General features: G+C 50.1%; 50 protein-coding genes, 12 tRNA genes and 1 other annotated feature (1 of these 63 running past the window's edge). Of the genes, 19 read left to right on the top strand and 43 right to left on the bottom strand.

Annotated elements, in window-relative coordinates; all coding sequences use genetic code 11:
- A protein-coding gene (locus AC0YNS_RS28140) for an ABC transporter ATP-binding protein (protein ID WP_475784237.1) crosses the window boundary here: on the bottom strand, positions 1–1,194 show its 5' portion. 324 nt of this gene lie to the left of the window's left edge; only the first 1,194 of its 1,518 coding nucleotides appear in the window; it begins with the start codon at positions 1,192–1,194; the stop codon falls past the left edge of the window.
- Positions 1,195–1,313: 119 nt separating this feature from the next.
- Positions 1,314–2,432 (bottom strand): BMP family lipoprotein, encoded by a 1,119-nt coding sequence (locus AC0YNS_RS28135; protein ID WP_475784236.1) that lies wholly within the window; start codon positions 2,430–2,432, stop codon positions 1,314–1,316.
- Between the two features lie 499 nt (positions 2,433–2,931).
- On the opposite strand from AC0YNS_RS28135, the gene AC0YNS_RS28130 reads away from it, so the two are divergent.
- On the top strand, positions 2,932–4,194 hold the full coding sequence (locus tag AC0YNS_RS28130; protein WP_475784235.1) for an MFS transporter: 1,263 nt from the start codon (positions 2,932–2,934) through the stop codon (positions 4,192–4,194).
- Between the two features lie 35 nt (positions 4,195–4,229).
- On the opposite strand, the gene AC0YNS_RS28125 is transcribed toward AC0YNS_RS28130, so the two are convergent.
- From AC0YNS_RS28125 to AC0YNS_RS28115, 3 genes are all read right to left on the bottom strand, one after another.
- Positions 4,230–4,742: a MarR family transcriptional regulator gene (locus AC0YNS_RS28125; RefSeq protein ID WP_475784234.1), complete on the bottom strand. Its 513-nt coding sequence runs from the start codon at positions 4,740–4,742 to the stop codon at positions 4,230–4,232.
- Positions 4,743–4,764: 22 nt separating this feature from the next.
- Positions 4,765–5,487, bottom strand: coding sequence for a siderophore-interacting protein (locus AC0YNS_RS28120; protein ID WP_475784233.1), 723 nt, complete (start codon positions 5,485–5,487; stop codon positions 4,765–4,767).
- Positions 5,488–6,409: 922 nt separating this feature from the next.
- Entirely contained in the window at positions 6,410–6,814 is a 405-nt protein-coding gene (locus AC0YNS_RS28115; protein WP_475784232.1) for a CBS domain-containing protein, read from the bottom strand.
- A gap of 202 nt (positions 6,815–7,016) precedes the next feature.
- On the opposite strand from AC0YNS_RS28115, the gene AC0YNS_RS28110 reads away from it, so the two are divergent.
- Positions 7,017–7,277 (top strand): hypothetical protein, encoded by a 261-nt coding sequence (locus AC0YNS_RS28110; RefSeq protein WP_475784231.1) that lies wholly within the window; start codon positions 7,017–7,019, stop codon positions 7,275–7,277.
- Between the two features lie 75 nt (positions 7,278–7,352).
- Here the strand turns inward: AC0YNS_RS28110 and AC0YNS_RS28105 are convergent, their stop codons facing one another.
- The 3 genes from AC0YNS_RS28105 to AC0YNS_RS28095 are packed head-to-tail and all read right to left on the bottom strand — an operon-like array spanning position 7,353 to position 8,769.
- Entirely contained in the window at positions 7,353–8,084 is a 732-nt protein-coding gene (locus AC0YNS_RS28105; protein ID WP_475784230.1) for a DUF4386 domain-containing protein, read from the bottom strand.
- A gap of 18 nt (positions 8,085–8,102) precedes the next feature.
- The gene (locus AC0YNS_RS28100) at positions 8,103–8,315 is read right to left on the bottom strand and encodes a helix-turn-helix transcriptional regulator (RefSeq protein ID WP_475784229.1); all 213 of its coding nucleotides are present in this window, start codon (positions 8,313–8,315) and stop codon (positions 8,103–8,105) included.
- 7 nt (positions 8,316–8,322) lie between these two features.
- On the bottom strand, positions 8,323–8,769 hold the full coding sequence (locus AC0YNS_RS28095; RefSeq protein WP_475784228.1) for a hypothetical protein: 447 nt from the start codon (positions 8,767–8,769) through the stop codon (positions 8,323–8,325).
- A gap of 224 nt (positions 8,770–8,993) precedes the next feature.
- On the opposite strand from AC0YNS_RS28095, the gene AC0YNS_RS28090 reads away from it, so the two are divergent.
- From AC0YNS_RS28090 to AC0YNS_RS28055, 8 genes are all read left to right on the top strand, one after another.
- Entirely contained in the window at positions 8,994–10,619 is a 1,626-nt protein-coding gene (locus AC0YNS_RS28090; RefSeq protein WP_475784227.1) for a response regulator, read from the top strand.
- A 2-nt stretch (positions 10,620–10,621) separates the two neighbouring features.
- Complete coding sequence (locus tag AC0YNS_RS28085; RefSeq protein WP_475784226.1) at positions 10,622–12,409, top strand: cache domain-containing sensor histidine kinase; 1,788 nt, start codon at positions 10,622–10,624, stop codon at positions 12,407–12,409.
- A gap of 12 nt (positions 12,410–12,421) precedes the next feature.
- Positions 12,422–13,408: a substrate-binding domain-containing protein gene (locus AC0YNS_RS28080; RefSeq protein WP_475784225.1), complete on the top strand. Its 987-nt coding sequence runs from the start codon at positions 12,422–12,424 to the stop codon at positions 13,406–13,408.
- A gap of 27 nt (positions 13,409–13,435) precedes the next feature.
- Complete coding sequence (locus tag AC0YNS_RS28075; protein WP_475784224.1) at positions 13,436–14,716, top strand: extracellular solute-binding protein; 1,281 nt, start codon at positions 13,436–13,438, stop codon at positions 14,714–14,716.
- Between the two features lie 155 nt (positions 14,717–14,871).
- A complete protein-coding gene (locus tag AC0YNS_RS28070) occupies positions 14,872–16,260 on the top strand; it encodes an ABC transporter substrate-binding protein (RefSeq protein ID WP_475784223.1) in 1,389 nt (462 codons plus the stop codon).
- 88 nt (positions 16,261–16,348) lie between these two features.
- Positions 16,349–17,251 carry a carbohydrate ABC transporter permease gene (locus AC0YNS_RS28065; RefSeq protein WP_475784222.1) on the top strand — a complete coding sequence of 301 codons (903 nt, stop codon included), beginning with the start codon at positions 16,349–16,351 and terminating at the stop codon, positions 17,249–17,251.
- Positions 17,252–17,264: 13 nt separating this feature from the next.
- The gene (locus AC0YNS_RS28060; RefSeq protein WP_475784221.1) at positions 17,265–18,110 is read left to right on the top strand and encodes a carbohydrate ABC transporter permease; all 846 of its coding nucleotides are present in this window, start codon (positions 17,265–17,267) and stop codon (positions 18,108–18,110) included.
- Positions 18,111–18,244: 134 nt separating this feature from the next.
- Positions 18,245–19,066 (top strand): serine/threonine-protein kinase, encoded by an 822-nt coding sequence (locus AC0YNS_RS28055; RefSeq protein ID WP_475784220.1) that lies wholly within the window; start codon positions 18,245–18,247, stop codon positions 19,064–19,066.
- Positions 19,067–19,178: 112 nt separating this feature from the next.
- Here the strand turns inward: AC0YNS_RS28055 and AC0YNS_RS28050 are convergent, their stop codons facing one another.
- The gene (locus AC0YNS_RS28050) at positions 19,179–20,021 is read right to left on the bottom strand and encodes an aldo/keto reductase (RefSeq protein ID WP_475784346.1); all 843 of its coding nucleotides are present in this window, start codon (positions 20,019–20,021) and stop codon (positions 19,179–19,181) included.
- Positions 20,022–20,045: 24 nt separating this feature from the next.
- A complete protein-coding gene (locus AC0YNS_RS28045; RefSeq protein WP_475784219.1) occupies positions 20,046–21,278 on the bottom strand; it encodes an MFS transporter in 1,233 nt (410 codons plus the stop codon).
- Positions 21,279–21,441: 163 nt separating this feature from the next.
- On the opposite strand from AC0YNS_RS28045, the gene AC0YNS_RS28040 reads away from it, so the two are divergent.
- Entirely contained in the window at positions 21,442–21,837 is a 396-nt protein-coding gene (locus AC0YNS_RS28040; protein ID WP_475784218.1) for a winged helix-turn-helix transcriptional regulator, read from the top strand.
- Positions 21,838–22,238: 401 nt separating this feature from the next.
- Here AC0YNS_RS28040 and AC0YNS_RS28035 read toward each other — a convergent pair whose 3' ends face one another.
- Complete coding sequence (locus AC0YNS_RS28035; protein ID WP_475784217.1) at positions 22,239–23,978, bottom strand: M28 family peptidase; 1,740 nt, start codon at positions 23,976–23,978, stop codon at positions 22,239–22,241.
- 249 nt (positions 23,979–24,227) lie between these two features.
- Here AC0YNS_RS28035 and AC0YNS_RS28030 point away from each other — a divergent pair, with 249 nt between their 5' ends.
- Together AC0YNS_RS28030 and AC0YNS_RS28025 are read left to right on the top strand one after the other, a co-directional pair.
- Positions 24,228–24,560: a PadR family transcriptional regulator gene (locus AC0YNS_RS28030; protein WP_475784216.1), complete on the top strand. Its 333-nt coding sequence runs from the start codon at positions 24,228–24,230 to the stop codon at positions 24,558–24,560.
- A gap of 6 nt (positions 24,561–24,566) precedes the next feature.
- The gene (locus AC0YNS_RS28025; RefSeq protein WP_475784215.1) at positions 24,567–25,118 is read left to right on the top strand and encodes a DUF2812 domain-containing protein; all 552 of its coding nucleotides are present in this window, start codon (positions 24,567–24,569) and stop codon (positions 25,116–25,118) included.
- Positions 25,119–25,184: 66 nt separating this feature from the next.
- On the opposite strand, the gene AC0YNS_RS28020 is transcribed toward AC0YNS_RS28025, so the two are convergent.
- Entirely contained in the window at positions 25,185–26,186 is a 1,002-nt protein-coding gene (locus AC0YNS_RS28020) for an ABC transporter substrate-binding protein (RefSeq protein WP_475784214.1), read from the bottom strand.
- Between the two features lie 195 nt (positions 26,187–26,381).
- Here AC0YNS_RS28020 and AC0YNS_RS28015 point away from each other — a divergent pair, with 195 nt between their 5' ends.
- The 3 genes from AC0YNS_RS28015 to AC0YNS_RS28005 are packed head-to-tail and all read left to right on the top strand — an operon-like array spanning position 26,382 to position 29,321.
- Complete coding sequence (locus tag AC0YNS_RS28015) at positions 26,382–27,386, top strand: FecCD family ABC transporter permease (RefSeq protein WP_475784213.1); 1,005 nt, start codon at positions 26,382–26,384, stop codon at positions 27,384–27,386.
- 1 nt (position 27,387) lies between these two features.
- Positions 27,388–28,431 carry a FecCD family ABC transporter permease gene (locus AC0YNS_RS28010; protein WP_475784212.1) on the top strand — a complete coding sequence of 348 codons (1,044 nt, stop codon included), beginning with the start codon at positions 27,388–27,390 and terminating at the stop codon, positions 28,429–28,431.
- 14 nt (positions 28,432–28,445) lie between these two features.
- Positions 28,446–29,321, top strand: coding sequence for an ABC transporter ATP-binding protein (locus AC0YNS_RS28005; RefSeq protein WP_475784211.1), 876 nt, complete (start codon positions 28,446–28,448; stop codon positions 29,319–29,321).
- A gap of 53 nt (positions 29,322–29,374) precedes the next feature.
- Here AC0YNS_RS28005 and AC0YNS_RS28000 read toward each other — a convergent pair whose 3' ends face one another.
- The 7 genes from AC0YNS_RS28000 to AC0YNS_RS27970 all read right to left on the bottom strand — a co-directional run bounded on the left by AC0YNS_RS28000 (position 29,375) and on the right by AC0YNS_RS27970 (position 37,089).
- On the bottom strand, positions 29,375–31,573 hold the full coding sequence (locus tag AC0YNS_RS28000; protein ID WP_475784210.1) for an acyltransferase family protein: 2,199 nt from the start codon (positions 31,571–31,573) through the stop codon (positions 29,375–29,377).
- Between the two features lie 141 nt (positions 31,574–31,714).
- Positions 31,715–33,157: a glycoside hydrolase family 71/99 protein gene (locus AC0YNS_RS27995; RefSeq protein ID WP_475784209.1), complete on the bottom strand. Its 1,443-nt coding sequence runs from the start codon at positions 33,155–33,157 to the stop codon at positions 31,715–31,717.
- A gap of 166 nt (positions 33,158–33,323) precedes the next feature.
- Positions 33,324–33,917, bottom strand: a complete 594-nt coding sequence (locus AC0YNS_RS27990) for an eCIS core domain-containing protein (protein ID WP_475784208.1) — start codon at positions 33,915–33,917, stop codon at positions 33,324–33,326.
- Positions 33,918–33,932: 15 nt separating this feature from the next.
- Positions 33,933–34,493, bottom strand: a complete 561-nt coding sequence (locus AC0YNS_RS27985) for a hypothetical protein (RefSeq protein ID WP_475784207.1) — start codon at positions 34,491–34,493, stop codon at positions 33,933–33,935.
- A gap of 257 nt (positions 34,494–34,750) precedes the next feature.
- Positions 34,751–35,854 (bottom strand): N-acetylmuramoyl-L-alanine amidase, encoded by a 1,104-nt coding sequence (locus AC0YNS_RS27980; RefSeq protein ID WP_475784206.1) that lies wholly within the window; start codon positions 35,852–35,854, stop codon positions 34,751–34,753.
- Between the two features lie 140 nt (positions 35,855–35,994).
- Entirely contained in the window at positions 35,995–36,255 is a 261-nt protein-coding gene (locus AC0YNS_RS27975; protein WP_475784205.1) for a hypothetical protein, read from the bottom strand.
- A gap of 144 nt (positions 36,256–36,399) precedes the next feature.
- Entirely contained in the window at positions 36,400–37,089 is a 690-nt protein-coding gene (locus AC0YNS_RS27970; RefSeq protein WP_475784204.1) for a class I SAM-dependent methyltransferase, read from the bottom strand.
- Positions 37,090–37,304: 215 nt separating this feature from the next.
- Here AC0YNS_RS27970 and AC0YNS_RS27965 point away from each other — a divergent pair, with 215 nt between their 5' ends.
- Entirely contained in the window at positions 37,305–38,669 is a 1,365-nt protein-coding gene (locus tag AC0YNS_RS27965; protein WP_475784203.1) for a dicarboxylate/amino acid:cation symporter, read from the top strand.
- A 71-nt stretch (positions 38,670–38,740) separates the two neighbouring features.
- Here AC0YNS_RS27965 and AC0YNS_RS27960 read toward each other — a convergent pair whose 3' ends face one another.
- The 4 genes from AC0YNS_RS27960 to AC0YNS_RS27945 form a co-directional block, all read right to left on the bottom strand.
- Complete coding sequence (locus AC0YNS_RS27960; protein ID WP_475784202.1) at positions 38,741–39,109, bottom strand: TlpA family protein disulfide reductase; 369 nt, start codon at positions 39,107–39,109, stop codon at positions 38,741–38,743.
- Positions 39,110–39,239: 130 nt separating this feature from the next.
- On the bottom strand, positions 39,240–43,685 hold the full coding sequence (locus AC0YNS_RS27955; protein ID WP_475784201.1) for an S-layer homology domain-containing protein: 4,446 nt from the start codon (positions 43,683–43,685) through the stop codon (positions 39,240–39,242).
- 47 nt (positions 43,686–43,732) lie between these two features.
- The gene (locus tag AC0YNS_RS27950) at positions 43,733–44,482 is read right to left on the bottom strand and encodes a hypothetical protein (RefSeq protein WP_475784200.1); all 750 of its coding nucleotides are present in this window, start codon (positions 44,480–44,482) and stop codon (positions 43,733–43,735) included.
- A gap of 327 nt (positions 44,483–44,809) precedes the next feature.
- Positions 44,810–45,337, bottom strand: a complete 528-nt coding sequence (locus AC0YNS_RS27945; protein ID WP_475784199.1) for a hypothetical protein — start codon at positions 45,335–45,337, stop codon at positions 44,810–44,812.
- A gap of 135 nt (positions 45,338–45,472) precedes the next feature.
- Positions 45,473–45,700: a binding site (T-box leader), on the top strand.
- Positions 45,701–45,768: 68 nt separating this feature from the next.
- Between AC0YNS_RS27945 and tyrS the strand changes: the two genes are divergently transcribed.
- The gene (gene tyrS / locus AC0YNS_RS27940; protein ID WP_475784198.1) at positions 45,769–47,055 is read left to right on the top strand and encodes a tyrosine--tRNA ligase; all 1,287 of its coding nucleotides are present in this window, start codon (positions 45,769–45,771) and stop codon (positions 47,053–47,055) included.
- A gap of 86 nt (positions 47,056–47,141) precedes the next feature.
- Here the strand turns inward: tyrS and AC0YNS_RS27935 are convergent, their stop codons facing one another.
- The 5 genes from AC0YNS_RS27935 to AC0YNS_RS27915 all read right to left on the bottom strand — a co-directional run bounded on the left by AC0YNS_RS27935 (position 47,142) and on the right by AC0YNS_RS27915 (position 51,449).
- A complete protein-coding gene (locus AC0YNS_RS27935) occupies positions 47,142–47,657 on the bottom strand; it encodes a hypothetical protein (RefSeq protein ID WP_475784197.1) in 516 nt (171 codons plus the stop codon).
- A gap of 123 nt (positions 47,658–47,780) precedes the next feature.
- Positions 47,781–48,716 (bottom strand): SMP-30/gluconolactonase/LRE family protein, encoded by a 936-nt coding sequence (locus tag AC0YNS_RS27930; RefSeq protein ID WP_475784345.1) that lies wholly within the window; start codon positions 48,714–48,716, stop codon positions 47,781–47,783.
- Between the two features lie 15 nt (positions 48,717–48,731).
- Positions 48,732–49,499 (bottom strand): SDR family NAD(P)-dependent oxidoreductase, encoded by a 768-nt coding sequence (locus tag AC0YNS_RS27925; RefSeq protein WP_475784196.1) that lies wholly within the window; start codon positions 49,497–49,499, stop codon positions 48,732–48,734.
- 66 nt (positions 49,500–49,565) lie between these two features.
- A complete protein-coding gene (locus tag AC0YNS_RS27920) occupies positions 49,566–50,714 on the bottom strand; it encodes a mandelate racemase/muconate lactonizing enzyme family protein (protein ID WP_091225446.1) in 1,149 nt (382 codons plus the stop codon).
- 90 nt (positions 50,715–50,804) lie between these two features.
- Positions 50,805–51,449, bottom strand: a complete 645-nt coding sequence (locus tag AC0YNS_RS27915; RefSeq protein ID WP_475784195.1) for a GntR family transcriptional regulator — start codon at positions 51,447–51,449, stop codon at positions 50,805–50,807.
- A gap of 85 nt (positions 51,450–51,534) precedes the next feature.
- Here AC0YNS_RS27915 and AC0YNS_RS27910 point away from each other — a divergent pair, with 85 nt between their 5' ends.
- On the top strand, positions 51,535–52,212 hold the full coding sequence (locus AC0YNS_RS27910; protein ID WP_475784194.1) for a GntR family transcriptional regulator: 678 nt from the start codon (positions 51,535–51,537) through the stop codon (positions 52,210–52,212).
- Positions 52,213–52,568: 356 nt separating this feature from the next.
- On the opposite strand, the gene AC0YNS_RS27905 is transcribed toward AC0YNS_RS27910, so the two are convergent.
- From AC0YNS_RS27905 to AC0YNS_RS27835, 15 genes are all read right to left on the bottom strand, one after another.
- Positions 52,569–53,138: a xanthine phosphoribosyltransferase gene (locus AC0YNS_RS27905; protein ID WP_475784193.1), complete on the bottom strand. Its 570-nt coding sequence runs from the start codon at positions 53,136–53,138 to the stop codon at positions 52,569–52,571.
- Positions 53,139–53,220: 82 nt separating this feature from the next.
- Positions 53,221–53,925: an IMP cyclohydrolase gene (locus AC0YNS_RS27900; protein ID WP_475784192.1), complete on the bottom strand. Its 705-nt coding sequence runs from the start codon at positions 53,923–53,925 to the stop codon at positions 53,221–53,223.
- A gap of 139 nt (positions 53,926–54,064) precedes the next feature.
- Positions 54,065–56,233 carry an alpha-L-rhamnosidase-related protein gene (locus AC0YNS_RS27895; RefSeq protein WP_475784191.1) on the bottom strand — a complete coding sequence of 723 codons (2,169 nt, stop codon included), beginning with the start codon at positions 56,231–56,233 and terminating at the stop codon, positions 54,065–54,067.
- Between the two features lie 342 nt (positions 56,234–56,575).
- A tRNA-Pro gene (locus tag AC0YNS_RS27890) sits at positions 56,576–56,652 on the bottom strand.
- Positions 56,653–56,668: 16 nt separating this feature from the next.
- A tRNA-Arg gene (locus AC0YNS_RS27885) sits at positions 56,669–56,745 on the bottom strand.
- Between the two features lie 3 nt (positions 56,746–56,748).
- Positions 56,749–56,823: transfer RNA gene (locus AC0YNS_RS27880), tRNA-Gly, on the bottom strand.
- Between the two features lie 9 nt (positions 56,824–56,832).
- A tRNA-Leu gene (locus tag AC0YNS_RS27875) sits at positions 56,833–56,915 on the bottom strand.
- 9 nt (positions 56,916–56,924) lie between these two features.
- Positions 56,925–57,000, bottom strand: a tRNA-Lys gene (locus AC0YNS_RS27870).
- Between the two features lie 9 nt (positions 57,001–57,009).
- Positions 57,010–57,085: transfer RNA gene (locus AC0YNS_RS27865), tRNA-Thr, on the bottom strand.
- Positions 57,086–57,107: 22 nt separating this feature from the next.
- Positions 57,108–57,184: transfer RNA gene (locus tag AC0YNS_RS27860), tRNA-Asp, on the bottom strand.
- Positions 57,185–57,194: 10 nt separating this feature from the next.
- Positions 57,195–57,271 (bottom strand) — tRNA-Met (locus AC0YNS_RS27855).
- Between the two features lie 21 nt (positions 57,272–57,292).
- Positions 57,293–57,368 (bottom strand) — tRNA-Val (locus AC0YNS_RS27850).
- An 11-nt stretch (positions 57,369–57,379) separates the two neighbouring features.
- Positions 57,380–57,454, bottom strand: a tRNA-Glu gene (locus AC0YNS_RS27845).
- 18 nt (positions 57,455–57,472) lie between these two features.
- Positions 57,473–57,560 (bottom strand) — tRNA-Ser (locus AC0YNS_RS27840).
- A 5-nt stretch (positions 57,561–57,565) separates the two neighbouring features.
- A tRNA-Asn gene (locus tag AC0YNS_RS27835) sits at positions 57,566–57,641 on the bottom strand.
- Positions 57,642–57,671: the final 30 nt, after the last annotated feature.

Genomic DNA, 57,671 nt, shown 5'->3' with positions numbered 1-57,671 from the left:
CGACATGGAAAGCGGACCTCTTCCTGAACGCACGTCGAAACTCTCCAATATACCGCTTGCATACTTGCGTATCGCAGCCTTATTCAAGATGCCGCGCTTAGCGAATGGCTTGCGGTTGTAAATCTGCAGGATCATATTCTCTTCAAGCGTGTAATCCAGTACTAACCCACGTTTCTGGCGATCTTCCGGAATATGGGCAATGCCCTTATGAATCCGGCCTCGAATGGATTCGCGCGTAATATCTTGACCATCCATCTCAATACGTCCGCTCTCAACCTTGCGCAAACCTGTAATCGCTTCCACCAGCTCTGTTTGCCCGTTGCCCTCTACGCCGGCAATACCGACAATTTCGCCTGCCCGAACATCGAGCGTGAAGTTTTTGAGCCCGGGTACGTTCTTATTATTATTCACGGTGAGCCCATCCAGCTTCAGGATCACTTCGCCTGGCCGACTACCTTCTTTTTCAACTTTAAACGAGACATTGCGTCCAACCATCATCTCAGCCATCTTGAGCTCGCTCGTTGTCGCGACATCAACCGTACCGATTGTTTTGCCGCGGCGGATGACCGTACACCGATTAGCTACCGCTTTAATTTCCTTCAGCTTATGCGTAATGAGAATAATGGACTTGCCCTCAGCGATCAAGCTCAGCATGATTTTGCCCAATTCTACAATTTCCTGCGGCGTCAGAACAGCTGACGGCTCATCCAGAATAAGCACTTCCGCATCCCGATACAGCATCTTCAGAATTTCCACACGCTGCTGCATGCCAACCGAAATATCCTCAATCTTCGCATGAGGATCCACATTCAAGCCATAACGCTTCGAGAGCGCCTCAATACGGCGGGCTGCTCCACTGATGTCTAACACTAAACCTTTTTCATTGCCAAGAATGATATTTTCGGTAACGGTAAAATTGCTGACCAGCTTAAAATGCTGATGAACCATGCCGATACCAAGCTTGTTTGCTACATTCGGATTGGCGATCTTAACCTGTTCGCCATTGATCTTAATCATACCGAGATCCGGCTGATACATCCCGAACAGAATACTCATAAGCGTCGACTTGCCGGCCCCGTTCTCTCCGAGCAAAGCGTGAATTTCACCCTTGCGCAGCTGGAGCGTAATATCGTCGTTAGCCACAACTCCCGGAAACTCCTTGCGAATGTTTAACATTTCCACTACAAATTCCATACGATAGGCTCCTTTACCTAATTAATCGTAAGGGTAAAGCTGATTAGGACTTTTTTAATGGTAAAAAGAGACGGAGCTTCCCGTCTCTTCTCGTAATTAAAGTTTATTGCGAAAGACTCTTACTTGATAAGCTCGCCTTTTTCAGCTGCTACTTTGATGTCGCCGCTTTTCATCTTCGCTTCAACATCATTGACTTTAGTCATTGTATCTTCGCTAAGGTTCGGATTCTCTTCCGGCAGGCCTACGCCATCGTTCTTGATGTCGAACGTCAACGTTTTGCCGCCAGGGAATGTACCCTCTTGCTCAGCTTTCATCATATCAAAGGACGCGGAGTTAACTTTCTTCATTGCGGAAGTGATGATAATGGATTTGTCTCCCTCATACACGCCGTCTTTGAATTGGTCGCCGTCAACGCCAACGATCCATACTTCTTTGCCTGCTTTAGCGCGAGTCTTAGCTTCGTTGATTGCACCAACGCCTACGCCGCCTGCTGCAGTGAAGATGACTTTAACGCCGCGGTCATACATTTGAGCTGCCAGTTGGCCGCCTGCCGCTACGTTGTCGAAACTGCCTTGGTAAACCACGTTTTCTTTTTTGATCGAAATCTTCGTGCCCAGGTTGTCGTTCGCGTATTTCACGCCTTGCTGGAAGCCCCAGTTGAACTTCTGTACAGCCGGAATTTCCATCCCGCCGATGAAGCCTGCTTCGCCTTCTTTCAATTGAAGCGCAGTAGCTACGCCAGCGATGAAGCCGGACTCATGCTCTGCGAAGAAGATCGATACTGTGTTTTCTTTCACAACCGGTGTGAAGTCGTCAGCAGTATGAGGAGCGCCGTCGATCAGAACGAATTTCGCGTCTTTATATTTATCTTGTGCCGCAAAGATCGCTGTTTCGAATTTGAAGCCCGGTGCAACAATAACTTTGAAGCCTGCATCGTACAGGTTGCCGATTTCCTTCAGGTAGTCAGCTTCAGTTGTACCAGCCGGTTTCAAGTATTTCGTTTCTACGCCAAGATCTTTCGTTGCGCGCTGCAAACCTTCCCAAGTACCTTGGTTAAACGATTTGTCATCGATCGTACCGGAATCGGTAACCATGCCCGCTTTAAAGGAAGCCTTGGTGCCTTCATTTGTACCTGCATTCTCACCTGCATTGTTAGTGTTGTTGTTCTTGCTTCCGCAACCTACGACCATTGCAAATGCCAGCATACAAATCACGATTGTTACTAAACTTTTCTTCATGGTATTCTACTCCTCATTTCCATATTTAGTTTACTGCTAACCCCAGTCTGAACATTTGTAAAAAACCTGTTTTAGCATTTGTTTGACCTGTATCAAATATACGGTGATTTGGGCTTTTTGTAAACTAGTTTTGCGGATTAAATCCAGTATCCCTACCTTGATATGTAACGTTTCCTCACACTTATGTCACATCTCATTCTATTCACCTATAGCATTCCCATAACGATTAAATTCTTCCATATTTTTCGACTTTAAATACGTTTTTTTGCTTCGCACTGTCATAGGATTCCATTTCCAAACACAATCGGCTTCAAATGACTGAGAGACCATCCATACAGATGCGGCCTCTTCACCTTTGTTTCGACAAATTAGCAGAAAATACCACTTTTTCTTTATTAGTTTAACGCGTTTACGCAACCTTGTCCATGTAACATTCTCTTGTTCGTTTATTCATTTCCCGTTACACTTTAACCTATCACTCTCAGGAGGTTCTACCCGCATGAGATCTGCCCAATCATTATTGTTCGTCTATATCTTGAATCAATCGCTGCACTGGTTCATTATCGGCTTGATTCTGCCCGTCTCCAGCCTGTTCATGTTAGATAAGGGACTGAATCTACAAGAGATCGGACTTATCTTCGCCGTATCCTCGGCGGCGGTGCTGCTGCTCGAATTACCGACCGGCGGATTATCGGATGCGCTCGGCCGTAAGCGAGTCTATCTGATTTCCCTGGTCTTCATGCTTGGCGCGGTGCTGCTCGTCATGGTTTCTTGGAATCTGATTACGCTTATGATTGGCTACATCCTGTTCGGCATAGCCCGAGCACTTTCCTCCGGATCCATCGACGCATGGTTCGTCGATGAATATAACCGACTTGAGCCCGAAGGCGACTTAAGCAGTAAACTTGCGAAAGCAGGTATCTTCATCCCGCTTGCCATGGGAATTAGTGCTCTTGCCGGTGGCTGGCTGCCTGATCTGCTCGGTCCGCTTACTTCGGATTTCGGCGCAGGCATCTACTCCATTAATTTCATTGCCATGGCCGTCATGATCTTGGTGCAGTTCCTCCTCACTGCCAAGCTCGTGGTAGAGCAGATTCATGAGAGCAGGTCAATGAGTATGCTGAGCGGCTTTCGCCAGCTGCCTCAACTGGTCACGGATTCTGTGCAATACGGATTCAAGCAGATTGCCGTACTGCTGTTATTATTAACATCATTCGCCTGGGGCTTCGCATTCTCAGGCCTCGAAACCTACTGGCAGCCGCAAGTGAAGAACATGCTCGGCACTGATTCCGCGAATTGGCAATTCGGTCTGCTGACCGCCGGCTACTTCCTATCCGCATCCGCCGGGAGCCTGCTCTTCACGCCGCTGTCCAAGCTGCTGCGATTGCCGGTGACGGTGCTGTTATTCGGATTCCGATCAGCGCTTGGCATCTTGTTCCTCATCCTTGCCGCACAGCATGGTGTTGCCGGATTCACGGTCTTTTACTTCATCTTGTTCATGAGCAACGGCATCGCCGGCTCACCGGACATGGCCCTATTCAATCAGCAGCTAAACGAAAACAATCGTTCCACGATGCAGTCGCTCAATTCGTTATTTCTGCAGCTAGGGGGCATGATTGGTTCCTTCATCCACGGCTTCATCGCACAGTATGCTTCGATCTCCATCACCTGGTGCGTCGCAGGCGGCGTGCTGATCGCTTCCGCCTTCCTATATCTCAATGTCCGCGAGAACGAGAAAGACCCTATCCGAGCAGTCGGATAGGGTCTTTCTTTGTCGTTTGGTCAGAGCATGCCGCACTATTTGTTTATCATTGTATCCATCTGCACCATGGCTTGATCCATTTCCCGCGATAGATCGGCAAGCAAGACGCCGATAAACTGTAATTCCTCATCGGAATATTTCCGGATAAAGTCGTTGAATTGCCGCTCTACTTTCTCATGGTAGTGATTATGCGCGAGATGTACTTTCTTTCCTTCGGCCGTCAATTGATAATACACTTCTTTCAGGTTTCCTACGGCAGCCACTTTCTCGATCCAGCCTCGGGTCAGCAATTTGGCGCTGATTTTGGTAATGGCCCCTTTGGTCATGCCCATCTTATCTGCAAGAGCAGTCACATTGATGGGTTCATGGAGACCGACTTGCTCAACAAGATGAACCTCCGACAGAGTCAGATCGCGCGTAACCTTGGAAATTCCCCACTGCTTGGCAAAAGGCAGAACGAGCCTTTTCTCCTTCTTCTCAAAAGCTTCGTACTGATGAAACAGCTGCTGCAGTTTGGTAAATAAAAGCTTCTTCTCCTGATCGTCCATAGAACTGGATGGCCTCCAACGATTATTCGAGTCCTGTTTTGCCGGGCATCCAAAATGGCTTTACTTTAATTTGCCCACGATCCCATTGTAACGTTTTCTTGAAATAATTGTGAAGTTCCACGCATACTCGCCCATCGCCGCCTACATACACCACGCCTCTTCCTTGTACCTGCTTCGTGATGTGCTCGATCTGTTCGATCAACGCTTGTACCGGATTCGCCGGTAACGAACGGAAAGTAAGCTTCGTTTGGCCATCTAGGTCTGGGAAGAAGGATTGTTCCTTCTCCGCATACACGAGACTGAACACTTTCTTAGAAGCAGGAATATGGCGGTTAAGCTCGTAGAGATGGGCCAGTGCCGAAATATCGCCGATCAGGATGTAATAATCCCCCGAATCATCGGACACGAACTTCCCTTTCGGCCCTGCGAAGTGAACGGGGTCGCCGACCTTCACTTGCTTGGCCCAGCGCGCACCTGCACCTGAAGAGAACGTACACGCAGCTATATCTACAATCCGGCTTTGCGTGTCATAGTTCCAGACGGAATAGGTCCTTATCATCTCCGATAATTTGACCGGCTGACCCTCTCCTACGAATACGCGAAGAAACTCCCCCGGTGTATACGGCATCTTGTCCGAATCCTGCAGCTCCATTGAAATGCGATACGTATGATCGGCAATTTGTTGTTTACTCACGACGACAGCCTTGCGCGACATTTTCTTAACCAGACTTTCTACTAAACCCATGATCTCACAGCTCCTCCACACTCGTTGTTTCCTAGGAAACAATATAGCATGACTCCACTGCCGTTGTAATCCGTCTCGAGGATGACGACCAACAGAGGGCTTTCCAAGAAGTTAGGAGGCCATTGAAGAACTTCGTAGGTTTTCTAGCGATCGTAGCGATTCGATTTATTGTGACATTGCTCTCTAGCTGCCAAAGTAATGAGGTGCGAGGGATCAACTGTCACGCGGCTCGAAGATGAAGTGTAAGGAGTACAACACAATCGCTACTTTCTAGTGTCAAATGACGAATGACGTGTACTTCATACAATTCAAACGTTTCTTTCTAGTGCATATAGCTGGTTATCCGTATTTCAAATGCATTTTATACACGTTAACTAACTTAATTCTCGGAAGGCTTCGGTTTGTCGTGTAGTTTGTACACCTCAAGGAGGAAGACGATTAAACCTTCTATAAAACCCCTGTTTCTGGCAAGTAAATTAAAAGTCTGTGTCTTTCATCAGTTGGACTTTTTCAGTGGCCTCAGAAGTTAGTGGGCGATTTGTTACTCGTAGAACAACACTTCATGAGGAAATTGCCGGAATGCCAGCTGTCGGTGCAAGGTTGCCATCATTTGGCCCTCGCCGGTGCAAGGCTGTACGCGCTAACGAATCGTTGAAGCCTTATTTCGGCGAAAATGGCCTCCAAAAAAATCTAACGAATCGTGGAAGTCCTATTTAGCTAAATTCGAGAGGTAATGGGCATTTTGAACCCAAATAACCCTTCTACGATTCGTTAGAATTTCAAAAGGGCTTAATTGCACCCTATAACTATTAAGCCCTCTATGATTCGTTAGAGATATCAACATGGCCGCAGATGTCCGAATACGAGAAATGGCGCCACAGATCCGAGACCTGTGACGCCATTCATGCCTTATTAACATCCATCAATCCGTAATATTGCGCGTATAGTACTCAATAATATCTTTACGCCTTATGATGCCGAGAAACACGCGATCATCATCTACGACCGGTACGAAATTCTGATCAGCGGCGAGGGTTAACATATCGTCCATGAGCGCTGTAATCGCGACGCACTCGTTATAAATTCTTTTCTTGATGCTGATCACCGGAATTTCATGCATATTCTCAAAATCGAGTCCGGCTGTTCCCCGAAGCTTCCACAGAATGTCCCCTTCGGATAAGGTACCGATATATTTGCCTTCCTCGTCAATAATCGGAATCGCTGAATAATGGCATGCTTCCAGCTTCTCAAGTGCGTCTCTCATGGTGGCTGATGTCGTCAAGTATGACACTTTTTCTTTCGGCAGCAGAAAGAATCCAATTTCCATTACATAGCTCCTCCTCTGGTTGCGGGTACTAGAGTGTTTTAACCCTAAATACGCGTAATTGAAACACAATTTGCATACCAATTTTTGCATAAACAGTGTGCTGGGCAGCGGCGGAGGGCATCTGACCCGGCAGGGCATACACTACATGTGATTAACGTTTCCGCATGCTCAAGCTTGCCTATATATGAAGGAGTGACTCCTTATGTTCATGCAAAGCCCGGGTCAAATGCAAAGCCCCGGTCAGGCACAGATTAACATGTCGCTGCAGCAGAAAGCAATGTATCTTACTGGGCGCCCAGTCGGGATCTCCCTGCGGAGCGGCCAAGGTGTATCCGGTGTCATCTGCGGCGTACAAGGCGGCGAGGTGTATGTCATGCAATATTTGTACGCTTCTCAATTCGCTACATTCCATTATCCGTTTAATCAGATCAATGATATTTTGCCGTATCCGGCTTGTCGGTAGAGCTAGTTGAAGAGGCGGGCAAACGGTTGATCTGCATCAACCATTTGCCCGCCTGCAGCTTGCCGCCCGTCTCAGTTACATAGTCGCTTCTATCGCCATCGTTTTCTTGTTAGCAGACAGAGAAGTAAGCGCAGCATCATTGAAGCCTTTAATGAGGAGCCACACTGCGAGAATCATTTCGTTCGCCGCTACCGGCAGCGCCAGAATACCACCCCAGAACGAAACTTGTTCAATGACACCGAACATGACCAGCAGCGCACAAACGAAAACGAGAATCGCCCCTGTCATGCCCAGGATAGGAATAAACCTCGGTACGAGTCTCGATCTGTAGAAGATATAACTGTACATCATGGTGTTGATACCAAGCATGAAAAGCGGCCCAAGCAGAAAGGTCCAGTCATGTATCGCTGTTAATAGAGTGCCGGAAGCTTGAAACGCGGCCGTATCCGTCGCTCCTCCCGCAACAAATGCTCGGCTTAGCGTCACCAAGGACAGCACGCTGATTACGCCAACCGTAATCATAATCGCTTCAAGAAATCGAAAGCATATATGCCACAGCGCGATCGTTTCATTGTATTTTCTCAGAATGGGAAACATGGTGGTCGCCGTACCAATCGCGGAAACGACAAGCATCAACTCCATTACCGCGCCGAGTATCACTTGGTTCCCGTGCTTAGAACCTTCAACCAGATAATCAGGATTATTTAGGATCGGTTTGTACAAAATAAAAGCAGCGATTATCGACGTAACGGCTGCAAGGATAAACAGTACTCCCACAATCTTCGCAGCTAATTTAGGTGGCATCATGTTCCCCCATCTCCTCTTCTATTCTCCGTAAAAGAAAATTTCTTCCAAAGGCAAATTAAAAGCGTGCGCGATGCGAAAAGCAAGCTCCAAAGACGGGGAGTAATTGCCCTTCTCCAAAGCCACGATGGTTTGTCTGGTTACGCCCACCTTGTCAGCCAATTGCTGCTGTGTCATTTCATCATGGTTGAAGCGTAATTTGCGGATGTGATTGCCGACAAGATGCTTACTCATCTTAGACTTAAACTCCTCTCCTATAGTGATAAAGTTTCGTGAAGGAGCCGGTCACATCGGATATGAATCCGCCGGCGATCAGAATAACGAACATGACCTGTGAAGGCTGATCCATAACCAGCGATCCCATAGCAAGCAGAAAACCGAGGATAAACACAAAGAACGAAATCCGGTTCGCTTTCAGCTCGATAAGTTTATCGAGCTCATCTGCGAAGGTCGGCTCTTTTTCTTGCGTGGTGATTCTGAAGATGATGTTAAAAATAATGCTGATCAGGATATGAGCAACGATAGAAACTACCATGAGGATAAGGACGAACGAGCCCCAATAATGAAAGGTTTCCTCCGCTTCAAGCCCAGCTTCGGGGTACTGCGCATACATGTACAAGCAATAGAAACCGAAAATGACGATGGTGCTGATCAACGATACGATGCTCTTCTTCTCTTGGTAAGTCATGGATTTGCCTCCTGTTAATAATCTTCCCCATATAAAGTAAATGATGATATACATAATGTAATAAAAACCATTCATAATGTCAAGTAAACTATACATTAAATAGGCAGATATGCAAGCTTCCTAACCAATCATCAAATAATAAGTCTTTGTAAGCGGTCTATGAATAAGGCATAATGAAATAATTATAGCGCTTATACTTACCGCAGTGGTCTGGGGGAACGCCGATGTACAAAGTGATTATTGTGGATGATGAAGCGGTTGTCCGGGTCGGATTGAAGAATACGATTAACTGGAACGAGCATGGCTTCGAATTAATAGGCGATTATGCGAACGGTCGCGAAGCTTGGGAGGCTGTCGAGCAGCACAAGCCGGAGCTTGTGATCTCTGACATCAGCATGCCTTTCATGGATGGCCTCGAGCTGGCCGGTCTGATCTCTACTCAATTTCCTTATATCAAAATGATTATATTAACGGGCTTTGATGAGTTCGAATATGCGCAGCAAGCGATAAGACTGAAGGTTTCCGATTTCATCCTGAAGCCGATTACGGCCAATGAAATCCGCTCCTTGCTTGATCGCGTCAAGAAAGAGATGGACGAGGAGACCAAGCATCGCGAGGATCTCGGGCGATTGAAGAGCCAATTGAACCAGAGCCTTCCTCTGTTGAAAGAACGCTTCCTCGAACGCCTGGTCGCAGTAGGACTTAATCAGGAGGAAATTACCGAACGGTTCTCCTATTTCGGTATTCCTGCGCCGCTCCCCCTTCATGTTGTCCTAATCGTCGATATTGATGATTTCGGCGACCGGGAGCTTCATTCGTACGAGCATGATGTGGAGTTTCTGCGGTTTGCGGCTTTTGATATCTTCAAGGAAACGCTCGAACGCGAAGGCGTGATGCTCTTCCGTACTAGGGAGGAACGAATGGTTGCCATTATATCCGGTCAGGATGACGAAAGCTTGCTCTACGAGCAGGTCTATTCCTTGGCGGAGCAAGTCAGGCACCATATCGAGAAATATTTGAAGTTTACCGTCACGATCGGCATCGGACGAGCCTGCGCTCACCTGGAACAGCTGCCGGAATCCTACAAGAGCGCGCTCTCCGTACTGGATTACCGCTTCTTGCTCGGGAAGAACCGCGTGCTAAGCATTCTGGATATGGAAGGCAAACCCTCCATTCCATTGCCGCCACAGCTCGATTGGGACCGCAAGCTAGCCTCTGCCGTTAAGAGAGGCGCTGCCCAGGAAGCTTTTCAACTGATCGAGAACGGTGTTGCGGAGTTGAAATCCTCCCTCGCTCCGATTGAAGCCTGTTTCCTGCAGATGCAGAAGGTTGTGCTGTCCTTGATGAACTCGATCCAGGAGCTCGTCGCTCATGATCCGGAAGCATCCTTCGACAGACAGATGCGGCTTATGGACGTCTATGGACTGAAGACACTGGATGAGGTCGAGATTTGGCTCAAGGATGTCGTGCGTTCAGTAATGGCCACAATTGCCGATAACCGCAGCCAATTGACGAACATGCAGATTCATCAGGCAGTTGAATATATTGAAACGAATTACGCCAATGATAAAATGTCGCTGCAGGATATCTGCCGTCACGTCTTGATGAGCACCAGTTATTTCAGTCTCGTCTTCAAGCAGCATACCGGTGAAACGTACATTGAATATTTAACCGGGGTACGCATAGCGCGGGCGAAGGAGCTCCTTCATAACACGACGATGAAATTCTATGAGATTGCCGAGCAAGTCGGCTACAAGGACCCGAATTATTTCAGCATCTTGTTCAAGAAACATACCGGCATGACCCCGAAGGACTTCAGAGAGAAGCAGCTTAAGGAGAGCGGAAACTAACGATGCCAAGCGAACGCGCGAGAAGAATACCCCTTTTTCCGTTAAAAAGCATTCAATCGAATATCTCCTTGGCTTTCTCTCTTCTCATTCTCGCGGCCATCGTGCTCACGAGCTTAATCAGCTATCAGCTGTCGGTCGATGCAGTTGAACGAAATTCCAAGGGATATATCGAAGAAATCATTAAACAAGTCAACATGAATATTCAATCCTACGTCGATAACATGGAGAACATTTCCTTGCTCGCCCTGACGAACAAGGACGTCAAGTACTACATATCCGACAATTCGTACATAAGCGCCGAGGATCGCCGAATCTACGAGAAGCGGATATCCGACCTCTTCCAGGCTATCTTATACACCCGCCAAGACATCGCTTCGATTATGGTTTTTGGCTACAATGGACGCTTCGTATCCGATCGGCGGATTACGAACTTGAATCCGAATATGAAGTTGCTGGATCAGAGCTGGTTCCAGATGGCGAAGAGCGAGGGCGGCAAATCCGTCATCTCCTCTCCCCACGTGCAGAATATTATCCAGAACGAATACCGATGGGTCGTTTCCTTAAGCCGAGAGCTCAAGAGCACAGACGGCATTACGGCCGAAGGTGTCTTTCTCGTCGATCTGAACCTCAGCATCATTAACGATATTTGCAAAAATATCGACTTAGGCAAGAAAGGGTACCTCTTCATCGTGGACAATAACGGCAACATCGTCTATCATCCGCAGCAGCAGTTGATCGACAGCAAACTGCGGTCGGAGCGAATCGCCGATGTCATCAAGGCATCAAGCGGCAGCTCCTTCGTAGTCAATGATGGCGAAGGCAAACGGATTTATTCCGTGCAGGATACGAATTTCGGTTGGAAAATCGCCGGTGTTGCTTACACGGACGACCTGATTGCAAGCAAGGACGACTTAAGAAACTCGATCCTTCTCTATTCCTTATGCGGACTGGCCATCTCCCTGCTCATCTCGGTTTGGCTCTCCCACCGTTTATCGCAGCCGATTAAAGTGCTGCAATCCGATATGAAGCAAGTGGAGAAAGGCAACTTCGACATTCAGACGGAAATCGGGCAAATGAACGAGATCGGGCAGCTGGGGCGATCGTTTAACATGATGGTCAGTCGAACCAAATCTCTCATGGAAGAAACGATTCTTAATCAAGAGAGTAAGAGGAAGAGCGAGCTGCTGCTGCTGCAATCGCAGATTAATCCCCATTTCCTGTACAATACGCTGGATTCCATCGTATGGATGGCGGAGCAGAAACAGCATGAAGAGGTCGTACTGATGACCTCGGCATTAGCGAAGCTATTCCGCGCAAGTATCACGAAGGATCAGGAGCTGGTACCGATCCGCGTGGAGATCGAGCATATTACGAACTACCTGCTCATCCAGAAGATGCGCTACGAGGAGCTCGAATATGATATTCAGATGGATGAATCGATCCTCGGCTTCAAAACGTTGAAGATCTTGCTTCAGCCCTTAATCGAGAATGCGATCTATCATGGCATTCGCAATAAATACGGCATTAATGACGGCATCATTACCATACGCGGATGGCAGACGGATGATAAAATCATATTCGAGGTCGAGGACAACGGCTTTGGAATGACACCGGAACAAGCCGAACGCCTGCTGATCCCCGTAGAAGGGGAAACCCGCAATCAAGGGATTGGGATAAGGAACGTCAACGAGCGGATCAAGCTGTATTTTGGCTATGAATACGGCATCCAAATTCGCAGTGAAATTGAAGTCGGCACCTGCGTGTCGATTTCGATCCCGAAACTCGATTAAAGGGAGAATGTTATGTTTAGGCAGAGATTTACGATAGGGCTGGCGCTCGTACTATTCATTGCTGCTGTTTATTCGATTTTCTACTTTAAACTGTTTAGTGTAACGAACCATCACGAGAAGAGCATCACGGTCGTACTCAAGAACTTAAACGTTCGTTCGGATTTCTGGCAGGCGGTCAGCGCAGGATCAGAAGCAGCGGCTAAAGAAACCGGGCTCTCGCTTAACATCCAAGGCCCGCTGCAAGAAGGTGACGTGGACGAGCAAATTCATGAGTTGGAAGAGGCCATCAAGGAGAAGCCGCAAGCGATCGTGGTGGCTCCTTACGCAGATGATCGCATGCCTGCCCTATTCGAACAAATTCGTGACGAAGGCATTAAATTGGTCGTGATCGATACGCCGCTTGAGATGAAATCTGCCCCAGTTGTCGTTTCAAACAATCATGTAGAAGCTGGGCGATTAGCGGGAGAAACCGCCGTGAACGAGACGAAGAGGAAACCCGTTATCGCGATCATAAGCGATTATGCGGATGCCACGATCTCGAAGGAGCGGCTGCAGGGTCTGAAGCATGCTCTTGAGCGCTATAAGGACAGCATTATTGGCGTTTATTATGGCGAGCAGTCTGAAGATAAAGCTTATGAGATGGCCAAGAAGCTGCTGGCCGAAGGTCAGTCCTTCAATACGTTCATTACGATGAATGAATCCGCGACCATCGGCGTAGCCAAATTGCTGAAGGAACAGAACAAAGCAGGTGCGATCAAGCTGATCGGCTTCGACAGCTCCTTCTACGAAATCCAGCTGCTGGAGGAAGGCGTCCTGAATGCGGTCATCGTGCAGAAGCCGTTTAATATGGGCTATCTCGGCGTGAAGAGGGCTTTAAGTCTGATCGAAGGCACGAATACGGCTCCCGTTACATACATCGAATCCAATGTCATCAATCGCAAGAATATGTATTTGCCTGAGAATCAGAAGCTGCTGTTTCCATTCATTGAGAACAAATAATACCTAGGAGAAGGATGTGAGCCGCATATGACCGTCTTCTTCCGTCCGGTCCGTCCGCATTGGAAAGCAACCTTTTCAGTCATCTTTCTATCCGTGATTCTGTCTTCCTGTATGTCATCGGGCGAAGAGCCGACGCCTCCCGCCAAGGAGGATAGAGCGCTTATTCGGTTTGTTGCCGCTGAATACAGCACGGAGACGAAGCCATTCCTAGAGAAGCTCGTGAAGGATTTCGAAATCAAGAATCCTCTGATTGACGTCGAGCTTCAAGTCGCGAATTGGGACAATCTAGATGCCATCTATACGACGATGATTAGCAAGAATCAACCGCCCGATCTGCTAAATACGAATGTATACGCTCATTTCGCCCAGGATGGCATGCTCAATGATTTGGGTGCGATTATTTCGAAGGAGCTCGCCGGCAGGCTCTACCCGAATTTAGTGGCGATGGATCAGATGAACAACGTACAATTCGCCTTACCGTACGTAGCCTCGACACGGAATCTCTACTACAACAAGGAATTGCTGGAGAAGGCCGGTATTAAGTCCCCGCCTACCACTTGGTCCGAGCTCGAGAAAGCGGCGCATCAAATTAAAGCATCAGGCGCAGCAGATGGTTTCGGCGTTGATTTGACCGACAATGAGACACAAGCGTATCTATCATATTTCTTCTACGGAGCCGGCGGCTCTTGGACGAAGGATGGCAAATGGACGATTAATTCCCCTGCGAATATCGCGGGATTGACGTATCTGAAGACGTTATTCGATAAAGGATTAACCGATCCGGAACCGACCGTTACGACCCGTGATGAGAAGCAGCGGATTCTGGGCGGAGGCGGACTGGCCATGCTCATCTCGGGCAACTACTTCACTTCCGTCGTGCCGAAAGAATTTCCCGCGCTCAAGTGGGACAAAGGTCCGATTCCCGTGAAGGACGGGCAGCCTCCGATTACGTTCGCCGTGCAGGATGTGCTCATCTCCTTCAAGACCGATCATACGAACAAAGAAGCATTGTCTACGTTTCTGGATTTTCTGTACGACGATTCGGCTTATGGCGATATGATTAAGCGCGAAGGACTGCTCCCTGTAACAAGCACTGTCGGCAGCCAGTTGTCCATGCAAGACACCGTCATGAAAGGCAATCTCGATGCGCTGAGCAAAGCGATGTTCTATCCGGTTGGGGAGCCCGCTTGGCAGGCCGTCCTCGACTACGCCCGCAAGATGGGTGATGCCGTCCTCTACGAGCATCTTACGCCGAAGGACGCGCTGGACAAGCTGCAGCAATTTGCCGAATCCAAGAGCGGCCGATAACGCGGCAGAAGAAGAAAAGAAGAAAACAAAGAATTCGTGGAAGATATTCGATAGAGACCAAAGCCCTCCCGCCTTATGATGAGAACAAGCGCAGGCGTTCACTTGTGAACGACCACAACAAGCGTAAATCATCATTATTGGGAGGGTTTGCTTTTATGACCATGAACAAAAAAATGGCTGCAATCGGTCTTGCCGGCATTCTGGCTGCCGTATCACTGACAGGATGCGGTTCCAAGAATAACAACGAGGCTGCCAACACCAACACGACTACCGAGAATACGACTGCCAATACCACGGAGAACACAACAGCAACCAATTCCACTAACACATCCACGGATACAACCGCTAAATTGACCGGCGACTTCGAAATTCAATATTTCGTTGGCGGATACGGCGACAAATGGTGGAAACAGGTTATCAATGATTTCCAAGCCGCTAACCCGGATCTGAAGATTAAGCAATCCGGCGGTCCGCAAATCAATGAGCAAATGAAACCACGTTGGATCGGAGGCAACCCGCCTGATTTCGTTTACATCGACGGCGCTGGCTTGAATGACCGCCAAATGGTTGAAGATGGCCAACTCGAAGACTTGACCGACTGGCTGAAGGATGCCAAAAACATTGACGGCGATCTCATCACCGACATTCTGGCACAGCCTGCACAGCAATTCGACGGTAAAGTATTCAACATTCCACTCGTGCTTAACTCATGGGGCGTCTTCTGGAATAAAGCTTTGTTCAAAGAAAAAGGATGGACGGAACCTACTGATTTCCAATCCTTCCTAGACACTAGCGACAAAATCAAAGCAGCCGGCATCAATCCATTCATCCACACCGGTAAATATCCGTACTACATCAACGGATCGATTCTATACCCGGCCATCGTTTCGGCGAATAACAATGATTTCACGATCCTTCAAGACATGGCAGCTAATAAAGTAGAAGCTTTCGAAAGCCCTGCCGTACTTACGGCTTTGAACAAAATCGTAGAGCTGCGCGACAAAGGCTTCATCGATCCGGCGTCGATTCAAATCAACCACACCGATTCGCAAATGCTCTTCTTGCAGAACAAGGATGCTTTTATCCCGAACGGCCTGTGGCTGCCTAACGAAATGTCCAAAGACATTCCGGATGGCTTCGACTTCGGCTTCATTCCTTCCGTAACGCAAGATGCGGGCGGCAAAGTTGTAGCGAATACTTCGACATCAACAGTAGCAATCGCTAAAGATGCGAAGAACAAAGATGCAGCGAAAGCATTCCTGCAATTCATCTTCTCTAAAGCGCAAGCATCCCAGTGGGCAGAGCTTAGCGGTGCACCTTCCAACATCAAAGGCGATATCAGTGCCTCCAACGCGCCGAACTTCGTTAAGGATGCAGCGAAATACCTAACAGATCCAAACACCGTTGTTATCCCGACGATCACTTACAACGCAGACGTGGATAAAGCGATGATGGATGCAACAGATGCCCTTACAATCAGCAAAATCACCCCTGAAGAGTGGGTCAAACGTGTAACTGACGCAGTGAAAAAAGTAAGTAAATAATAAGCCTTCAGAGGCTTAACGCGGAGGGTGATCGGGGCAGCCGCCTCGATCCTTCTCTGCGAATTTACTCGGAGGGATGGCAGGCACTATGACTCATAGAACGGCTAAGTGGCAGCGTAATGTATTTATCGCAACCTTCATTATCCCTACTCTCTTGTTCTTTGGGGTATTTACGATTTATCCGGTTGCGCAAGGATTGTATTTCTCTTTCTTCGACTGGTCCGGTATGTCGAAACATAAAACGTTTATCGGCTTGGATAATTTCAAGGAATTGTTTCACGATCCCATTGTATGGAGAGCGATTGGCAACGATTATTTTCTGGTAGTGGGCAAGGTTATCGGCATTATGACGATCGCGACCTTTTTCGCTGTAGCGCTTACCCGGTTTGGCTTTAGGCTGTCAGGGTTCTTCCGGTCGATTTTCTTCATTCCGAATGTTATTTCCGTCGTCGTCATCGGCGTATTGTGGAACTTCATATATAATCCGCAAATCGGTTTCTTGAACGCGTTTCTATCGCTATTCACCAAAGAACAGGTCACGATTACCTGGCTTGGATTTACGAATCACACGATTTGGATGCTGCTGCCTCCGGCAATTTGGGCCGGTATCGGATTTTATATGATTCTCCTGATCGCCGCGATTCAGAGTATTCCGGATTCCTATTACGAGGCTGCAAACTTAGAAGGGGCGGGACAATGGGGACAATTCCGCAACATTACCCTGCCGCTCGTTTGGGAGCAAATTAAAGTTTCGACGCTCAATATTATGATGACAACGCTTAACGGCTCGTTCGTTATTGTATGGATCATGACAGAGGGCGGACCGGATAACAGCACGCAGGTTATGGGCTCTTATTTGTACCAAATGGCATTCCGCCAATATCATTTCGGCTATGGTGCTTCGATAGGATTTATCATCTTGATCTTGTCGTTAATTACGACAATCGTACTTCAGCGGTTAATGCGTCATGAGACCGTCGAGATGAGTTAAGGAGGACTTCGAGATGATTGTAGGCTTAAAAAATCCGGTCGCTAAACTATTCTTCTATGGAATCCTTGGCGTATGGGGGTTATCCGTCTTATACCCGCTGCTTTGGACACTCCTGGATGCTTTGAAAAATAACGAGCAGTTCTTCCGCAACGCGCCTTGGTCCTTGCCGGAATTCCCGCTGCTGTGGTCCAATTTCTCCTATGTATGGAGCAATTACAATTTCGGTACGTATTTCATCAACTCGCTGGTCGTTACGGCTGGCTCCACGGGGTTAGGCCTTATATTATCCGCTATGACGGCCTACGTGCTCGCAAGATATAAGTTCAGAGGCAGTAATATGCTGTATCTGCTCTACATCTCTTCGATGATGATCCCATTCGTGCTGGCACTTATCCCTCTGTTCTTCTTAATGAATTCGATGGGTTTAATTAATACGAAGCTCGGATTGATTGTCGTTTACGCTTCAAGCTTGCTGGCTTTCGGGATCTTCGTGCTCGTCGGATTCTTCAAATCGCTGCCGAAGGAACTGGAAGAAGCGGCTATCGTTGATGGTACCTCTTATTTCGGAACGTTCTTCCGAGTTATGCTGCCCTTGTCGCAGCCAGGTCTGATCACCCTCGCTATCATCAATGTCTTAAACATCTGGAACGAGTATATCGTAGGTACGATTCTCGTCAATGATCCCCTGCAGTATACGCTGCCTGTTGAGATCGGCGTCATGCGAGCGGAAATGCAGTATCGGACGGAGTGGGGTCCCCTATTCGCTGCATTGCTTATTACGATCGTGCCTGTGCTGTTCATGTATATTATCTTCCAGCGTCGAATCGCAAGCGGCATTACCGCTGGCGCCGTGAAATAAGATTTAGAGGGCTGTTCCATAAGTCATCTTGGATGACTTATGGAACAGCCCTCTTTTCTCACTTTCGATGGCGGGAATCCGTTATAATTGAACCAAATAGCTCTTGTGAGGGCGGCTAATTCAAGGAGGTAGAGATGATAACTCATACAATCGATGGCGTATCTTTTGGGTTGAAAGCGGAGTTTAACTTTGATTTTCTTGCGCAATATGGCAAGGTCTTTGCCGTCTTCGACAAGCAGGATTCCGGCTATCTGTGCTTTGGCGTTCATAAGGAGAACGAGAACAGGAAGCTGTTCTTGAAAATGGCCGGTGCAGCCACTTCAGAGAGCAACGTCAGTCCGGAAGCAGCCATCGCTCGACTCCGATTCACCGTCGCTGTATATGAGGATTTACGTCATCCGGTGCTCATTGATATGATTGCGCACAAGGTGATCCCCGGCGGATATCTGACTGTCTATGAGTGGTTTGAAGGCGAATGTATGGGTAGGCAATATCAGTCTCACGATAAATTCTTAGCCCTGCCGATTGAAGAAAAGCTGGAGATCTACTCGGACCTCGTATTATTTCACATCCATACCATCAAATGTGGTTATATCGCGTTAGATTTCTACGATGGCTCGATCATGTATGACTTCCGCACACAACGGACTATGATTTGCGATATTGAAGTATATAGCAAGAACCCCGTAATCAATACGATGGGACGCATGTGGGGCTCCAGTCGCTATATGTCTCCGGAAGAATTTCAGCTAGGCGCAGAGATCGATGAGCGATCCAATGTTTTCGTAATGGGAGCTACCGCATTTCAACTGATGGGCGGCGGTATGGACCGCTCTATCGAGAAATGGCAAGCTTCCGAGAAGCAGCACCGCGCGGCTCTGCGAGCGATTAGTGCCGATAAAGACGATCGGTATCCGACCCTTGAGGAGTATTATGAGGCTTGGATGAACGCGTAACGAATGAACGGTAACTAGTACCTCTCTTGTGGCTGATCTCTAATCAAAAAAAGAAATGTTGCCCTGCTGGCAACATTTCTTTATCGGATATTGTCCGCTAGGAAAGCCCAACTTAGAAATCAAAGTTGTCCGGATCCGGGCCGACACGAAGGTCCTGGTTCAGCTGATCTATGCGAGCTACCTCATCGGCCGTGAGCTCAAAATCAAACAGCGAGGCATTCTCGATGATGCGATGCTCCTTCGTCGACTTTGGAATTGTTACAATGCCATGCTGCAAATCCCAGCGCAGGATGACTTGAGCAATCGATTTGCTATGGGCATCTGCGATTTCTTGTAACACCGGATTCTCCAGCAACTGACCTTGCATTAACGGGGACCAGGCTTCGATTTGAATACCGTGCTCCGCACCGAATCGTCTCAGCTCCTGCTGCTGTAACAGTGGATGGAGCTCCACCTGGTTCACCATAGGTTTAACGGCAGCATCCTTCATTACCTCTTCAAGATGATGGATTTGGAAATTACTCACGCCAATCGCTCGTACACGGCCCTCTTTATAGAGCGTTTCGAGCGCCCGCCATGCTTCCTTGTATTTGCCCTGCACCGGCCAGTGGATGAGATACAGGTCAAGATAGTCTAGACCTAGTTTAGCTAAGCTTGTCTCATACGCCGCCAGCGTCGCCTCGTAGCCCAAGTCTGCATTCCAAACCTTCGACGTCACGAACAGCTCTTCTCTTGTGATCCCAGACTCGGATATGGCTTCATGAATGGCCTGCCCCACACTTTGCTCATTTCCGTAAATGGCTGCTGTATCTACACTGAGATAGCCCTGTTTAATCGCTGTTTTGACAGCTTGGACCAGCTCGTCGCCTTCTGCCACTTGAAATACGCCTAGCCCAAGCCAAGGCATTGTAACACCGTTGTGCAGCGTGGTTGTATCTTGGATATGTGTCGAAATCATCTAAAAACCTCCTGTTTATGTTTAGTATGAAGACGCTTGTGCAGGTGTAGATTCCGTTGCAGATGGGGCGTTTGCTTCAGCTCGCCGCTCCAAGACTCGTGCTCTACCCGTTAAGATAACCGCTCCGAAGACCATCAATGCTCCCACCCATGCCGTATGAACAAGCCCGATGGAGTCCGTCACGACGCCGCCCATAAAAGCCCCAATCGCAATGCCCGCATTAAACGCGGCAATATTGACAGCAGATGCGGTATCAACCGCTTTGGGCGCGTAACGCTCAGCCAGCAGCACGACATACACCTGTAAGCCCGGCACATTCATGAAAGCCAGCAGCCCCATGAAGAAAATCGTAATCAGAGCCGCAATTTTAAACGGCACGGTGAACGTTAGGACGAGCAGCACGATGGATTGCAAAATAAACATATAGAACAAAGCAGAAACCGGCTTGCGGTTGGCCGCTTTACCACCAATGACGTTACCGATCGCAATGGCCACGCCATATACGAGAAGAATGATCGCAATCGTCGTATCTTTAAATCCGGTTATATTATGAAGCAACGGGGATAAATAAGTGAAGACGACAAAGGTCCCCCCATACCCGATTGCCGTAATAGAGAATGCCAGCAGCAGCCGCCCATTCGTAACAATCTTGAGCTGTTCGCGAAGCGGTGTTCGACTCCCTTTGCGCATATTCGCGGGAATCAAGATCAAGTTGGCGATCAGGGCAACAATGCCGATTACAACGATCCCAATAAACGCAGCCCGCCAGCCCCATTCTTGACCGATCAAAGTTCCGAGCGGCACACCTGTAACGGTCGCCACAGTAAGTCCGGAGAACATAATCGCAATAGCGCTCGCCCTGCGGTTCTCGGGTACGAGATCAGCCGCAATGGTTGAGCCAATCGACATGAAGATGCCGTGTGCGAATGCCGAAATTACGCGAGCTGTCAGCAGAATGCCAATCCCGCTTGCCCCTGCCGCAAGACTATTCCCCGCGATAAAGACAATCATGATCCATAGCAGCAAGGTTTTGCGCGGGACACCAGTCGTTAAAGTAGTCAGTATTGGAGCGCCAAACGTTACCCCAAGCGCATATATAGTTACCGTTAAAGCGGCAGTAGTCACAGATATGTTCAAGTCTTGCGAGACTAGAGGCAGCAGTCCCACGCTGATAAACTCCGTTGTCCCGATTGCGAAGGCGCTTATGGCGAGCGCAAGCAGGGCTAATGTACTTCTCTTTTTATCGAATGCCATGTGAGATCTCTTCTTTCGTTTAGTTTGTTATTCCCGGCCGGTAAGTGCTACTATAGATGAAATAAGTTTGTATGAACAGTACGTACTTTATAGTGATATAGGCACTTCCAAGTGCTATACGCACTTAAAAGTGCCTATTGGATGTTCGGGGGAGGAACGGCCTTTGCTTAAGAAGAAATACAACATCTCGGTGGAAGCAACGCTTGAGGTGATCGGCGGAAAATGGAAATGCGTCATCCTCTGTCATCTGACACACGGGAAGAAACGAACAAGTGATTTCCGGCGCCTCATGCCGGGGATTACGCAGAAAATGTTAACGCAGCAGCTTAGAGAATTAGAGCATGACGGCATCGTCAATCGGATTAGCTATAATCAGGTTCCGCCTAAAGTGGAATATGAGCTCAGCGACTATGGCCGAAGCTTGGAAGCCATATTAAATGCGCTGTGCAATTGGGGAGACACCCATATTATTAAAGAATATGGCGATCGATCTGCTGTGCTGGAGGAAAGCATTCTGAATCATAAAGACAATCAAATAGAAGAAAGCCCCCTCGTATAGAGGGGGCTTTGCAGGCTGCCCGAGAAAGTCTCGGGCAGCCACTTTGTTGTCTATACATCATGAAAATAATTTTAACGGTTGCCAGCGTGGTTATTTCATACAAATGAGCCTTTTTGAAAATCTAACGGTTGCCACAGTCGTTATTTGCAACAAATGGGTCGATTTCAAGGGGAACATGATCAAATAAGCTCGCTGGCAACCGTTAAACAATAAAAAGGGCTAATTTATGCCAAATAACCACTGTCACAACCGTTAGCGTTGGAATGCGACGACAAAGTATGCACTCATCACGGAGGCACATAGAACTACCGTACCGGAAGCTAATAAACCGACGTTGTAACAAACACGGGTTTCTCGACAGACCGGCAAAGCCCCTCTTATAGAGGGGGCTTTGCTTTTTATTACAGCTCAGCAGCAACTTTGGCGGCCGGCTTATAGGTCGTTGCGAAGAATGCGGTAAGAATCGAAAACGGCATTACGCTCAAGGCGATAACAATCGGCGATATGGGCATCATAAACATGACATAGATTAACCAGCCTACCGGCACATAAAGCAGCATGATTCCAAAACCAAGCACTGACGAGGCAATCATCCGTCCAATACGATGCCAATCCATGATGGCGACAATCAGCATGCCCAGCGTGGATAATGCAAATAAGTAACTGAGCTCCATGAACAGGAACGTCGTTCCGATCGTGAGCAGTATCTGAATCGGCAGCAAGCCTGCCAGCGCTTCGGCAATTGAGTGTTTACGCATGCGGAAGTAAATAACAACAAGGATGATCAAGCTTAGCACAACGAACAGGCAGAGAAAAACATGATCATTGTTCGTTCTTTTGCTCAACCCCATCATCTGCGTTACCAACAAAACAAGACCCCAGCTCAGTAACCCCATCGCCACAATCGAACCCGCCAACCACCCCGTGCCGCCTGCGACTTGGCCAAGCTTAACTTTGCCCAGCCGAAGCTGCATCATCAACCAGACCAGCGAAGCTAACACAGCCAATGCAGCTAGCAAATACGCGACTAGATCATTCATGACTATAAGATGACCGGGCAGAAAAGTGAAGAAGACGCTGTCGCGTTTCGAACCGCTGGCCCCGCCAATTTGCTCGTTTCCTGCGGCGTATTCAGCCATTTCCATGGCAGTCTGCAAGAAATCATAAGCCGTACCGCGATCCAAATTTCCAACGTTATCGGACATCCGGTGATAGTGCTCCACGCCTTCTGCCACTGCGAAATTTAGCCCTTGATAGCCCGCTTCCATAAAGAAGGTCAAATCGGTACCATTAGGCATTTTGCGATAAAGCCCGGTTGTGAACGAGAACGCAATCGGATGGGAGCTTGCCGACTGGAAATGCTGCAAGAGATCATAGTTTGGCGTCGATGTCTCAAACATAAGCAGACCGCCTCGATTCCCGCGCGCATCGAAATTAATGGCGAGATCAATCTTGCTCTTAACCTCCGGATGCGACTTCACGAAGGCTTTGGCGCCTAACGCCGTCTCTTCCTCCCCATCCGTAAACAAGAAGTAGAGATCGTTCTTGAGCAGCTCGGGATGACTCCCTTGTTCGCGCATGGCCTCTAATAACGAACTGACGGAAACCATATCATCAGCCGCACCAAGAGCATTGTCCTCACTGTCGTAATGAGCCAGCATAAGAATACCGTGATCTGTATCAGGGGCGTCCAGTTTCACCCAGATATTGCTCAAAGCCAGATTTTTCAATGGCGGACCTTCTCTATGTACGATGTCAAATGTCCCGCCTCCTGCAGCAGGCTTCTTGTCGCCGGCTGCAGGTTTCTTCTTTTCCATTCGAACTTCCCTCGGCGGGCCATCTTGGGCAAGATGCTCAGCCTCCAAGTCGGCTGCCGTGTACACTTCATGATCCACGGTCGGTGCCAACCCCATATCTCGAATTTCAGCCAATAGATGCGTCCGTACCGCTTCCAGCTCCTTGGAACCGGATGGATGCGGCGCGACCGTCATCGCCTTCAAGTTAGCCAGCATCCGTTCAAAGGCAGGATAATCAGCATTCGACTCCGTCGGTGGTGATGGCGGTCTCATCTGCAGAAAACCGATCCAAAGCCCCGCCATAACTACGATTAGCAGAAGTATCCTCGATATTCGTCTATTCATATTTCCTCCCCACGCCTCCTATAAATCACCTCAACACTAAGAACCTCAGTTCAAATACCTCTGCAGATCACAACTAAATCTATAATAGCCCGGAAACGGTAAAATTTTGGTAAAACCATCGGTATTTGCGACGGTTCCGCCTATTTTCCAACTTTTGTACGCAAACTATATTGACACCCGATATATCCAGGAGTATTATATCGGTATAAGATATATCGGATGTCGATATAGAGGATAGGAGTGAACCCTATGGTCAAAGAATCCTTGCCCCTTACAGAGGCTTTTTATTACATCCTAGTAGCACTGCACACAGCGCCTTCTCATGGATACGGGATTATGCAAGACGTCGAGAAGATGAGCAGCGGCCGCGTGAAGATCGGCGCAGGCACACTTTATACCGCACTCAATACCCTGCTGAACAAAGGGCTCATTGATCCGTCCCCCGCGCCGGATGGCTTTGATCCCCGGCGTAAGATGTATGCGATCACAGAAGATGGCAAGGCAGTCGTAGCCGCCGAAATGGTTCGGTTAGAAGAGCTTCTGAAGGCCGGTCAGCTGGCTCAAATTTCATATAAGGAGTGATCCGAGATGAAACCAAATAAGGTGAAGAAATATCGGCTCAACTTGAGCTGGGATTACGAGAACGAGGAAAAGTGGATGAACGAGCATTCCGCACGCGGTCTGCATCTCGAGAAGCCCGGTTTCTTGAGCAGTACCTTCGCACGAGATGAGGCAGTGCGCTATTCCTACTCCCTGGACTATCAATCAGGCCTGACGAAGAAGAACGGCAAGCTGCAGGAATATATTGAACTGTACCGGGATGCGGGCTGGGAGTATGTGACTTCCTACGGCGGAATCTGGCACTATTTTCGCAGAGCGTGGGAGCCCGGCGAAGTGCCTCGTCTATACTCCGACCGTGATTCGCTTGCCGCACATTATAAGAAAATTCAACGCATGATGGGTGCGATGCTGCTCTTGAACGTCGCTCTGTGTGCGATAAATATGGCGAATCTGCTGCCTCGCGGCCATCAATTCTGGGGCGTAGTGTTTCCCATGGCAACTATCTATATCTCCCTCTTCGCCTTGCTGTCGGTTGGTTACGTGAAGATGGGCAGCAAAATCAACAAACTCACGAAATAGGCATAGCAAAAAGAGGCTGATTGCGCCCTGTTACTCAGGACACCTCAGCCTCTTTTGTTTCGCATATTAGTTAATTTCGTAGATTTTGAACATTTCATCCAACATCAAGTTCGCTGCAATTACGCCGCCGGCTGTATTCCAGATCGCATCGCTCACGCTGATCGCCTTCTTGTTTTTCACAACATTCAGGCTCTGCCACAGCGGATCCTTCAGCATTTCCTCTTCCATCGCCGTACCTTTGCCATCACCGGTCTCGTAAGTGAAGTAGAACAATCGATCCGCATCAACCTCCGGAAGACGTTCCTTCGTAATTTCTTCAACGAATGTATCCTTATAGTTCTTCTGATTATCAGGACGGGTGATGCCAAGCTTGGAGAACGCAAGTCCCGTAAACGTATCATCTAGGTAAATACGCGTCTTACCTGCCATAAACCGGACAACAGAAACTTTCTCATTCAGCTTGTCGCCAGCTTTCGCTTTGAAATCAGCTGTACGGTCGTCGTAGGCTTTGATGATTTTCTCGCCTTCGGCTGTTTTACCCAGTGCATCCGCATACAGCATGAAGTTCGACTGCCATGCTCCGCGAAGCGTTTCCGAGAAGATCGTCGGCGCAATTGCGTTCAGCTGATCGAATACTTTCTCTTGGCGCAGCTTGTTGCCGATGATCAGATCGGGTTTCAGGCTGGCAATAAGCTCCACGTTCGGCTGGCTCTCTTCACCAACTACCGTAACGCCTTCCATGTCCGCTTTAATATGATCGTACCAAGGATCGCCTGTCCATGATTTAACAGCGCCAACAGGCTTCACACCAAGTGCCAACAATGCTTCTGTTCCTTCGTTCGTCAATACAACGATGCGCTGCGGAGTGCCTTTAATCGTGGCCTCTCCCATTGCATGCGTGACCTTATGCTCTTCAGCATTCGCTGCCTGCGAATTCGAGGAATTACTCGTGTTATTGCTGGTATTATTGCTAGAATTGGACTGCCCGCAAGCGGACAAGAGGAGTGCGAAAGTAAACAACAGAACAGTGACGGACCACATGTACTTCTTCTTCAGAGCGGATACCATTACGTAAATAACTTCCCTTCGTATTTGAAAATGATTATCAATGCGTTTACAGATAGCAACTATAGCAGGGATAATTTCGGATGTCAATGATTTTGAGAATCACTCTCATTGACATCGAAGTGCTCATCGCCTAGAATGACAAAGTGCTATTATACTCTTCTACACTTAATCTCTCATGCTGGGAATGGGGCAATTATGAACATCTTACTTACAACGCGCTTTCAGAAGGTACTAGGTCTAATCGCCTGTTTCGTCCTTCTCGTCCTCGGGATGTTAGGCAGTATCGTCTTTGGAACTTCCAATATAAGCCTACATACCATTATGGAATCTTACACCGCTTATAACGGATCGCAAGAGCATCTCATCATCCAAACGGCAAGGATGCCACGAGCTCTGATCGCAGCCTTCGCCGGTGCCAGTCTTGCTGTAGCGGGCGCATTAATGCAAGGTATTACCCGCAACCCGCTCGCATCGCCAAGCCTCTTTGGCATCAACGCCGGCGCGGCATTCTTCATTGTCGTTAGCTCTGCATTCTTCGGGGCAAGCAGTCTGGGCACGTTCGCGACGCTCGCATTCGTTGGCGCTGCTTTTACGGCTTTGCTCGTCTATATTCTCGGCTCCATCGGCAGTGATGGTCTGACTCCGCTCAAGGTGACGCTTGCAGGGGCTGCCATGACAGCGTTCTTCTCTTCCCTTACGATGGGCGTGCTGCTGACAGGCGGTCAAACCTTCGATCAAGTTTTGTATTGGTTCGTAGGTTCGGTAGCCGGACGAGATATGCATATCTTTACGACTGCAGCCCCATATATGGGAATTGCTCTTCTAGGTACCATGGCCCTGTCTCGTCATATGAATTTGCTCGTATTAGGGGATGACGTCGCAACTGGACTTGGCCAAACGACAGTCTACGTGAAGCTCGCAGCTGCCGTCATTATTGTTCTGCTGGCCGGCGGTTCGGTCTCCATTGCGGGTCCGATCGCTTTCGTGGGAATCATTATTCCGCATATTACACGTTACGTGGTAGGTATCGATTTCCGCTGGGTTCTCCCTTACAGTGCCTTCCTTGGTGCTATATTGCTGCTTGTCGCTGATGTGGGTTCACGATTCATTGCGTATCCCGGAGAAGTACCTGTCGGCATCATGACCGCCATTATTGGCGTTCCGTTCTTCGTGTACATCGCCAGAAGGGGGGAGCGTTAAGATGAGCAAATCTCTGATTCTGCGAAACAATCGTCTCTCGTTTCTGATCGAACGCAGAACTTTGTCAGTCATTCTGTTATTAATTGCTGCCAACTTGGTTGCCTTCATTGTTTGCGTAGGTCTTGGCAGCACGGTCGTAAGCCCGATCGCGGTCATTCGCTCGTTGCTCGGTATAGGCGACCAAGCGGATTCCATGATTATTTTCAAACTGAGAATGCCTCGTGTCGTCATTGCCATTATGGTGGGCTCGATGCTGGCTGTATCCGGTGCTCTGCTGCAAGGTATCGTGCGTAATCCGCTTACGTCGCCGGACGTGATCGGCATTTCGGGCGGAGCCTCGCTCGGCACCGTATTCTTCATCATTTATTTCTCGCATCTCAGCATACGCTTCATGCCGCTCAGCTCGATTGCAGGTGCTTTTGCCGCGGCATTCCTAATCTATCTCTTTGCCTATCGTCGCGGGATCACTCCGCTTCGGCTCGTGCTGATCGGGATTGGCATGGCAACCGCGTTAACGGCAGCCACCTACATGCTCATTCTAACCGCATCTTTTACACCGACTGCTGTAGCTGTTAAAGCCTTTACGTTCATGACAGGCAGCATCTACGGGGTGTCGTGGAAACGCGATGTGCTGACGCTGCTGCCGTGGATGGTCGTATTAATGCCTATCGCGCTCATCTATGCCCGGCATCTGAACGTACAGGAGCTCGGTGATGAGGTCGCTACAGGCGTGGGCAGCTCCGTCAATACCAAGAGAACGATCCTGCTTATTATCAGTGTCGCACTCGCAGGTACAGCCGTCGCCATTGGCGGCGCCATCAATTTTATCGGACTCATGGCTCCGCATATCGCGCGCAAGCTCGTTGGACCTTCGTACGGCGGAGTCATCCCGGTGTCCGCTCTGATTGGCTCGCTTGTCCTGCTGCTGTCTGATTTGGTCGCCAGAGTCGCGTTTATTCCGCTCGATATCCCTGCAGGCGTATTTACAGCCGCAATCGGAGCGCCGTTCTTTATCTTCTTGCTGTATCGCCATCGCAACTCGTAAAGGGAGTGAATCTTGTGACCGTTATTGCAGCTAATAACCTCACGTTATCGTATGGAAAGAAACCGATCTTCGCAAATCTTGAGCTGGAGATTCCTAAAGGGCAAATAACGGTGTTTATCGGGAGCAACGGCTGTGGCAAATCAACGCTGCTGCGTTCGCTCGCCCGGTTATTGAAGCCGCAAGAGGGCTCTATTGTGCTGGATGGCTCCGACATTGCCAAGCTGTCCAGCAAAGAAGTCGCAAGGCGTTTGGCCATTCTTCCGCAAGGGCCGACAGCTCCGGAGGGACTGACCGTCCAGCAGCTCGTGAAGCAAGGGCGTTACCCCTATCAGAGCTTTCTTCAACAGTGGTCCGCAGAGGATGAGATAATGGTGAAGAAGGCGCTGCAAGCCACACATATGGAGGAACTGTCCGGACGTACGGTAGATTCCCTATCCGGCGGACAACGGCAGCGCGCCTGGATTGCCATGACGTTAGCGCAGAACACGCAAACGATACTGCTCGATGAGCCAACCACCTATCTCGATATGACCCATCAAATCGAAATTTTGGATCTCTTATTTGATCTGAATGCGCAAGAAAACCGGACCATCGTGATGGTGCTCCATGATATCAATCTTGCATGCCGTTATGCCCATCACATCGTGGCGGTTAAGGAAGGACGTATCTTTGCGCAAGGAAAGCCGGAGCAAATTGTGCATGAGTCGTTTATACGCGAGGTTTTCAATATGGAATGCCAAGTCGTGCAGGATCCGATCTTCGGGACACCGCTGTGTATTCCATACGGCAAGGGTCGGAGGCTTCTCGATGAACAGTCGCAGCAGACGGCTAGTGTGAATGTGAATGTTAATATGAATGAGGATGGGGCGCTTCTGGCACCTCAATACTAGCAGAAGAAGCCCCCGCGGACCCGTGATAACACGGGACCGCGAGGGCTTCTTGTTTAGCTTTTGGCCAATGCGTCTACAAGCAATTGCGCAAAAAACTGCGCGCCGTTCTTCCTCAGATGAACACCATCCGTGCTGAAGAAATTGTCTTGACCTTTGCTGGCGGAATACCAGTCAATCAGCGCAATGCCCGGCGTCTTCGTGACCGTCTCTGCCAGCATGTCGTTTACGACATCCTGCCATTTACGAGGAACGCGCGTGTTGACGAGAATGACTTTATGTTCACTGCCAATGGCCGTTAACAACGTATTTAACTGCTTCTCCGTGAATGAACCGTTCGTGCCGAGCTCGATGATGACGGTTTGGCCTAGCCTGTTCATTTCCTTCAGCTCCAAGACCACCTCGTCAGCCTCCGACATCTGCCGTCCGACTTTCCCGTCCACGACAATGCCTTTCACAAGCTCTTCCAGATAGGGCTTCGCATCCAGAAGGATCGAGTCGCCGATCACTGTAACACTGCCTGCTGCTGGTTTAATCGGCTTGAGTGGCTTTGACGGTTTGGAAGGAGGAGGAGTCGTTGGCGGCTCGGTGGCTTCATTGCCATTCGTGGTTTCCTGATCCTTCGCACCATTGTTGTCCGGCTTATCCTCCGGCTTATCCTCCGCCGAACCTGCCTTGCCCGGTTTACTAGTAACCGGCTTATCAGGGCTTGTCCCATCCACTTCCGGTTTGGTATCCGTAACGACGCCTTCATCGCCTGGGTTCGTATCGTTTGAACTTGTGCTCCCTGAATCTGGTTCGCTTGGGCTCAAGCCCGCCGGATTCGTATCGTTCGAAGCCGTATCATCAGCCTTCGTATCGTTCGCAGCCGTATCACCCGGCTGTGTATCGTTCGGATTCGTCACGACCGGACGATCCTCAGTTCCCTGACCACCTTCCGATACAGCGTGCTCTGCTTGATCTTCAGTCGGTCTCTCATTCGCGATTCCCGGCTTCAGAATGGGAATGCCCGCCGATAAACCACCGTCTATCGCATACAATTGAGTCGAGCAAGATACGCTGACAGCCATCAGCGTGCAAAGTGACATGACCAGCACGATCCGACTTGCGCGAAGCGACTGCAACTGCCGCTGCCTTGCTGCCAGCTGCGATAACTTACCGCGGAGTCTGCCCAGCGCACCGCGCCGGATCGGCTCCTCGACGAAGCGCCAAGAGAGCTCGGCCAGCACAATAGCAGCCGCCACTTGAAGCACGGCTCGCATCGCATGAAACTCGTCTACCTCCGCTGTAGGAGTAGTCAGAGCAATAATGGGATAATGATAGAGATAAATACCATAGGATCGCACGCCTAACCAGCGCAGCGGCTTGCAGCCCATCATGCGGCCAAACCTGCTTGATGGATGCGCCAGCGAAGCGACAACAGCCGCAGTCGCAACCGACAATATCACCATACCGCCGCGATACAGCATCTCATCATATTCGCCAACAGTCGCGATCATGGCCAGCACGACTGCCAGACCACTGAAGCCGACGATATCCAGCACCATTTTCGTTTTGCTTCTGGCGTAGTCGGACAGCTTCCAGCTTGGCCAAATAACAGCCAAAGCAGCACCAATGAGCAGCGCGAAAGCCCGTGTATCTGTGCCATAATATACGCGGCTCGGATCAAGCCCCGGCACGTAGAGCGCAGCCATCAGCCCCGCTGATGCTGCCGCCCCTGCCAAGATAACAAGCGCAAGCTTACCGCGCTGCGGTACCCAGCGCACGAGGAGCACAAGCACCAAAGGCCATACGAGATAGAACTGCTCTTCTACGGCGAGCGACCACAAATGGCCAAACGGCGAAGGCGGCCCGAAGGATTCGAAATACGAGACCTGATGGAAAATCAACCGCCAGTTACTCGTATAAATAAGCGCGGAGACCATTTCCCCTTTTAACGAGGAGATTCTTGCCGGGTCTATATAAAGCAGCCAACCTGCAACGAGCAGGAGCATGATAACCATGGCCGGCAGCAGCCTTCTAGCCCGGCGAATCCAGAACTCGCCGAGGTTCAGCCGCCTTGTGTGACTTTGTTGTTTTAATAAGATATCGGTGATCAAGTAACCGGAGAGGACGAAGAAAATGCCTACGCCAAGCAATCCGCCCGGTACCCACGATAGATTCAGATGATAAGCGATTACCGCAAAGACGGCAATGGCACGCAAACCATCGATTCCGGGCATGTAGCGACCGCTGTTTCCTAATGGTTTTGGCATATTAACATTCTCCTTCCGGCAGGGGACCGTTTCCCCCTACTTGCTGACTGACTAACCTGACTCTAGGCTGCATGTTTGATTATAGAACGAGATAGCCGATTTTGCGTTACAGAAGAGTTACATTTCGTTATCAAAATGCGACTAAACCGCTTCACCCATCGTATGATAACCGCCCTTGCCGCCGAACCGAATCACATCCAGCACCAATTTGCCACTGGTCAACGTTACGCGTAACGTATGAGCACCTGCAGCCAAGCCTTCAACTGCAAACCAAACGCTGTCCCGCTCCACTACCTGATCAGCGATACCAACGACAGCACCATCGATCTGTACCGATGCCGTACCCAAGGCCATATCGCGCTCTCCGCAGAGCTTCACCCATGTTCCATGGAAGGAGAAGCTGAAACCATCGCCTTCCGTGTCGCTCCACGTGTAGTCATCGTTATAACTGCCCGCAGCTCCGCGCTCCCGCTGCCAGTTCCCTTCATAGCTGATGTTCGGATTCGAATCATTCATTCGATTCTCGATATGCTCCGGATGAATGCCTGTCTTCACAGCGCGGAGCGCATCCAGAAACATCGTGCCTTCCTGCTTCGTCGGCATAATGCCGGGACCGCCTTCATCAAGCTCGTTCCATGCATAGATCGCCATCACCGGCGGCGAGCTCGTATGCTGCGCATGATTGAACAGCCAGCTGCGCATTTCACTGAGATGCTCGAACCATTCCGTATACGTCGGATATTCAAACGAGTAGCCATAATAACTAGCCCCGACAGCGGCCGTCCAAGCCTCATTATGCCGCGGACTCGGGTCGATTACCGCACTGACACCGGGAATCACCTTAAGTCCCTTCTCAATATCACGTTTATTACGATCATGGCGTGCCAGCTGCTCGTAGGTGTAATGCCCCTCGCCGCTGTGTGACGCAGGACCATAATCGGAAACGCCGTCAAACCCAAACCTCGCGGCAGACTCGTAATCGTTACGCATATCCACCAAATAAGGCGCACCTAATCCAGCCTCTGTACAAGCATCCGCCAAATAGGCCAGCTCTTCCGCCCAGCGGCTGCCGAATCCGCGCTCCGCATCATCGAGGAAGGCAGTGTCCATCCAGAACAACAGCGGTCGGTTGCCGTCTACCAGCACATACTGCTTGTCCTTCATTAACGCTACAAACTCAGGTACATTGCGTCTCCGCCAGCCACGTCGCTGCTCTTGATTGGTACCGCTCACCCAGCCGGTCTGCAGAATAAGCGCAAACTGCAGCAGCTCGTGTTTCGCAGAAGCCATGTAATCCTTCAAGGGATTGTTTAGGCGCCTTATCCCCTCATGAGCATCGTCTTCCGGATACCAAACGAAGGCCCAGAAATCAAGCAGGCCATCAGCCGCCGCTTGGATTTGGCGATCAACCCGCTCTGCGTGATCGGGTACCTCCGAATCGAACCAGCCATCGATCGGCTCCCTGCTGCTGTAAGCTGTATACAGCGACGGATCTACGAATCCCGCGTAGGATACGTTCGTCGGAAACCAAGCATCCCACCGAATAGCTCCTGCCAGAAAAGCTTGTTCATCCCGCCTACTCATCTTCCCTATCCCCTCTCATGATAGAAAAAATGCCCTTCTCCCATGCGGGAGGAGAGCAGTTATGCAGATTGGTTTCCGTTCGAAGCCAAAGCTTCGAATGGAGCATTCTGCTGCCGGTGATTGGTTTCCGTTCGAAGCCAAAGCTTCGAATGGAGCATTCTGCTAATTAATCAACCTTCTGAGAAGCGGCTTTCTTGCCCATGGCATCAGCTTCCTGCTCAAGCGCAGGGTCATCGTTGACCGGCATGCCGGCTACCGACATCGTCGGTTCGATTCGCCCCTTACGCTGCTGCACGACATGCTGCAGCTCATGGCCGATCAGCTCTTGCCCTTCTTGGGTATCCGGTTGATATTGTCCCGGCGCAAAATGAACGTCGCTGCCTTGCGTGTATGCAAGCGCACCTACTTCTCTTGCAGATGAGGAGTCTTCATGGACGCGCACATCCGACATATTCGACTGAAGGGCAGCCTCCATCTTTACCTGCACGCCCGAAGGAAGCCGTCCTTTCTCACGTTGCTCGTCATCTCCCTCTGCGCTTCGCTGCACGACTTGCGAGCGGCTGCTATGCATCATCTGCACAACTGCTCGGTTGCCTGCCGCTTTCTGCAGCTGCAGCACCTGCTGGGGAGAGAGCACACGCTCACCGCCGGAACCGGAGGCTGAAGAAGCTGAGGCTGAACTTGCGGTGCTCCGAGCTTCTGCTTGAAGAGCGGTAGGACGTTTAAACTTGGCAGACGGGGACTGATGCTCGTGCGACACTGGGACTCCTCTTTTCTAATGGGTTTTGCGCAACCGTTTGGTGATCAGCATCACTACCCCGAACAGCAGCAGCAGAATGCTGATCGCCGCCATCGTCCATTTGAGCGTGGTGAAGAGACTGCCTGCCTGAGCGATGAAAGTGATTTGATCCGGATAGTTGGTCAGCATCGTCAAGATGCATGCATTTTCTAAGTAATCCAGCAGAAGCGTGATATAGATAAGTAGAGGTAATTGATGTAACCATGACTTCGGTGCGAATCCCCGGCGGTATATTACGGTCGTCAGCAGCGCGAAGAACGAGCTGTATACGATGGGGTAGATATAGTCAGCTGCGAGAGTAAATGTGACGTAAAAGGATCTCCCTGCGTCGCTGTATGCTCCGATTATGGCATACGCCTTGTCTACGGAATAGGAGAGACGCAAATCCAGAATGCCTGCACCGCCTGAATACTCATTTAGCTTGGATGATCCGTAAGGCAGCACAACCGCTTCAATAACAAGCAATACGATGAACAACCCTGAGATGACTTGCCAATTACTCAGCCTTGTCTGCATTTGACGCAGTACGGTCAGCATGGCGATTCCCCTTTTCTTCACATGGAATAATGAGGTGGGTGTCATCGTTATTTTAGCGGATTTCGGCTTTATTTAACACTACCAGTTTGCCAAAAATATCAATTCTTTCTGCGCAAGACAATGGTTCCCAGAATACGCTAAAGTTCGACGCTATACAGAAAAGGAGACCGACCCTCGCAAGCTCGCAAGGGGCAGTCTCCTTCTCATCTATGCTGCTAAGCAGCCGTGTTTATCCGAAATAATTCGCCAAGCCATGATTATCCAAAATAATTCGCCAAGCCTCTGGCAATCGCCGCAGCCGCTTTCTTCTGATAAGCCGATCCGCGAACGATGGATTCATCCTTGCGGTTCGATAGAAATCCAAGTTCAACGAGTGTCGCTACCGTGTCGTTCTCCCGCAACACATACAGATCGCCGAAGGATAGGCCATGGCTGCGAAGCCCGCCGACTTCAGTCAATTCATCCTCAATCGCTTGCGCGAGCGGCCTGTCTTTCTTCTCGGAATAGAAGAAAGTAAGGATGCCGGAGGTTTGTTTCTCCGAGGAATTATAATGAATGCTGACGAACGCATCCGCGTCCGCTTTCTCGCTTATCCGTACACGCTCCGAGAGCTCCGGTTTCTTATCCGTCGTCCGTGTCATTATGACCGTAGCGCCTAAGCTTTGCAGTTCCTGCTTGAGATAAGTGGCGGTACTCAGCGTAAGATCTTTCTCCTTGGTTTCGTACGTTGTACCAATCATGCCCGGATCATTACCGCCATGTCCGGCGTCAACGACGATGACCTTGCCTCTAAGTCCCTTGCCGGAATGCTTAGGCGGGACAGCGCCTTTGCCGACGTATGCCTTGGACACCCAGCCCGTTGTACGGCCTGCTGTGCGAATTTTAATCCAATCACTCTGACTGCCCGTAATCGTAATCTGCTCGCCTTGTGACAAAGATCCGACCACCTTATAGCTTACGCCCGGGCCGGAACGAATTCGAAGCGAATCCGCAAGCACAGTCGCCGTTGAACCGGGACTTGTACTTACCGTACCGCTCGTAGGCGGCTCGCTTGCCGCCGGGCTGGACTCTTCGCCTGAGTTATCCAGCTTGCTGAGCAGGTAGCCTGCGGCGTAACCGGTCAATTTGTTGTGTTTAATTTGAACCCAGCCATCGCTGTCTTCATCGGTAACCGTAACGACTTCGCCTTTATTCAGCTTGCCGACTACGGAGGATTGCAGAGAAGGCTCGCTGCGTACATTCAGTGCGGTACTGCTGACTTTAGCTTGATAAGGGAATGCCGACGTGGCAGAAACCAATGAAATGCCGAGACTGCCGACCAGAAGTGTAAACATGATTACTAGGCTGATATATCTACGCATAGAGTCTCCTTCCAGTGGATAAAAAAGGTAGACTCTTATTATATCAGCAGTTTGCCGATTAGGGCATCCTATTTTACAAAATAATTAGGTATTGCGAAGGTTGTCGAACAAAGTCGATTCCATATACTAAACCCATGTCCCTATCCCTTCTGGATATTCAGACCGAGCTCTTCTGCTCTGGCAAGTGCCTCAGGGGAAAACTTATTCTTAGCGTACTTCTGAAGGAACTCTTCTTCCGTCACCGGCACCCAGCGAAACTCGCGATTCTGATAGACCCATACTTTCTTGCCCCAATCCACGTGAATCGTACGGTTATTCACCTTCTTCACGACGCCGATTTCGGTAATGACATTCGTATTATTGAACGTTTTCACGCACAGCTTGTTCAGCATTTGACTCATCCTAATGTCCTCCTTCTTCATCTTGGTGTTGTTCCTCATTATACCCGTAAAATAGGCACAATAGCTTATGGCCCGCTAAAATATAAAGTCCGACAGTCAAGGCGCATCATGCGCGCTTCACTCGCCGAACTCCTCTATCGTCCGCTACAGCTTTCTCCCGAACATCACTACAAAATTATAATACTTGTATACACAGTCCACATCTGAGAAACCGGCTCCGGTCAACCAGCCAAGCTGGGTTTGCAAATCCGTCATCCGATCAAGCTTCGTCCTCTCGTAAGCGGCAGCGATTTCAGGCTCTGTCAATCCGCTCGCCTCAACCTTTCCTCTCCAATCCTCTCTATAGAGCGTGTCCACGAAAGGCGTATGTCCCAGCACCTGATCCGCATTGATAAACACGCCGCCGGGCTTAAGATTAGCGAAGCTGTTGCGATACAAAGTGAGCTTATCCGCATCGGACAGATGGTGGATCGACAGCCCGGAAACGATGATATCGAATGCCTCTCCCGGAACATAGGCCGTGTAGTCTTCACAGAGGTACGTAATACGCGACGAATCCATTTCCATAAATCTCGATTTCGCGACGGCAAGCATCTTATTGGATAGATCGATGAGCGTGAGCTTCGCTTGCGGATAACGCGCTAAGAGAAAGGAAGAGAGCAGCCCTGTTCCCGCACCTAAATCCAAAATCGCAGGTGCCTCCGTTTCGACCTCGGCGAGCGCCGAAGCAACGCCATAGAAGTCGTCAAAGCAAGGGATTAATTTCCGCCTCTGCTGATCGTAGACGGCTGCTGTTTCATCGAATGTACTGCGCACATGCTCATGTTTCTCCATGCTGAACACCTCCCAATGATTGCCTCCATCATAATAGAGCGAAGCGAATCCGTGAAATATTTAGAATCTATGAGTTCCATCACTTTCACCTATACTAACTGAAGATATCATCATCGATGCCATTTATTTGTTATTTTTTATTGACAATATTCGCCTATGCCATTAGAGTAAAACTATATTTCCGACAAAACAACTTGGATTAGGGGGATTAAACGATGGGACATATAGACAACAACTTTTTGTCAGCCATTGAAACGAACTGGTACAGCTTTGTTACTTCCATCTTTGTATTCTGGGTATTATTCTATCTTGCACGTAAGCGGGTGAGCTTCGGTGCTCGGGTACTGATCGGCCTAGGCATCGGACTTGTAGTCGGCATTCTGTTTCAGAACTTGGACTATGACACCAAGGGCATTACAACATTCGGCAGTATATACATAAGCTTAATTCGGATGCTCGTCGTGCCGCTGGTCTTCATCCTTGTCCTTAACAGTATTTCATCCTTAACGAACCTGGAGTACTTACGCAAAATCGGTCTTAAAACCTTCGCTTGGTTCCTCGGAACGACCGGCGTCGGCTCTATTATCGGCCTTGTGATCGCACTTGCGTTCAATCCGGGCAGCGGCATTCAACAGGCGGCGCCGGCAGATTTCCAAGCCCGCGAAATCCCGACCTTCTCTGAAGTTATTCTGAGCCTCGTTCCTTCGAACCCGATTAACGAAGCAGCTGATGGCAAAGTCGTCCCTGTACTTATCTTCGCGATCTTCCTTGCCGTAGCGATTATCAAGCTCGGATCCAGAAACGCGGAAACGGTGAAGCCTGTCCGTGATCTGATTCAATCGCTCGCTCAAGTGCTTCATCAGGTCGTCAAGTTCATCATTCGACTCACACCTTATGGCGTATTCGCTCTGATTGCCGGCGTTACATCCCACTATGGCTGGGAAACGCTGCAGGAACTCGGAAGCGTAATTATCACCTCTTATGTTGCACTGATCGTACACTTTGTTCTCGTTTTCGGCGGTCTGGTCTTCTTCGTAGCCAAAGTCAATCCAATTCGGTTCTTCCGCAAAATCTATCCGACAATCGCTGTCGCGTTCACAACCCGCAGCAGCTATGCAACGCTTCCCGTTAATCTGGATGTCATTACGAAGCGTCTGCACGTGTCGCCGCGTATCGCGAGCTTCGTTGCACCGCTTGGCGCTTCCGTTAACTTCAATGCATGCGGCGGCATCTGGCCGGCCATTGTCGTTGTCTTTACCGCTCAAGTGTACAGCATTGATCTATCGTTTACGGATTATATCGTACTTGTGCTTGTCAGCATTGTTTCATCGATCGGCGTTGCCGGCGTTCCGGGACCTGCCGTTATCTCGACAACCGTCGTATTGACTGCTCTGGGTCTTCCGCTCGAAGGGATTGCCATTGTTGCCGGCGTTGAGGCACTGATCGACATGGGCCGCACAACGGTTAACGCAACAGGAACAACCGTTACTTCCTTGCTCGTTGCGAATTCGGAAGGCGAGTTTGACCGTGAAGCCTTCAACAATGACAAGGACGACGAAATCTCCCTGCAAACTGCTTAAGTAGAACTCGTCGAAGAACAGCCCTCCCGTCCCTATGGACGATGGAGGGCTTTTTATCATTTACGAATTAATCATAGGGTCAGAATAGCCCTCATATCCGATTCCTTCATCGCACCCACTCGTTTTTGCACAATATTACCCTGTCGATCAACGAACACGGATACCGGTATCGACGTGATGCCGTACTTCATCGCGATCTTCTTATCCGGATAGTGTTCATAGATCTTCTTCATATCCGGCATTTCCTTCTTGCAGTATTTGCACCAGCTTGCCCAGAAGTTGATGTAGACGTTACGTCCTCGCAGCTCCCGTAGGGAAACATGATTCCCGTTCAAATCCTCTAATGTAAACTCGGTGGCCCGATCCTCAGTTGCCTTGGCGGTTGGTAGTGCAACGCCGGCTTCCGCATCGCTTAGACTGTAATGATTGGTGACATACACAGAGACAGAAAAGAAAGCAATCCTGCTGAGAAGGCAACGATGATATCCATGTTTTCTCCTCCTACATACTACAAATGAACAAAATGGGCAGCCGGTTGGATGCCCATTTTGAACGGAATGTTTATTTGGTTTATTTGCTCGAAAGCAAGTTATACAATACCTGAGCGACCTCAGCTCTTGTCGTAACCCCTTGCGGGCTTAGCTTGCCGTTATTGCCGGATACGATTCCGCTTTCTACGAGCGCTGCAGCTGCCTCTTGTGCATAGGCTGCAATTTGATCAGCGTCCTTGAAGCTGCTTACGCTTACGCCTGATTCGGCCTCAGGAAGCTTGCCAAGTGCATCAAGCGAGCGATACAGAAGTGTAAACAGATCCTGGCGGGTAATGGCTTTATCCGGTGCGAACAGATTGTCGCCAAGGCCGTTGGTGATGCCGAGACGTTTCGCTGCGCCCAGATAATTCGTGTAATAGGTGTTGCCTGCGTCCGCAAAATTATTCGCTTCGGTTTCGTTCGGCACGATGCCGTATGCTTTCAATAACAGCACCAGGAACTGGCCGCGCGTTACGTTCGCGAGCGGGCTGAAGTGAGTATCGTCCGTTCCCGTAGCAATATCTCTTGCAGCCAGGAAGGTTACCGCTTTGCTGTACCAAGAAGCCGTCGCAACATCTGAGAATGTAACCTTGTTATAGCCCACGATATATTGCGAGAAGTGGTTCGTCTCGAAGTCTACCGTACCCGTTGCAGCGTTGAAGACTCCGTTTACCGTTTCCAAGTAACCATCGTCGGTCAAATAGTAGACAATGACCGCACTTGGATCTTCGTCCGCCTTCAACGTATAAGGCACGCTGACTTTGACGCTGCCTCCGCCAAAAGTGGAAACCGTTTGGTCTCCCGCTTTCACGGTAAGCTCATATACAGGCCGGTCGCCCAATACTTGCTTACCTTCTTCAGTAAGTTCTTGCTTAGCAATTTCGATCTTAATATCGCCATCACCTGAGGCTGCACGGATGTTATCCGCTGCTTTGGCGTCGAACACTATGGAACCGACTGCAGTGTAATTAACTTTAATCTGCGCCCCGGTGCCATCCGCAACTTCGTTGAAAGCACTGCGCGGAATGCTTAGCTGGCCGGTTTCGGTAGCTGCGCTTGCTTCTACCTTAAACTCGACAACCGCTGATTTTCCGGCCGTTTCCGCTTTCTTTGCATCCGCTACAAGAGCTGTAACTACTTCCTTCGTGACGACAGCTGATGTTGTACCTGTAGCCGCATCGGTTTTGGAAGGTACAGTAAAACTTGAAGTAGCTGTGTTACCTGAAGTTGTATTCGTTACCTCTGCAGCAGGAGGCGTGACTACTGCGTAAGGCGGCGTTGGTGGACTAATGATTGGATCGCCGGGAACGACAACATCCACGGATGCTCCCGGATTGTAGAGTACTTCAACTGGAGCAATCAGCGTCGAAACATTGTTCACACGCTGGCTGACAGGACCATTGTAGCCCGGTTTAGCCGCATAACGGACATTGTAAGTACCTGGCGCTAAGCCTGTAATGGAATTGCCCGTTACTGCCGTGTAGCTTGCTGCTCCCGCCAACTTGTATTCCAAGCCCGCTTTCGTGCCTGTAATGCGACCGTCACTTGCGCCTGACGAAGTTGGAGCTACCCCCGTAAGACCTGTCGGTACAGCTTCCAGTCTCGAGAACAGTTTGTCAAGAGCTGCCTTGTAAACCGTGTTAGGCAATACGCCATTCGGTACGTAATCCGGTTGGATATTCGTCCACGAGTACATCAGCTCCACATGTCCAAGGATCGGAGCGCTGTTGCCGGCTGCATCCTTGTTATCCTTGTTGTACACGTACAAGTAAGGCACTTGGAGCTTGTTTGCAATGACATCATTGTTATTCACATCTTTGTATCGGACATCGTTTGACCCTTTCACATATTGCGTCTGAATGTTAGTCAGGTATGTTTTTACCAAGTCCACGTACAGGTTGGCATACGGGTGTTTCGTATCGCGAACCATCAGACGATCGATATCGTGGGAGTCAAACGTCTCCGAATCCGTCTGCGTTACATCAACGCCCGCATCCAGCCTAGGATCCCACATATACACTTTATCGACGTTGTATTTCTTCGCGTATTCATTGATAAACTTGATTGCCGCCTGCGTATTCGGGCACCACGATCCGCCGAAGAGAATCGCATAGTTGCCTTGCGCAGCAAGCAATTTCGTAAGCTCATGATACGTCACATGCTCCAGTACGACATTACCGTCCGTACCGTCGAAGATATCCCGGCCAATCGTCGAATTGAATTTCACGTTCTTGTTGAACGCCAGTTCAATAAAATCGTTCGGATTGATCGTGTCGAAGGATTCCGCTGCGCCAAAGACCGCTTTCACTTGGTCCTTATACGCCGTTACCTTCGCCGCATCCTCCACGCCGTCTGTCAGGAAATCAGCCGAGCTGTTGCTGCTCTTCAGCGAAGCCACGATTGGCTGGCTGTTCGCGCCGTCTTTATTATCCTTGTTGTAGATGAAGAGGAGCGTTTGATCCTTCACGTCCGCTGCCGGACTTGTGCCCAGCGCCGTGCCGCTTGCATCCTTCGCCGTCAAATATTTGTTCACCAGATCGGTGTACACACCCGCAAACTGGTTGGTGCTGTCTGCCAGATCCAAGCTCACACCGTCAAGCTTGGTGTCAAAGTTGTAGATGGTCGAGATGTTGTATTCTTTGGCAACCTGATTAATGAAGCCAATATTCGCCTGTGTGCTGGCAACGGATGCGCCGCCGAACAGAACCGCGTATGTACCTTCGCTCTCGAATATGTGGGCGATATCCTCATACGTAGCCGTTCTGAACACATGATTGGCATCCTTCAAATTCGGGTATACGTCGCTGAAATAATTATAATGGCTAATGGCATTGGTTGAAGGCGGTACGACTACATTCACGGACTCGCCCGCGCTATATGGTACTGCTGTTGGAGCAATCAGCGTCGAAACATTGTTCACACGCTGGCTGACAGGACCATTGTAGCCCGGTTTAGCCGCATAACGCACATTGTAAGTACCTGGCGCCAAGCCTGTAATGGAATTGCCCGTTACAGCTGTGTAGCTTGCATCTCCGGACAGCTTGTATTCCAAGCCTGCTTTCGAGCCTGTAATGCGACCGTCATTTACGGTTGGGGAAGTTGGCGCAACCCCAGTAAGCCCTGTCGGTACAGCCTCTAATCGCGAGAACAGTTTGTCGAGCGCAGCTTTGTAGATCGTGTTTGGCAATACGCCATTCGGTACGTAATCCGGCTGGATATTCGTCCACGAGTACATCAGCTCCACATGTCCAAGAATCGGAGCGCTGTTGCCTGCTGCATCCTTGTTATCCTTGTTGTACGTGAATAAGTAAGGCACTTGAAGCTTGTTTGCAATGACATCATTGTTATTCACATCTTTATATCGGACGTCATTTGTCCCTTTCACATATTGCGTCTGAATGTTAGTCAGGTACGTTTTTACCAGGTCCACGTACAGGTTGGCATACGGGTGTTTCGTGTCGCGAACCATCAGACGATCGATATCGTGGGAGTCAAACGTCTCCGAATCCGTCTGCGTCACATCAACGCCCGCATCCAGTCTTGGGTCCCACATGTACACTTTATCGACGTTGTATTTCTTCGCGTATTCATTGATAAACTTAATCGCCGCCTGCGTATTCGGGCACCACGATCCGCCGAAGAGAATCGCGTAGTTGCCTTGCGAAGCAAGCAATTTCGTAAGCTCATGATACGTTACATGCTCCAGTACGACATTACCGTCCGTACCGTCGAAGATATCCCGGCCAATCGTCGAATTGAATTTCACGTTCTTGTTGAACGCCAGTTCAATAAAATCGTTCGGATTGATCGTGTCGAAGGATTCCGCTGCGCCAAAGACCGCTTTCACTTGGTCCTTATACGCCGTTACCTTCGCCGCATCCTCCACGCCGTCTGTCAGGAAATCAGCCGAGCTGTTGCTGCTCTTCAGCGAAGCCACGATTGGCTGGCTGTTCGCGCCGTCTTTATTATCCTTGTTGTAGATGAAGAGGAGCGTTTGATCCTTCACGTCCGCTGCCGGACTTGTGCCCAACGCCGTGCCGCTTGCATCCTTCGCCGTCAAATATTTGTTCACCAGGTCGGTGTACACACCCGCAAACTGGTTGGTGCTGTCTGCCAGATCCAAGCTCACGCCGTCGAGCTTCGTGTCAAAGTTGTAGATCGTCGAGATGTTGTATTCTTTGGCAACCTGATTAATGAAGCCGATATTCGCCTGTGTGCTGGCAACGGATGCGCCGCCGAACAGAACCGCGTATGTACCTTCGCTCTCGAATATGTGGGCGATATCTTCATACGTAGCCGTTCTGAACACATGATTGGCATCCTTCAAATTCGGGTATACGTCGCTGAAATAATTATAATGGCTGATTGCGCTTGGGCTTGGAGTTGCCGGATCCGCGGCAGCGGTCGAAGCTTGGAAGAACGGGATCGTTAGGAAGATGGCTAGTAATAGTGCCCCTAGTCTGACAATTGGCTGATGTTTTCGCATATAGTTACGCTCCTAATTAGTGGGATGAGTGCATAGAAGAGCTGCGGTTATGGGCAAACCTCTTCTTCCACCGCACCACTGTTTTCTCCGCCTGAAGAGTTCGAGGAATCCGAAGACGAAGAGTTGGAGCTTGATGACGACGATGATGAAGAAGACGATGTCGAAGCTGCTGCTTGTGTAGTTTCTTTCTTAGCCACCAGGGAGCCCACCTTCTTCGGTCCTTTGTCAACAGGTGCTGCTGCAGGAGCCGGTGTGCTTGGTTGCTCTTCAACTACCGGTGCGGATACAACTGCTGCTGCCGGTGCTTCTTGTTTCACGGATGCTGCTGCTGTTTTAGGCGCAGCAGAGCTGGTTGTTACCGGGGAAGCAGCTTTCGTGCTTGTAGCCGGAGCTTTCACTTGTTTCACTGCTGCAGCTTTAGTGGATGCAGCCGGCTCTGTTTTTGCTTGTTTCGCTGAAGCATCCGTATTGTCCACTGCTGCCGTTTGTGTTTCTTCGGCAGGCGCTGGGGCAGCAGCCGTTTCAACAGTTGGTTCGGCTGCCTGCGTTTCTTCAGCAGGAGCAACCGTTGACGCTGGTTGTTGTTCTTCTGTTGTTACAACTGCCGCAGGAGCAGTCTCCTTCGTTTCGGCAGGTGCAGACGCTGGTGCTGCAGCTTGTTCAACAGCAGGAGTAGTAGGATTCGTGCTATCTTGCGAATCTTTATTGGCGAATACGGCGGTATAAGTCAACACCAGAAACACAGCGCTTGCGATCACAAGGGAATAAGTAAGTTTCGATACGTTTGGTTTTTTCATAGTAAGAACATCTCCTTCTTCGCTCTCTGAGCATAGTGTAGTGGGATCTTAATTGGTCTTGCCTGTAAAGAACGACAGCTTACTTCGTCGTTCCTCCCCCTTAATGATGAATTCCGGATAAAAAAAGAAGACCCAACGATGGCGTGTACAATCACGCTCTCTCATTGAATCTCTGGTGGTCCAGTAGACTAATCATCCTATGTCATCCGACAAATGAAATGCTGTCGTTTGCTTTACTTGTTTCTATCTTATTGGCAATAGAATCCAAAGTCAAGACTTTTCCTATCGTTTTTGTCGGAATTAAAATTCATACCTCAAAATAACTCGTCAATCCCCCGTACTTAGGCCATCCAGCGCCTCAAGTGTCTGCATCACGTGATCAATAAGATCCGGCAAATCCTCCATTTGCTCCTCGTTGATTTTCCGATTGAAATGCAGTTCAATTTCATTAAAATAGCTGACTGTTTGCTCACCATACGTAAAGCTCAGCGTTTGTGTAGGCGGCAGCTCCGGCTGCCATAATTCGAGCAGCTTCTGCTCAATCGCCTTGCACTCCGCTTCCGTATCTTGAACCGGCATATAGAAGCGCAGTCGCAGCGAACACCCCGGGTTCTCGCCTTTCTGTTCCAGCAGCTCTGCCGCGAGATCCTTCAGCGATGCTTCCAGCCGCATCTCTGCCGTAATGCCGCCTCCGTTCACCAGCGTGAATTGCAGCGCGAATACCCGTGCCATAACGGCCATTTCCAGCCGATCGACGCGATGCGTAATCAGGATTTGTCCGGCAATATTGTCCAGATCATAGACTTGATTCTCGATCGCTACCTTCAAGTTATCAAATACAGTCGGATCAAACATATGATCGAGCTCCCTTCGCTGGTATGGTCTTATCTTATAACGTTGTGAAATACCTGCCAAGTTCTTCTTCAGCTCCGTTCCAAGTTGACATGCTGAGCTATAATCGTATACAGTTATTTCAATAACAAGCAAATGGATAAAGCCATGAAGGAAAACAGCAGCGTTCAAATCCTGCTTCCAGAGAGTCGGCGGTTGGTGCAAGCCGGTACAGGTTGAACGTCAATTACATTTCCCGAGCTTCTCGTCTCCGAAACTGCAAGCTGCAGAAGGAGCAGACGGTTGTCAGCCGTTACATGACAAGAGTGGAGAACGCAGCGCACTGCGTTTTCAATTAGGGTGGTAACGCGATGACTCGTCCCTGTCTATGACAGGGGCGGGTCTTTCTTTTGTTTTCCAACTCAATTCAACTACCTAATGGAGGGATTTCAACAATGTTAAGCGGAAGCGTACAAAGCAGTAAAGACTTGGTTAATGATCTGGAATACCGTGGACTGATTCATCAGCTAACGGATACCGAAAACTTGAGAAAGAAGCTGGAAAGTGAGCGTGTCACGCTGTACTGCGGTTTCGACCCGACAGCCGACAGCCTTCATATCGGCAGCCTGCTACCTATTCTATGCCTTCGCCGCTTCCAGCTTGCTGGCCATATTCCGCTTGCACTTGTAGGCGGAGGTACAGGCTTGATCGGCGACCCAAGCGGTCGCTCCAGCGAGCGTTCGCTTAATACGGCGGACACGGTTGCATCGTGGACGAACAGCTTGAAAGCACAGCTTTCTGCATTCCTCGATTTCAACTCAGAAGGCAATCCTGCTAAGCTGGTCAGCAACTACGATTGGATTGCTCCGCTAGATGTCATTACGTTCCTGCGGGATATCGGCAAGAACTTCACGGTTAATTACATGCTGGCGAAGGACTCCGTAGACTCGCGATTATCCAATGGCATTTCGTTTACGGAATTCAGCTATATGATCCTGCAAGCTTACGATTTCTATAAGCTGCATCAAGAACATAACTGTTCCCTGCAAGTAGGCGGAAGCGACCAATGGGGCAACATTACCGCGGGTCTTGAATTGATCGGCAAAATGGGCGGCGGCGACGCTTACGGCATGACGATGCCGCTTGTTACGAAGAGCGACGGCAAGAAGTTCGGCAAATCCGAGACAGGCGCAATCTGGCTCGATCGGAGCAAAACATCGGTGTACCAGTTCTACCAGTTCTGGATCAACACGGACGATAACGATGTCGTGAAATTCTTGAAATACTTCACGTTCCTCTCCCAAGCGGAAATCGAAGCGCTCGAGAACGAACTGAAGCAGCAGCCTGAACGCCGCGTTGCACAACGGGAGCTTGCTCGTGAAGTAACGAAGATTGTGCATGGAGAAGAAGCCGTCGTAACCGCAGAGAAAATCACGCAAGCGCTGTTCTCCGGCGAATTCATGTCGCTGAGCGAAGCCGAGCTTGTAGAAGCGCTGCAAGATATGCCGACTACCGTTTGTACGGGTGAAGAAGATCGCAGCTTAATGGACCTGATGATCGAAGTCGGTGCGGCTTCATCACGTCGCCAAGCGAGACAGGACATTGAGAGCGGTGCGGTCTCTATCAACGGACAGAAACAAACCGTCAGTGAAACCGTACTCGGACAAGATCAGAAGCTGTACGGCAAGTACATTCTCCTTCGCCGCGGGAAGAAGAACTACTTCCTGGCGCGGTTTGAATAACATACTTGATCTTGATATAACCAAACAAAATAAAGCCGCTATCCATGATGGATAGCGGCTTTTTCGATGGCCAAGGGCCCAATAGTTTAAGGTATAAATTGCTGTACGATGCGCGTAACTTTACCGTTCTGAATCGTTAGATGATACGGATAATCGCTGACAGTAATGAGGCCGTCTGCGTGAAAAATCGCATCGAATTTATCAAGCGAAATGGCTTGGTTCCACTCGGTGGAAGCATTCACAAGGCTGCCGGTACGGTCATAGATCTGCATAATGACGGCTGCGTGAGGATCTACCTCGAGCGTCTTCACCGTTTCATCATCATTCACGATGTAGTAGCCGTCTGGGGCTTTGTCGAGACCGGAATCCGGTTCTTCTTTGACGAAAGCCGCATCCGCCGCTTCCCCTTCGAACCACTGAATCTCGTCTGTCTGCAGAAGCAGCTTACCGCCTTGCGTGTCCATGCCGTTGATGTAAACCGTGATCATTTCCGGAGTTTGGGTTACAGGCGCGTAGCCCTTATTATCGACTGCCGATGCTGTTGAGATGCAAGCTACCAATCCGATGATTGTTAGCGTGATGCCTAGTGCATGTCGGTTCATAATTACCATCTCCTCGCTCGCGAGCGTTAGCGAGACTTGCCTTTTAGTAAGACTTGCCTCTATCTCTACTATACCCGTTTTGGGTGAAATTGATAGATTCAGCAAGCTCGAATTTGCTAAAATTTACGTAAATGTTTTGTCGCTTCGAAAAGCATGTGTCGGCGTACCGACTACGCCCGGTTTGCAGGTGAAGATTCCGCCTGCATGCGGTTGATCCCCACTCGTCTCCGGCGTGAGACCGATACTAGCTGTCGTGATGTAGAGGATATCCAGGTTGTCGCCGCCGAAGATGCATGAGCTCGCTTTTGCCACAGGAACGTAGATCGATTCCAGCTTTTGTCCCGTCAGTGGATTCCATCTCGACACCTGCCATCCATCCCAATGGGCGATCCATAACATGCCTTCGCTATCGATCGTCATTCCATCCGGGAACCCTTCCTCCGGCCGAAAATCAATCACCAGCCGCGGATTACGAATCGTCCCTGTCAACACATCGTAGTCGAACCCTGTCACCGTCTGTTTCATCGAGTCGATATAGTACAGCTGCGTTTCGTCGAGACTCCAAGCGATGCCGTTGGATACGCCAACGTCATCCACCATTTTGCGGCAGCTTAAATCATGATCCAGCACATAGAAGGACCCTTTAACATCCACTTCGGCATCCTGCATCGTCCCCGCCCAATAACGGCCGGCAGAGTCACATTTTCCATCGTTAAATCGGTTCTCAGGCAAATGCGCCTCCGGATTTGCAATCGGGGTCAGCTTCCCGGTTCCGCAGTGGTAATGCTCGAACCCATCCCGCGTCGTCAGAATGACGGCATCGCCATCTGAAGCATCACATACGACAGCGCCGACCGGCTTGCCGATCGTAAACTGCTCGTTGCGCCCCGTAGCCGGATCGAACCGGCTGAATGATCCGCCGGTTATATCCACCCAATAGAGCTTCCGTTGCTCCGCATTCCAGCTTGGTCCTTCAGCGAGTATCGCTTGAGCGTCAAGCACCAGCTCCGCCTTTCGGGAATGCAGCTGCTCTCGCAGCTGTGCATTAGATTGCTGCATCAATCGTTCATCCTCCTACAAATCAATAGTCATCCCGCCATCAGCCACTAACACGGCCCCCGTCATGAACGAGTTGTCCGCGCTTGCCGCGAACATGACGACCGATGCGATCTCATCTGCTGTGCCGACACGGCCCATCGGCTGCGCTTCGTTCCACTGCTTCATCGTTTCCTCGCGCGGCGTGTCGAGGTTCTTGATGCTGCTCTCCAGCATCGGCGTATGTACAGCCCCGGGCAGTACCGCGTTAACCCGGATATTTTGTTTGGCAAAGTCTAAGGCAATCGCCCGAGTCAACGACACGATGCCGCCTTTGGAAGCAGCGTAAGCCGAATAACCATCCAAAGTTGCCAGCGCATGCACGGAGCTGACGTTCACAATAGCACCGCCGCCTCTGCTGACCATAGCAGGAAGCACCTCACGGCAGAACAAAAAGACCGATGTCAAATTATTCGTGATGACCTCGTTCCAACCCTGCAAGCTCATCTCCGTAATGCGAATTTGCGGACATACCGCGGCATTGTTCACCATGACGTCGATCCGACCGTACTTGGCGAGCGTATCCTCCACCACCCGCTTCACATCCGACTCCGACGACACATCAGCCTGCATCGCAGTGGCTAGCAGTCCCGCTTCCGTAATCTCCTCCGCGACCGCCTCGCCTTTCGAAGCCGTGCGATTCACCACGACAACCGATGCACCTTCCTTTGCAAAACGATGACAGACAGCTCTTCCAATCCCGCTTCCTCCACCAGTCACGATAACCACTTTCCCGATCCAGCTCATATGCGGCCCCCATTATCAGGTATTATCGAAAGAGACGTCCTTGGTAGGGACGCCTCTCCTCTGTTCTTACTTAACGGTCTCGCGCTTCTCCCAGCCTTGCTTGAAGAGCGGCAGCCAATTGCCCACCTGGTACGGATGCTTATCGATCTCTTCAAGATTCAGCTCCACGCCAAGGCCCGGCCCTTCCGGAGGCAATAAATAACCATTCTGAACCTTCAAGGGCGGGAGCAGTACTTGCTCTTCCCACGGCTCATTGAATTCATCGAAAATTTCATGGATGAGGAAATTCGGCGTCGCCATATTCAAATGGCTGCATACAACCGAGCATACCGGACCTTGCGCGCTGTGCGGCGCCGTTACGCCGTTATGGGCATGGACCATGCCGCAAATTTGCTTCGATGCCGAGATGCCCAGATACTGCGGCTCCAGCTGGATGATATGCACCGCATCATGACGGAGCAGCTCCGCGAATTGCTCGCGCGAGTAGTAGTCCTCCCCGCAGGCGACCGGCACCGGACTGCGGCGCGCCACTTCGACCATGCTGGAGATCAGCTGCGGCGGAACCGGCGCCTCGAACCAGGTCGGTTCATATTTCAGCATCGCATCTGCGAATTGCAGTGCCGTACTCACGCTGAAGCGATTATGGCCTTCGATGAGAATGTCGACATCCTTGCCGACTGCTTCCCGGACTGCCGCAATATTCTCGATTGCAGCGGAGAAGTCCTGCCGGCTAACCGTACGCCAAGCCGCGCCGAACGGGTCGAACTTCAAGGCGGTGTAGCCTTTATCGACCACAATCTTCGCTTTCTCGAAGAAGTTCTCCGGCGTATTCGGTCCGCGGTACCAGCCGTTGGCATAGCAGCGCAGCTTATCGTGACAGCTGCCGCCAAGCAGTTTATAGAGCGGCTGGTTCGTCACCTTGCCCATGATGTCCCAGCAAGCGGTTTCAATTGCGGCCAGCGCTGAACCTTGAATCTGTCCGCCGTCGGAATAGACGTCGCGAAACAGCTTCAGACTGATCGTTTCCACATCGAACGGATCGCGTCCGATGACGAGATGCTTCAGCTCGTGAATGGCAGCCTCTACGGTTTTGGCGAAACCGTTCAGCGTCCCTTCACCAAGCCCTGTTACGCCTTCATCTGTGTCTACTAACACGAAGAGCCAGTTCTTCCACGGGTTGCCGAGAATATAAGTGCGAATATTAGTTATTTTCATTGCCGCTGCGCCTCCCAATTTCATTATCCTTAATTGAGCCCAGCGTAGCATAGCCGTTCGGGAAGCGACAAGATGTCTAACTTGTATACATCAAAGCATGATCTTCTTCACATATTCAATATGCCGCTGCGTTAATTGAACGGTTAGCTCAGGATCGTTACCTGCCAGCGCATGACGAATCTGCCAATGCTCTTCGATGCTGCCTGCGAGACGCTTCTTGTTGCGATTGAAGGTCGTTCGCACAACGAGCAGAAACTTATCTTGGATGCGCGACATCACCTCGGTATACTCTTCATTATCGAGTCCGGCAATAATCAGCGCATGGAATTGGCGGTCCAGCTCCACGTACCGGATGATATCCTCGTTTGCTATTGCTTCTGCCTGCTGCGCCATATTCGCATCCAAACCTGCGAAGAACGCCGCATCCATCTTCCCCGTCAGCCGCCGAACCGCATAGGTTTCCAGCGATAATCGCAGCTCGTAGATCTCCAGAATCTTCTTTAGCGACACCTCCTGCACGATGACCCCCTGCTTCGGGGACAGCTTTACAAGCCCCATCATCTCCAGGCGATCAAGCGCGGAGCGAATCGGCGTTTTACTCATCCCCAGCAGCTCGCTGAGCAGCTTCTCGGACAAGAACATTCCGCCCTGCCACTCTCCGGTTACAATCCGATTCTTTATCGCTTCGAAAGCCTGATCACGCAGCGTCACCGCGGTCTGCTGCTTCTCCAACATCCGTCCCTCCTTCGCTTCCTCACTCTTATGTTATACTACTTTTTAATAGTATCCGGATGCACAAATCATAGGAGGGATCCTCAGCATGCCCCGCCAATCGCTGCGTGATGAAGCCTATCACATCATCTATGAACAAATTATAGGCGGTGTGCTTGCCAAAGGAGCCGTCACCTCCGAGGTGCAGCTCAGCCGCCAGCTCGATATGAGCCGCACGCCGGTCCGCGCCGCACTGCAGCAGCTCGAGAATGAAGGCTTCCTGCGGATCATTCCTAAGCACGGCGTGCTCGTGCTTGATTCATCCGCCCAGCGGGTCGGCGATCTGCTCGAGCTGCTGACCGCGCTGCTGCTGTATGCCGTGACGAGCGTGCGCCTTCGCGACGAGGCTGCGCTCAGCGAGTTGTCCCGGCAGCTGGTCCACGAGTTGGAATCATTGCTATCTGTCGGCGATGAACCCGCTCTTGCGGTCGCCGGCGATCATGCCCCCGCTCATATTGTCGGCGGCGAACTTGCGTTATGCCAGTTCGAATATGATTTCGTGAGCCGCGTCATCGCGCTCAGTCACAACCAAGAGATGCAGCAAACGCTAGCAAACAGCGCATCCCGCTTATTCTGGGCCGGCAACAAGAAACGGTGGCTCGCGCCATACCGTTTCGAGATGGGAGACACGCTTCACTCCCTGCTAAGCCGCCTAACCTCTGATACCGATAGCTTCATCGATGCAGTGAACCGTTACTTGCACATGCTGAAGAAGACTTGGATTTAGTCAATCTTCTAGCTTATCCTACGTAGATGAATCCAATATCGCCGGTTCCAGGTGGTGGATAGCTAACAAAGTTGTAAAGTTGCATAACATGCAACTTTTCCCCACTTAAGCCGCCTAATCTACGCAAATGTTGCAGGAAATGCATCATTTCTATGCCATATCGCATCTACGAGGCTATTCCTTGAGAGAATGTTGCAGATTCTGCAACATAACGCTCAACATCGCCACTTACGGCATCCTAATATTGCATATTCTGCAACATATCCATCGCTGCACCAGCCCCATCCCCCAGTACAGCCACGTCATTCGTGTAAGCGACACTCCCTTCGCAGCAGAATCACTTACACTTCAATTCATCAAACGAACTCCACCTTGCCGCCTTCGAGCGAAGCAATGCGAGCTAGCGACTCCACCCGGAACCCCTGCTCGAGCAGTTTACCTCTACCGGATTGGAACGACTTCTCGATTACGATTCCGATACCGGCCACCTCTGCCCCGGCTTGCTGAACGATACGAGCCATCCCCAGCGCAGCCTCACCGTGAGCGAGAAAATCATCAATAATTAACACGCGATCATTCGGCGCGAGGAACTTTCTCGATATCGTAACCTCGCTCTCCTCTTGCTTCGTGAACGAATAGACCTTCTCCGTGTACAGATCATCCCGAAGCGTCAGTGATTTGCGTTTACGTCCGAACACCATCGGCACGCCAAGCGGAAGCGCCGTCAATACGGCCGGTGCAATGCCCGAAGACTCGATCGTCATGATCTTCGTCACGCCGCTCTCACGGAACAGCTCGGCAAAAGCTTTTCCGACCGCAAGCATCAGCTCCGCATCCACCTGATGATTCAGAAACGTATCTACCTTCAACACGCCGCCATCCAGCACGATGCCCTCTTGTCTTATTTTCTGCTTCAGAAGCTCCACTGTACTCACGCCTCCTATTCACCTAATCCGTAAGCTAAAGCTTCAGTATTCCCCGATTATCCGCCCTAATTCTGCCAGCCGCTCACACATGCTTATTTCGAAAAGCATATTGAATCGTTTGATCCTCCAAACTAATCGATTTGACCAGCAGCGATATTCGATTCTCCGGGTTGATTCCCTCCCAATAGAAATCAGCGGTTTCTTCAATCGAATCGAATAACGGCACTTCGAAGGGATCGCCTTTAAACGGCTTCAATACACCGTCTCGTTCTGATTCATAGGTATGTATGCAGTGTCCGGTTCCTTGCTTGAAGCGGCTGAAGTGGTAGCGATTACGCAGGCACACCGAAGGGTCATTGTCATAGGTTTTGAGAATCGACAATTCATACTGCTGCACATCCGCATAGATAACAGCCGAGATCCTCGGTGTAAAATGCGGCGCATCCGGCTCGAACTCTCGATTCATAAGCGCTTGCTCGAACGTTTGCCTAAGCTGCAGACCTTCATAGATGGTGTCCGTCTGATCACCGTTCGAGACAATGTGCGCATCTCCCAAGTGACGGATCGGATAATAAATAATAAGCGAGGGGTCCTCCATCAACGCCGGATCGAAAGCTTTGTTCCTCACATACAGGCCATCTTGTTCAAAAATCCGATTGCGGCTGTTCACACTGCGCCCCATAATCCAATACACCTGCATGTAATGCGACCCGGAAGGCGTCATGCCTGCTATCAACGTTCTCCCCGGATAAGGCTTCTCAAACAACTCCTGTTGATAAGACTTCACTCACATCCGCTCCTCTACCGAATATGCAAAAAGAGGTAAAGAGAACTCGTAAGCTCTCCTTACCTCTGCCCAGACTCTTAAATTACTCTCACAATACCGAAATGAGTCCCATAAATCAACTATTATTATGCAAATCCGCTCAAAAGACCTTATTCTCGCTCCATTCCACAACCTGCACGCCGGGAGGCGCCATAACGCTCGTGCACACTTTGCCGCTATCGTCGACATGCCACTTCACATGGAGATCGCCATGCGGAGTGTTGACTGTACCGCTGCATGCGCGAATGCCGCCAACCGGATTTGGTGAAACCATCACGGTCTTGTAACCCGGTTCAAGAGACTGAACACCGAGAACAACTTCACCGATCCATTTGACTGGTGTGCTGGACCAAGCATGGCATAAGCTCATCCGATAGGAGCCGTAAGCGGTATAGGTCGTAAGGGCATCGTGAAAGTCGCGTCCCTCACCTTCTCCGTGCGAATAGGCTTCCCAGAAAGTCGTGGCCCCGTGATCGAGCATACCGCCCCATACGATCGAAATGACCTCATACGCCCGTTCATGTTTGCCATATCGGGAATAACATTCAGCGAGTTGGAACGCCGACAAAGGCGTGATTGGATCCATCAATTCATATTCATCCAGAAAAGCTACGGCAGCATCAGCACTTACATAACCGCTCGCAATGCCGAGCACTTTTACTGCCAGCGCATAGGATTCCTTCATATAATCCTCGGAAGTGAGTGCTCGCATTGGCCAATCCAGCAGCGGAGTCAGCTCCAGCTCAGGTAATTCGGCTGCCAATTTCACCAAGTCGGCATGCGTTAGTGCATAGATAGCCTGCAGCGCAATAACCTTCTCCTCATTCGTGAGCGGTACCCATTCAATCAGAATGCCGTCTTGGATGAGAAGGCCCTCGCCGGGTTTCGTGTTCTGAAGCACCCATTTGATATGACGCTGCATCGGCTCCTTCAGCTCCAGCACGAACTCCTTATCGCCCGTCTGAAAATAATACTCGGTTACCGTCTTCATCCACCAAAGCGTATATTCACAAATACTGTTCATCCAGTGCCCGCTAGGCGTACCTTCTCCCAGCTCACGCACCGCGCGGCGGATGACCTTCGTATCATCCCATAAGAAGTAACAGGATTTCGCTGCCAGGTAGAAATCAAAGGTCCAGTTCAGCCGATCCCGCTTAATCCCGTCCCACAACCCAATCTGATGACAGATTCGGCTTGTATGTGCGGATACCTCGAAGATTTGATTCAGCTCCGCGTTGTCGCTTTGCAAGTTCCCTGCCTGACGCAGCGCCACATGAACCGTTTGGAACATTAGCTCTAGCTCAAATGAATGCCCCGGCTCACCAAGCACAAACAGCTGTATATATCGGCAGCCCTGCGGGAGCGTGCAAACCTTTTCCCCCGGAGCCACAACGAGCCACTCCGTGATGCATCCGTCATAATGTTCAAGCTCCATGAGCGATTCGGCACCATTCCATAACAGCTTTATCGACTCATCCCCTTGGTTCGAGACCGTAAATCGGCAATTATGCTCCGCAAGCAGATCTACAGTCACTCTCGAAGCGCTGCCGAGGTCCATCTCCATCTGCAACTGCCTCATCGCTCTCCATTCATTCTGCTTCCGTAGATGGTAGAATAACTCTAGCTGCTCCTGTTCCGGTTGTACGAGCATTCCATCTTGCCCATGTGCGCCGCTGAGCTTGACCTTGCCATCGCCGGATACCGCCGCTTCTACCCCGTATTGGTCCTGCACGATGACTTCATTCAGATCATACGCCGCAATATCTCCGAAGCCGCCTGCTACGAAAGCTGCCGGACTGTTCTCTAAATCACCGAATGGCTCTTCGCCTAATAGACAAATTTGCGCAGCAGCCGATTCATCCGCCAGCCAGTTCTCTGCCTCTGTCGTAAGCCATAATCCTTCACCCTGCAAGAATGCAATCGCACCAACCCTGCGATTCCACAGATAATAGTTCACTTCTACCAGTGGGATGAACTCCGTACAGTCCATTTCCAGCCTTAGCTCATGCTCCCCCGGCTGCAATACATCCGGAAAACCGACAATGTTCATAAAAGCGCCTGCATTCCCCGCACGTTCTGCAATCTCAGCTACCACTTGCCCATCAAGCACAACTCGCGCTGCACCTGTAAACGATGCGTGTAAGGAGACTTGGCGAATTTCTTGTTCTGCCGTAAATGTACGAGTCAGCACGCACTTGGGCCGCTGCTCCCGTTCCTGATGCCAAATCCAAACCGGCAATTGTACCTCAGCTATAGTTGTCGTCTCCATCCCATCGTTCCTCTCTTTGCTTGAACATTATAGTCACTAAAAACGTTTTTAATGTGAACCTAACGCCGCTAGCCACCACCTTATGGCAGAGAGTCACGGATCTGTAAGCACTTTCAATTCAATGTACTGACATCTTACCATCGACTGGACGATTCCTTCAACATTAAAACAAACTGCGTTTTTGAAGCGCCGAATCCCTTGATATCACTGGATTTTCTCGAAATTCGGCTATAAAAATAAACAAAAAATGTACGAGCTTGTAGCTATTTATGTAAAACGTTTTTATTCCGGTATACACAAAAAAAGCCCCTTGCTTTCGCAAGGAGCGTTCGTTTTAAAAGATGGTCGGGATGACACGATTTGAACATGCGACCCCCTGGTCCCAAACCAGGTGCTCTACCAAGCTGAGCTACATCCCGTTATAAAGATAAAAAATGGCGTGCCCTGAGAGATTCGAACTCCCGACCTTTTGATTCGTAGTCAAATGCTCTATCCAGCTGAGCTAAGGGCACTAATGGAGCGGAAGACGGGAATCGAACCCGCGACCCTCGCCTTGGCAAGGCGATGCTCTACCGCTGAGCCACTTCCGCATTTAAATATGGTGCGCGTAGAGGGACTTGAACCCCCACGGTCGCCCGCCAGATCCTAAGTCTGGTGCGTCTGCCAATTCCGCCATACGCGCATAAGAAAATGGTGAGTCATGTAGGATTCGAACCTACGACACCCTGATTAAAAGTCAGGTGCTCTACCAACTGAGCTAATGACTCGAGTAAAGATGGTGCCGGCGATAGGAGTCGAACCCACGACCTACTGATTACAAGTCAGTTGCTCTACCAACTGAGCTACACCGGCAAGAATAAAGCTTTGGTTAAAATGGCGGAGCCGACGGGATTCGAACCCGCGGTCTCCTGCGTGACAGGCAGGCATGTTGGGCCACTACACCACGGCTCCGCAGTAAAATTGGTTGCGGGGGCAGGATTTGAACCTGCGGCCTTCGGGTTATGAGCCCGACGAGCTACCGAGCTGCTCCACCCCGCGATAGTACAAGTAAAACATATATGGTGGAGGCTGACGGGATCGAACCGCCGACCCTCTGCTTGTAAGGCAGATGCTCTCCCAGCTGAGCTAAGCCTCCAGGGAAATGAATGGTGACCCGTAGGGGACTCGAACCCCTGTTACCTCCGTGAAAGGGAGGTGTCTTAACCACTTGACCAACGGGCCTTACAAGAAAAATTACAACGGAGAAGGAGGGATTCGAACCCTCGCACCACTTACGCAGTCTAACCCCTTAGCAGAGGGTCCCCTTGAGCCACTTGGGTACTTCTCCATGAATGGCTCCCCGAACAGGACTCGAACCTGTGACAACTCGATTAACAGTCGAGTGCTCTACCAACTGAGCTATCAGGGAACAGTGTTATTCAGGAACTTTGTACAAAGC

It is taken from the genome of Paenibacillus sp. J22FR21 (assembly GCF_056269135.1).
The sequence above is the reverse complement of the archived record's forward strand: the minus strand, read 5'-3'. Positions and strand labels throughout refer to the sequence as shown.

Coding starts and splice junctions, on each gene's coding strand:
- AC0YNS_RS28025 (WP_475784215.1), top strand. CDS start 24,567: ATGAAACCAAATAAGGTGAAGAAATATCGGCTCAACTTGAGCTGGGAT.
- AC0YNS_RS28100 (WP_475784229.1), bottom strand. CDS start 8,315: ATGAGTAAGCATCTTGTCGGCAATCACATCCGCAAATTACGCTTCAAC.
- AC0YNS_RS28105 (WP_475784230.1), bottom strand. CDS start 8,084: ATGATGCCACCTAAATTAGCTGCGAAGATTGTGGGAGTACTGTTTATC.
- AC0YNS_RS27970 (WP_475784204.1), bottom strand. CDS start 37,089: ATGGAGAAACATGAGCATGTGCGCAGTACATTCGATGAAACAGCAGCC.
- AC0YNS_RS28015 (WP_475784213.1), top strand. CDS start 26,382: ATGAACATCTTACTTACAACGCGCTTTCAGAAGGTACTAGGTCTAATC.
- AC0YNS_RS28030 (WP_475784216.1), top strand. CDS start 24,228: ATGGTCAAAGAATCCTTGCCCCTTACAGAGGCTTTTTATTACATCCTA.
- AC0YNS_RS27910 (WP_475784194.1), top strand. CDS start 51,535: ATGCCCCGCCAATCGCTGCGTGATGAAGCCTATCACATCATCTATGAA.
- tyrS (WP_475784198.1), top strand. CDS start 45,769: ATGTTAAGCGGAAGCGTACAAAGCAGTAAAGACTTGGTTAATGATCTG.
- AC0YNS_RS28075 (WP_475784224.1), top strand. CDS start 13,436: ATGACCGTCTTCTTCCGTCCGGTCCGTCCGCATTGGAAAGCAACCTTT.
- AC0YNS_RS28010 (WP_475784212.1), top strand. CDS start 27,388: ATGAGCAAATCTCTGATTCTGCGAAACAATCGTCTCTCGTTTCTGATC.
- AC0YNS_RS28085 (WP_475784226.1), top strand. CDS start 10,622: ATGCCAAGCGAACGCGCGAGAAGAATACCCCTTTTTCCGTTAAAAAGC.
- AC0YNS_RS28110 (WP_475784231.1), top strand. CDS start 7,017: ATGTTCATGCAAAGCCCGGGTCAAATGCAAAGCCCCGGTCAGGCACAG.
- AC0YNS_RS28020 (WP_475784214.1), bottom strand. CDS start 26,186: ATGGTATCCGCTCTGAAGAAGAAGTACATGTGGTCCGTCACTGTTCTG.
- AC0YNS_RS28060 (WP_475784221.1), top strand. CDS start 17,265: ATGATTGTAGGCTTAAAAAATCCGGTCGCTAAACTATTCTTCTATGGA.
- AC0YNS_RS28070 (WP_475784223.1), top strand. CDS start 14,872: ATGACCATGAACAAAAAAATGGCTGCAATCGGTCTTGCCGGCATTCTG.
- AC0YNS_RS28125 (WP_475784234.1), bottom strand. CDS start 4,742: ATGGACGATCAGGAGAAGAAGCTTTTATTTACCAAACTGCAGCAGCTG.
- AC0YNS_RS28065 (WP_475784222.1), top strand. CDS start 16,349: ATGACTCATAGAACGGCTAAGTGGCAGCGTAATGTATTTATCGCAACC.
- AC0YNS_RS28090 (WP_475784227.1), top strand. CDS start 8,994: ATGTACAAAGTGATTATTGTGGATGATGAAGCGGTTGTCCGGGTCGGA.
- AC0YNS_RS28120 (WP_475784233.1), bottom strand. CDS start 5,487: ATGGGTTTAGTAGAAAGTCTGGTTAAGAAAATGTCGCGCAAGGCTGTC.
- AC0YNS_RS28080 (WP_475784225.1), top strand. CDS start 12,422: ATGTTTAGGCAGAGATTTACGATAGGGCTGGCGCTCGTACTATTCATT.
- AC0YNS_RS27945 (WP_475784199.1), bottom strand. CDS start 45,337: ATGTTTGATCCGACTGTATTTGATAACTTGAAGGTAGCGATCGAGAAT.
- AC0YNS_RS27935 (WP_475784197.1), bottom strand. CDS start 47,657: ATGAACCGACATGCACTAGGCATCACGCTAACAATCATCGGATTGGTA.
- AC0YNS_RS27915 (WP_475784195.1), bottom strand. CDS start 51,449: ATGTTGGAGAAGCAGCAGACCGCGGTGACGCTGCGTGATCAGGCTTTC.
- AC0YNS_RS27895 (WP_475784191.1), bottom strand. CDS start 56,233: ATGGAGACGACAACTATAGCTGAGGTACAATTGCCGGTTTGGATTTGG.
- AC0YNS_RS27930 (WP_475784345.1), bottom strand. CDS start 48,716: ATGCAGCAATCTAATGCACAGCTGCGAGAGCAGCTGCATTCCCGAAAG.
- AC0YNS_RS28095 (WP_475784228.1), bottom strand. CDS start 8,769: ATGACTTACCAAGAGAAGAAGAGCATCGTATCGTTGATCAGCACCATC.
- AC0YNS_RS27980 (WP_475784206.1), bottom strand. CDS start 35,854: ATGCGTAGATATATCAGCCTAGTAATCATGTTTACACTTCTGGTCGGC.
- AC0YNS_RS28115 (WP_475784232.1), bottom strand. CDS start 6,814: ATGGAAATTGGATTCTTTCTGCTGCCGAAAGAAAAAGTGTCATACTTG.
- AC0YNS_RS28035 (WP_475784217.1), bottom strand. CDS start 23,978: ATGAATAGACGAATATCGAGGATACTTCTGCTAATCGTAGTTATGGCG.
- AC0YNS_RS27920 (WP_091225446.1), bottom strand. CDS start 50,714: ATGAAAATAACTAATATTCGCACTTATATTCTCGGCAACCCGTGGAAG.
- AC0YNS_RS27925 (WP_475784196.1), bottom strand. CDS start 49,499: ATGAGCTGGATCGGGAAAGTGGTTATCGTGACTGGTGGAGGAAGCGGG.
- AC0YNS_RS28000 (WP_475784210.1), bottom strand. CDS start 31,573: ATGCCAAAACCATTAGGAAACAGCGGTCGCTACATGCCCGGAATCGAT.
- AC0YNS_RS28045 (WP_475784219.1), bottom strand. CDS start 21,278: ATGGCATTCGATAAAAAGAGAAGTACATTAGCCCTGCTTGCGCTCGCC.
- AC0YNS_RS28130 (WP_475784235.1), top strand. CDS start 2,932: ATGAGATCTGCCCAATCATTATTGTTCGTCTATATCTTGAATCAATCG.
- AC0YNS_RS27985 (WP_475784207.1), bottom strand. CDS start 34,493: ATGCTGACCGTACTGCGTCAAATGCAGACAAGGCTGAGTAATTGGCAA.
- AC0YNS_RS28055 (WP_475784220.1), top strand. CDS start 18,245: ATGATAACTCATACAATCGATGGCGTATCTTTTGGGTTGAAAGCGGAG.
- AC0YNS_RS27995 (WP_475784209.1), bottom strand. CDS start 33,157: ATGAGTAGGCGGGATGAACAAGCTTTTCTGGCAGGAGCTATTCGGTGG.
- AC0YNS_RS27950 (WP_475784200.1), bottom strand. CDS start 44,482: ATGAAAAAACCAAACGTATCGAAACTTACTTATTCCCTTGTGATCGCA.
- AC0YNS_RS28135 (WP_475784236.1), bottom strand. CDS start 2,432: ATGAAGAAAAGTTTAGTAACAATCGTGATTTGTATGCTGGCATTTGCA.
- AC0YNS_RS27965 (WP_475784203.1), top strand. CDS start 37,305: ATGGGACATATAGACAACAACTTTTTGTCAGCCATTGAAACGAACTGG.
- AC0YNS_RS27955 (WP_475784201.1), bottom strand. CDS start 43,685: ATGCGAAAACATCAGCCAATTGTCAGACTAGGGGCACTATTACTAGCC.
- AC0YNS_RS27975 (WP_475784205.1), bottom strand. CDS start 36,255: ATGAGTCAAATGCTGAACAAGCTGTGCGTGAAAACGTTCAATAATACG.